Genomic DNA, 57,671 nt, shown 5'->3' on the forward strand with positions numbered 1-57,671 from the left:
AAAAAGAAGATAAGCTGCCATGGAGAGTATACCATGACAGCTATTATTTTGCACTACGGTTTGTTTTGTATCGCTTACAAAAAGACGGTCCGATGCCCATTCACGGTAAACTCTTTATGGGACTTTACCGTTCAGTGGGCATCTCAGAAACTGATTTGGTTTTCAGTTTCTGCCCGTCTTTTTCCATCCCTGGAGCCTAAGTTTCACTAACGGTTTCCAGATGGCTTTCATCCCCGACGGATGCCCCCCGGCCCGGCCCGGCCCCTTCCAAAAATCCGTCCCTCTGTTCCTCCCCTCCTCCCGCTTTCCTGCGTAACTCCCACTAAATTAACTCCAAAAATTAAACGGAATACTCCTCCTCCATGGAAGCCGCCTGAGCATTTTTGCCTCTGCCCAGCACACAAGTGAATACAAACGTTCCAAGGCATACCGCTGCAAACAGGATTCCTGCCGGATAAGCGATGGAAGTGGAGAGCTGGAAGCCCTCTTTGGCCATCAATATGTAGGTACAGGATACTGCCGACATAAAAGTTGCAGGAAGTGCGGTCATCCAGTAGAACCGTTTTCTGCGGAATAAGTAAACACTTGCAGACCACAGGGCGATCATGGCTAATGTCTGGTTGCTCCAGGAGAAATATCTCCATACAACCTGAACGTCCACCTGGGTCAGGACAGATCCCACTGCTAACAGTGGAATTGTTAAAAGCAAACGGTTTTTAATCGGTTTCTGGTCGATTTTAAACCAGTCGGCCAGGGTTAAACGGGCGCTTCTGTAAGCGGTGTCCGCAGAAGAAATAGGACAGGCGATTACGCCGATCATTGCGATTACAGCGCCTACCGGGCCTAAAAGCTTAAAGCAGATTTCGTAAACAACGCTGGATTGTCCGTTGCCCAGTGCAGTTAAAAGGCCGCCGGTTCCATTGTAGAAAGCTACGCCTGCCGCAGCCCAGATTAAAGCGATAACGCCTTCTGCCACCATAGCGCCGTAGAAAACTCTTCGGCCGTCTTTTTCGTTGGTTAAGCAGCGGGCCATAAGCGGTGACTGGGTTGCATGGAAACCTGAGATGGCGCCGCATGCTACAGAAATGAACATGGTAGGCCAGATTGGTGTATTTGAAGGATGCAGGTTTTCCAAAGTAATCTCAGGAATGGTATATCCGCCGAGGATGATAGCGCCGCCTACGCCAAGGGCCATCACGATCAGACAAATGCCAAAGAACGGATAAATTTTACCGATTACCTTATCAATGGGAACAAATGTTGCGATAAAATAATAGATTAAAACCACAGCCAGCCAGAATTTTGTATCCAGCACGTTGGGGGTCAGCATGGCCAGCAGATTTGCCGGGCCTGTGGAGAAGCTGACGCCTACCAAAACCAGAAGCACCACGGAAAATACCCTCATTACCTGCTTCATGGTGCTGCCCAGATAAGTTCCCGTCAGTTCGGAAACGCTGGCGCCTTTGTGTCTCATGGACATCATTCCCACCATGTAATCGTGAACGCCTCCGCCTAAAAGCGTGCCGAAGGTGATCCATAAGAATACGCTGGGCCCCCAGCAGGCGCCTGCCAGCGCTCCGAAGATCGGGCCTAAACCGGCGATGTTCAAAAGCTGGATCAAAAAGATGCGGGGAGTTCCCATGGGAACGTAATCGCTGCCGTCCGTCATAGTCAATGCCGGCGGTTTTCTGTCGTCCGGACCGAATACCTTTTCAGCGATTTTGCTGTAAACCATAAACCCCACAATTAAAATTGCCAGACAAACAAAGAAACTTACCATACTCAATACCTCCTGTTCATTTTCTGCTGTTCCTTTTCTTTATAGCCCCATTATATAGAATAATAGACAAAAGAAAATAGATTTTACATGAACAGTAGTGCTATGTGCACAAAATGCAGGAATCCATGAATGAATGGTAAGGGGTTAAACCCCGAGAAGCTGGCGCAGATTTTTAACTTTATCTCTGCTGACCGGCAGGATGTTCTGCTCGAAGCCCTGCATTTTGACGGCCAGGCTGTTGTTGGCCCAGGGGAACAGCTCCGATATATAGTTTAAATTGACCAGATAACTCTTATGGATGCGGTAGAAGCTGTGGGAGGCCAGTTTTTTCTCGAATTCTCCCAAAAGCTGATTATCCGTATAATCCCCGGCCGCGGTATGGATGATGCAGCCCCGGCCCTCGGTTTCCAGGTAGACAATCTGATGGATGTCCACCAGCAGAATCTTCTTATTGGTATTGATGGCCAGTTTATCGGACTGGAGAAGAGGCGTCCTGGGGGCCTCCATCTCTTTTCGGCATTTTTCCAGCACACGTTTTACCCGTTCAGGATCAAATGGCTTCAATATATAGTTGCTCACTCCCAGTTCAAATGCTTTCACCGCGTATTGGGAGTATGCGGTGGCGAATACAATCTGGGCTTTGGGCATCATTTTCTGGGCCGCCGCCGCCAGGGTGGTGCCCTCCATATCATTCAAATTAATATCGATGAACAGCAGGTCAAAGGACTGGGCGCTCAACAGTTCCAGCGCACCGGCCCCGCTGTCCGCCTCCATAATATCGCTGTCGGGCACATGTTCCAGAATTTGATGGATCAGTTCCCGGCGGGCAGGCCGTTCGTCGTCAATAACTGCAATTTTCATATCAATTCCTCCATGCTGCACACTCCAGGTTTTCCTTGTTTTCCGGCATGATTTCTCCGGTATCAGTATCATCAGGATCTTGCGGGATCAGAAAGCTGACCTTTGATCCGGCGGCCGAACTCTCAATCCGCAGGCCGTGTTCCCCGCCATAGATGCTTTTTAAACGTTTATGTACATTTTCCAGGCCCACCCCTTTTTCGCTTTTTCCGGAATAGAGATTTTGTATCACCTCTTCCGGAAAACCAAAGCCGTGGTCTTCTACTGCGATTTCGGTGCCATTTTCGGCCAGAGCGGCGCTGATCCGGACAAAACGGCGGCCTGATTTATCCGCCCCATAACGAATCGCATTTTCCACTAAAGGCTGAAGGATGAATGACGGGACCATACAATTTAAATCTTCGGATACCTGGATTTCCACCTGAAGTTTTTCCTCAAAGCGGGCCATTTCCAGTTCCAGGTAGCTCTTTACATGAAAAAGTTCCGTGTGCAGATTCAGCATATAACGGTCATTTTCAAGGGTCTGCCTGTAATAGGTGGACAGGGTGAGCAAAAGTTCCCGGGCCCTGTCGGGATTTTCCCGGCAGACATAGGAGATGGTATTCAGCGCATTATAGAGGAAATGCGGATTCACCTGGGACTGCAGGGCTTTAAATTCCGCCTTCCTCCTGAGCCGTTTTTGATAATCCAGATCGGAAAGCTCAAGCTGGGTTGAGAATAATTTGGCAAGTTCGTCCACAAAGCTGATATTGGCCTGGGCGCTGTGCCATTGTTTTTTTACGACCATGGTCAGGCTGCCGATAGGATTGTCCAGTTCAATGAGGGGGGCCACGATGATGGTATGGTTTTTTAAATACGGGTAGAGCGGGTCGTCTCTGTCCGCCTGTGAAAAAGTGGTGGTCTGACAATTCTGTATGGAGTTCAGAATCGGTGTCAGAACTGCATCTGATTGAATCCCTTCATGTTTCCCATCGGAACAAAATGCCAGCACCTTTTTGTCATCTGTGATCATTACGGCGTCACAGGTGATGGAATCGTAGATGATTTTCACCGTATCTTCGATATGTTTCCTGCTGTGAAGTCCCTGCCTGAGGTGGGGAAGGCTTTTATCCGCAATGCTTAAAGCCAGACGCATTTTACCTGCGAATTCGCTGTCCTCTTCAATAAATACCATATTGAATGTGCCGATAAATATGACCATGCCCAGGGAATTCATGACAATCATGGGAAATGCGATCAGTTCCACCAGTTGAAGGGCGGCGGAAAATGGCTTTGAAATCAGTAGAATGATGACCATCTGGCCGATTTCCGCCAGGGCTGTGATGAGAAAGATCCCGGTACTGTCCAGTTTCCCCCTGCGGAACCTTCTGGAAAATGCGGAACCGATCAGCCCCTCAAAAAATGTGGAAACCGCGCAGGATACGGCTGTAAATCCCCCAATATCGAAAAGATAGCGGTGAGCTCCGCCGATGACAGCAGCCCCCATTCCCACATAGGGCCCGCCCAGCAGTCCGGCGGCCAAAACCCCGATAACCCGTGTATTGACAATCGCTCCCTGCGCCCTGACCCCGGTATAGGTGGAAATGATGCTCACAGCGCCGAAAATCAAGGCCAGCGCGACACGGCAGCTTACGGAATTATTGCCCTCCAGCAGAAGGCGGCGGACGACGGGGATTTTGGTCAGCAGTGTGGCGATTAACACCAAAAGGCCGATATTGAGCAGCAGACTGAAAAACATGGTATTTGGCATGGCAGTTCCCCCCTTGATTCCATATGTTTATGGGGGTATTATAACAGAGGAAAGGGAAAAAAGGAAGAAAGTATGAAGACAAGAGAAGAAGTAATTACTTACTGCAAAACACTGGCGGACGTATATGAGGACTACCCGTTCCACGATGAAAACTGGACGGTCATGAGATACCGGAAGAACAAGAAATGTTTTGCATACATATATGAAAGAGAAGGGGCTGTCTGGGTGAATGTAAAATGCAGCCCCGAGTGGATTGAATTCTGGAGAAATGCCTGGGAATCAGTGGTGCCTGCTTATCATATGAACAAAAATCATTGGAATTCCCTGATTTTAGACGGCACGATTCCCGGACAGGATATCAAACGGATGATTGCAGAAAGTTATGACCTGATCGTTTGACCCGGTCATTTGACCAGATCATTTCGTTTGGCTGTCATGATGTCTGGCTTTGCAGATCATCTGCGTCATGGTTCCCATCGGGCAGTAGACACACCAGGAACGGGGCCGGAACAGCAGCATGGTGATGGTACCTAAAATGGTTGAGGTCAGCATTACGCTGTAAAATCCAAAGGAAAACTGCTGCACCCAATGGGGGACATCCAAAGCTGTGCCTGCAAAATGCCAAGGCACTTTAAAGGTCCAAAGGAGGGTAACCACTTCCTTCAGGGTTTTTGCGCCTGCGAACACCAGATAGGTGGAAAAGATCATATTCAGGAACATGGTCATAAAAAACGCCAGAAACCCGTAACGGAACCATTTGGACCGGAGAAATGGAGGAATCGGCTTATTTCTGGAGAGTTTCAGCTTTCCGCCTAAAAGCTGAAATAACTGGCCCCGCCCGCAGTACCGGTTACAGTAGGATTTATTGCCGCCAATGATGGAGATTCCGAGGGGGACTAAAAAACAGATCAGCCCCAGCCATGCGAAGAGGATGTTAAAAAATCCTAAAATCAAATATAAAAGAGAAGCAATCCATAAATAATCATACCAATGTTTTTGTTTCATCAACTGTTCACCTCTGTTTTTTCTATTACGCTGGCCGGACATGTGCCGACACACAGCCCGCACCCGACACAGGCTGCGAAATCGACGGCTGCGAAGATTCCTTTATAGATACTGATGGCCTTTCGCGGACACACCTTAACACATGCGCCGCAGGCTACACATTCATCCTGATTTACAATTGCTTTGTATTTCATCACTTATGACCCCATTTCTTTTTTCTATGTGAATGAGTATAGGGGAAAAACGAAATATTTTCAGTGACAAAATCACAAAAGGTGATATAATCTGGAATGGAAGAAAAAGGGAGGAAATCATAAAGAGCGATGAAGGCGAAAATTATTACTTTTATCAGGCGGGAGGCGGTGCTGTCGGCGGCTCTGCTTTTGGCGGTGCTGTCCATGTTTTTGGTAGCGCCGGACAGGACTTATATTACATATACGGATTATAAAACGCTGGCATTATTGTTCTGCCTTATGACGGTTATGGCGGGATTTCAGAGTTTAGGCATATTTCACAGGATTGGGGAAGGGCTGTTAAAACAGGTGAAAGGCAGCCGGCAGGTGGCGTTTATTCTGGTGGTTCTGTGTTTCTTTTCCAGCATGGTCATAACCAATGACGTGGCTTTGATCACATTTGTACCGTTTGCCATCACGGTGCTTAAAATGGCAGCATTGGAAGAACTGCTGGTTCCGGTCGTCGTGATGCAGACAATTGCGGCTAATCTGGGGAGTATGGTGACGCCCATAGGGAATCCCCAGAATTTATATCTCTATTCGTTATCGGGAATCCCGCCTGCGGGTTTCATAAGGCTGATGGTTCCGTTTGCGGCGGTGGCGTTGGTTCTTCTGCTTGCATGGCTGATGGCAGTCAGGAATAAGGAGATTGAAATGGTTTCCTTAAAACGGGAACCGGAGGCAGACCCGGGATTGGGCAGAGCTTTCCTGACTTACCTTCTGTTATTCTTTGCCTGCATCGGATCGGTTGCGCAGATGATTCCGTGGCAGGCGCTGCTGATTTTGGTGGTCATATCAATTTTGGCGGTTGACAGGCAACTCTTTTGTCGTGTGGATTATTCTTTGTTATTGACATTTACAGGATTTTTTATCTTTATCGGGAACATGAAGCGGGTTCCGGCCTTTTATGAATTCATCAGCCGGATGGTCACCGGAAATGAAGTGATCACCGCAGTGGTTTCCAGCCAGGTCATCAGCAATGTGCCTGCGGCCCTGTTGTTATCCGGGTTCACGGATCAGTGGAAAGCGCTGATAATCGGGACAAACCTGGGCGGGCTGGGGACCTTGATCGCGTCCATGGCAAGTTTGATTTCTTATAAATATGTGGCGAGGGAGTTCCCGGAAAAGAGAGGTAGGTATCTGCTGGTGTTTACCGGGGCGAATTTGGTGTTTCTGGGGATGCTGCTGGTTTTCTATGGCTTGGGTTAAAAGAATATTTACATGAAGCGTGAAGGCTTTTTCAAAAATGCCTTCACCCTTTGCTTTAAAATCATTTCCAGCGCAGGAAATCCCCAGCCGTGATCCATCGTAACTTCCGGTAATACCTAAATCCTGCGGAAAAATCCCCCCAAATCCCCTCAATAAACTTTCTTGACATCCCACATATACTGTTATATAATTCATTTTTGAACAATTCACTTTTGAACTGTTTAAAAAAGAACTATAAATCCCCATCAAACGAGAAAAATTACCATTAATAAATGCCGCCTCCACGGCAGAATCGAGGTTGATATGTACAAAATACAGGAAGGATACTTTATTCATTTTGCTAAGGTAAACAAGGTTTACCGCAAGATATGTTACCAGGCGGTGGAAGAATACCATTTTACGCCCAATGAAATCGAAGTGATGATGTTTTTATCCAATAACCCTGGAATGGACAGCGCTTCGGATATCGCGTTTTATAAGAACATATCTAAAGGACTGGTGGCGAAATCGGTGGAATCTTTGTATAACAAAGGTTTTATAAAAACTGAAAAAGATACGAAGGACCGGCGGCTGATCCATTTGATTCTGACAAAGCAGAGCGACGATGTGGTTAAGAGGCTGCAAAGCTGTAAACGGGAATTTATAAAACAGCTCCAAAAGGGGGTTACGGAGGAGGACCTGGCGGCCATGGACCGGGCTACTTCCGTTATGAATCAGAATTTAGATGAAATGTTAAAAGGAGTGAAATGAAATGAGTTCAGTAAAGGGAAAAGAGACGAACCTGGGGACGGAAAAAGTGGGGAAACTGCTGTTTCAGCTTGCAGTTCCGGCCATCACAGCCCAGATCATCAATGTAATGTATAATATGGTAGACCGTATGTATATCGGGCATATACCGGAAGTGGGCACGGCTGCATTGACCGGCGTGGGCGTAACCATGCCGATTATTATGGCCATCGCCGCATTCGCATCCTTTGTCAGCATGGGAGGCGCGCCCCGTTCTTCTATCATGATGGGGCAGAATGACAATGAAGGGGCGGAAAAGATACTGGGAAACTGTACCACTATGCTGGTGGGGATTGCCATCATTTTGACCGGTGTATTTTTGGTATTCGGCAAACCTATTTTAATGCTGTTTGGAGCCAGTGAAAATACAATCCCCTATGCGTGGGCTTATATGCAGATCTATTCCGTGGGAACCCTGTTTGTGCAGCTTGCTCTGGGTCTGAACGCATTCATCACGGCGCAGGGATATGCAAAAACCAGCATGTATACGGTGCTGATCGGCGCGGTCTGCAATATCATTCTGGATCCGATTTTTATCTTTGGATTCCATATGGGCGTCAGAGGAGCCGCATTGGCGACGATTCTTTCACAGGCGGTTTCCTCCATCTGGGTTGTGAAATTCCTGACTTCCGAAAAGAGCCTGCTGAAAATTAAGAGAAAGAATTTGAGGCTGGACCGCAAGATCGTGGTGCCGTGTCTCGCTTTGGGGCTTTCTCCGTTTATTATGATGTTCACTGAGAGTATTTTATCCGTCTGCTTCAACGCTTCCCTGTTAAAATACGGCGGCGATATTGCGGTGGGAGCTATGACCATACTCACCAGCGTGATGCAGTTTTCCCTGCTTCCCCTTCAGGGTCTGACCCAGGGAGCCCAGCCGATTATCAGCTTTAACTACGGCGCCAGAAATGGAGAACGGGTGAAAAAGGCGTTCCAGCTCCTGCTGATCTCCAGCGTGTCCTATGCCACTCTCTTGTGGGCGGTGTGCATGTTCTGTCCTAAGGTATTTATATTGATTTTTTCCAGCGATGCGGCGCTCATCGAGTACAGCTCATGGGCGATTCACATTTACATGGCCGTATCCCTGTTGTTTGGCGCCCAGCTTGCCTGCCAGCAGACTTTTATTGCCCTGGGAAATGCCAAGGTTTCCGTGTTCCTGGCTCTGCTTCGTAAGGTAATTCTGCTGATTCCGCTGATCTTCATCCTTCCGCAGTTTATGGAAAACCAGGTTTTCGGCGTATTTCTGGCGGAACCGATTGCCGACTTCTGCGCCGTATGCGTTACGGTGACCATTTTTTTCAGGTCTTTCAAAAAAGTCCTGTCTGGGTTACAATAGGCATATAAAGGAGGTGGCAGCATGGGACAGAAGGTTCTGATTGCCGATGACAGTCAGGATATCATCGAGATTCTGCAGATACTTTTAACAGGAGAGGGATATGAGGTGATAACCGCCTCCGACGGGGACGAAGCGGTCCGGCTGGCGGATGAGACCATTGACCTGATCATTCTGGACGTTATGATGCCGCTGAAATCCGGCTATGTGGCCTGCGCCGAGATCCGGCAGAAGACCATGGCCCCGATCCTGTTTCTGACAGCGAAGATGCAGGATTCGGATAAAGCCATGGGATTTTCTGCCGGGGGAGATGACTATCTGACCAAACCATTTTCCTATTCCGAACTGCTGTCCCGGGTGAAATCCCTGATCCGCAGGTACTGTGTCTATCAGGGGAAGGGGACTGTCTCAAACAGCAGCAGGCTCTGCCTGGGTGAACTGGCGGTGGATAAGGATACCAGAACGGTCACGCTGGAGGGAAAGGAAGTCTATCTGACCGCCAGGGAATATGGGATTCTGGTTTTGATGATGGAAAACAGGAGAAAGGTATTTTCCTCTGAAAATATCTATGAAAGCGTGTGGAAAGAGCCTTATTTTTATTCTGCCAACAACAATGTGATGGTACATATCCGGAACATCCGGAAAAAGATTGAGAAAGACCCGCAGAATCCTGAATACATCAAAACCATGTGGGGAAGAGGGTATTATATTGAATAAACTATTATCGAAAATTTTAAACCCTTCCCGCCTCAGTCTGGCATTTCTTTATTATGTGATTATTTCCGCCCTGGCCGCTTTCGTGTGCCAGGCGGTTGTGTTTAACGGGCTGAATGCGGTTGTGGGCATACTCATGGACCACAAAAATTACTACCAGAGGCATATCCGCAGCGTGGTGGAAGATTTCCAAAATTACATCGATGACAATGATGTGGCCATCGGGGACTTGGAGCGGATTGAAAACTGGAATTACGACAATTGGTATGTATTCCTCACCGTATATAAGGATGGAAAGATCTGCTATACCACGATGGACAGGGAGAGCAGGGGGAGGGAACTTCAACTGGGGTATGCCTACAGGCACGACCAGTCCCTCAGTTATCCGGTGTCATTTTCCGATGGAGACGGCGAGATTGCAGTGAGGGCCTATTTTGAAGTCAGATACCGGACGTTGATCCTGATTTTCAGCACAGGAGTGACGGCCTCCTGTTTTGTGGCTGTATTTCTCATGCTGGTCAGAAAAAAGTTAAAATATATAACCAGGATTGAAAAGGGGATCAGGATTCTGGAAGACGGCACCGAGGAATACAGGATCCCGGAGTGCGGCAGAGATGAACTCTATTCCCTGGCCCACACCATCAACCAGATGAGCGACAGCCTGCACCGGGAAATCGAGCAGAAGGACAGGATCCAGCGGGAGCGGGACGAGATGATCACCTCCTTGTCCCACGACATCCGGACGCCCCTCACCTCTGTCCTCTTTTATCTGGACATGATAACCGATAAAAAATGTTCCGGCGAACAGGCGGAAAACTATATGAAAAAAGCCAAGAGCCAGGCATATCACATGAAAAAACTGATGGATGATCTGTTCTCCTATTCCTATGCGGTATGGGAAGCGTCGCCGGACAAGTCGGAGGTCTACGATGGAAATGAACTGATCGTCCAGCTTTTAGGAGATCTTTTGGAGGCCCTGGAGGAACGGGGATTTAAAACAAAACTTCATTATGAGGTGGAACAGCCTTTTTCCCTTCAGGCAGAAGTAGCCCAGTTGAGAAGAGTATTTGACAATCTGGGTACAAATGTGGGAAAATATGCAGTGAAGGAAGAAACTGTGGAATTTTGGGTCCGCCTGGAGGGAGGGTATATGCGCCTGATCCAGGAAAATCCCATGAGGGAAGAGGAGATCGAGGTGGAAAGCTACGGGATCGGAATTAAAGCGTCTCAGAAAATTATTGAAAAAATGGGTGGAAGTTTTACGTATAGAAGCAAAAATTACCGGTTTCAGGCGGTTATCTGTCTGCCTATACTTCCAAAATAGGAAATTCTGAAGAAAACTTTAGAAATTTTACAGCCAAATATAAAGATTTAAGGTTCATACTATAACCATAGTATCTGAATGAAATGAGGTATGAACATGAAAATCCTTATTATGACAGGCAAATTTGGCATGGGGCATTTTTCAGCGGCCCATTCACTTGCGAAACAAGTCCAAAAGGCGAATCCACAGGCGGAAGCAGCCATTCTGGATTTGTTCGAATATGTATTTCCGGCCTGCTCCAATGGCGTTTACCAGGCGTTTGGATTGATGGTGACTCATTGCAGCGGTGCTTATAACAGTTATTATAACCGGATGGAAAAGAAAGGCCCTGATTTAAGGCCCGCATTTCTGCCGTATTTTTTAAAGAAAATGAAACAGCTTTTGGAAGAGGAGAAGCCGGATGCGGTGCTCTCCACCCTGCCCATCTGCTCCCAGATCGTGTCCTGGTATAAAAGCAGGACCGGAGACAGGATACCTCTCATCACCTGCATTACGGATATCAGCAGTCATTCTGAATGGATTAACGCCAATACGGACTGTTATCTGGTTCCGTCCAGGAATGTGAAATTTGGTTTGGTGAAAAAAGGGGTGGAAAGCCGCAGGATCTGTGTTTATGGGATTCCGGTCAGCCCTGAATTCGATGAAGGAGAGAAGCGGTCTGCAAAAAGCAGCGGGGTAAAACAGATTCTGATCATGGGCGGCGGTCTGGGAATCCTTCCGGAAGACCCCGGATTTTATGAAGAACTGAACGCCTGCGGCCATATGAAGGTGACGGTTATCACCGGAAAAAACAAGGAAATCTATAACAAACTTCACGGAAGATATGAGAATATCCAGGTGATCGGATATACGGATGAGGTGTACCGTTATATGCAGGAAGCCGATGTGGTCATATCAAAGCCCGGCGGCATCACCTTGTTTGAGACGATCCACTCAGGTACTCCGATTTTAGTTTTTGAGCCGTTCCTCCAGCAGGAGATCAACAATACCGGTTTTATCGTAAGAAATGGAATCGGGATCATTTTAAAGAAAAACCCGGAAGTCTGCGTCCGGGAAATCGATCAGATCATGAAGGATGACAACCTTTTAAACAGCATGAAAAGGAATGTAAAGCAGTTAAAACAGCAGTACGACCAGGGCATCATCGACCATATTTTATCCTGTGTGGGCTGTAAAAATGAGGAGGCATGTGTGATATGAAGGCGGGCAGGATGGCAGCATTTGGAGCCGGGGCTGCCGGGGTATTTGCGCTGCATTCCCTCATTCCGGCGGTTTACAACAAAAGATGGAATCCCTATGTGATGAAAAAGACCGGGATTTTGGGAACGGTAATGCTCACCTTTGATGACGGGCCGGATTCCCGATATACCGGACTTATTCTGGATTATTTGAAAGAACAGGATGTTAAGGCGGTCTTTTTTACGGTGGCGCGGGAAGCGGTGAAAAACCGGGATATCATAGAGCGGATGATCGGAGAAGGCCATGTGGTGGGATTCCATTCCGTGGATCATCAGAATGCGATGCTGCGGAGCTGGTTTTACACAAGGCGCGATTTGAAAGAAGGCCATAGATTTATGACGGAATATGGGATTGGGCAGATCTTTTACCGTCCTCCCTGGGGGCTGACCAACCTGTTTTCCTGGTATTATGTAAAAAAATATGGGATGAAAATGGTTCTTTGGGATGTGATGGCAGAAGATTGGGAAAAGCGGGCGACAGCCGATTCCATCTATAGAAAATGCATGGAGCGGGTGAAGGACCAGTCGGTGATCTGCCTGCACGACGGAGGAGAAAACAGCGGCGGAGCGGCGGGCGCTCCCTTAAAGACCTTGGAAGCGTTAAAGCGTATTATTCCTGAATTAAAGGAGGAAGGATACCGCTTTGTCCTTCCTGTTTGACGGAAATGAGGTACATATGGAACAAAAACAGATGAACTGGAAACGAATGATCATATATGCCGTGATAATGGCTGCTCTGGCAGGCGTTACGTTTTTTGTGCTCTTTAAGGACAGTTCCGTTTCGGAGATCAGAAGCGTGATCAAGGGGGCAAACCTGTGGTTTGCGGCGGCCGGAATCGGATTTATGTGCCTGTTTACATTATGTGAAGCGGCAATTATACGGGGGCTCCTGCGGATTTTCAGGCGCCGGATTCCGTGGTCCAGGGCATGGCAGTATTCTTTCGCCGGTTTTTATTTCAGCTCCATCACCCCGTCTGCCACGGGAGGCCAGCCCATGCAGTTCTATTATATGACCAGAGACGGGTTAAATGGGGCCCAGTCCACATTTACCCTGCTGACCGTGACGGCTTGTTACCAGATGGCGGTTCTGGTCTACGGAACTCTGTCCATTTTTATAAACTACCAGTACATCAAAGGGCTGCCTTCCATTATCCATTGGCTGATCCTTTTGGGAATTCTGGCCAATGGGCTGGCGGCCCTGTTTATTCTCGCGGTGATCTTTAGCAGGAGGCCGGTGGAGAAGGGGGTTTTAAAGGTTCTGTCTGTTCTGCACCGGCTGCATTTGGTGAAGGACCGGGAAAAGGCGGCTGCCAGAATGGAAGAGCTGATGGAGGAATATTCCCAGGGCGGGGTTTATCTCAGATCAAATCCGTTGGTATTTTTAAAGGTGATGGTCTATACGTTCCTGCAGCTCACCTTTTTATATCTCAGTTCCTATTGTGCCTGTCTGGCTTTGGGGCTGGCCCAGGTGCCGGTTCACCGCTTTTTGATGATGCAGGCGGTTCTCAGCCTGGCCGTATCGGCGGTTCCTCTTCCAGGATCGGTTGGGGCGTCGGAGAGCAGTTTCCTGATTTTATTCGGAAGTCTTTTTACCCCGGGGCAGGTCCTTCCGGTCATGCTCATGGCCAGGGGCATCAGTTTTTACAGTTTTTTAGTGATCAGCGGATTGGTGGTGCTGTACCTGCAGTTCCACCGCCGTTTTTTTGCGTTTCCGTCCTGATACCGGATTCTGTGCCGGAGTGTGGTTGAACGCCTGTTTGAAATCTGTTTTCAATGACGTGTTCCGTTTTCTGCGGCCGTTTTTTTGCAGGAGATTTCTCCCTGGGAGAGAAGGCGAAGCAGACGGCGCACCAGTATCACGGTGGAGATGGTGAAAAAGATTTCCAGGGCGCTGCTGACAATTCCCACAAGAACCAGCAGAAATCCCGATCCGGCCGTGATGCCAAGAAGCGCTTTCATGCAGGGCCTGTAAGTTTCCGGTTCCGTCTGCCAGAGCTGCCATATGATTAAAAACAGGCAGAAGACCAGGCAGGCGGCAGCCAAAAATGCGAATATAATATGGAGAAATGATTTTAACGGCAGTTCATCCGGCAGATAGGGCGTGGTGATGGCACAAAATAGAAGGCCGAGAGAGAACGGGATTAAAAAAGTTCCTCCCGGTTTTTCTTTCATCCGCCGGACAATGGCGTTAAGGGTATAATAAAAATAGGCGCCTACCAGGATTCCCCATAGGACAAAGGCGTCTTTTCTGTGGATAATATTGCCGATGACGGAAAAGTTGGTGGTAAACCAGTTATAGCCCTTTACAAACAGTATGGTATAACCGGGAATTATAATATAAGCTAATAAGTTCAGTATCATATGTCCTCCATTCGCTGCAGTTATAGTATAAAAGTATACCAAAGAATGAGGATTACGGGTCTGAAATTTTTATAGCATTTCTATAGCATTTTTATAAAAGAACTTTAAAGTTTTAGAAAATAATGATATCCTATTAGAAAGGAAGGTGATAAAGGTGAAACTCTGCATTGCCCAAGCTGGAATAGTTAACAGATAAAAAATCATTAAAAATCAGAAGCGGTGCAAAACGCTTCGGTATGGAGGACTTAAATGACTATTCCAGCTAATGCAATCTATCCAAGAACCATCGATAGAGAGACGGTTTATTTAAAAAATGTGATAACAGGCCCCAATATTATTGTTGGGGAGTACACGATGTATAACGATTTTGTCAATGATCCCACATTATTTGAAAAAAATAATGTGCTGTATCATTATCCTATTAATAGAGATAAGCTGATAATCGGGAAATATTGTTCCATTGCCTGTGGAGCGAAATTTTTGTTTACCAGCGCAAACCACACCATGAAGTCCCTGTCCACCTATCCGTTCCCCCTGTTTTGGGAAGAATGGGAGTTAGGGCCTGAGCATGTGACAGAGGCCTGGGACAACAAGGGCGATATTGTGATCGGAAATGACGTCTGGATCGGATATGAGGCGGTAATCATGTCCGGCGTCCGCATTGGGGACGGGGCCGTCATAGGAACCAGGGCAGTGGTTACCAAGGATGTTCCTCCCTATACGATTGTGGGCGGAGTTCCTGCCAGACCAATTAAAAAAAGATACGACGACGAAAAAATCCGGAAACTGCTTTTATTGAAATGGTGGGACTGGCCCAGGGAAAAGGTCAGGGAGAACCTGCCGCATTTGATGAGCGGAACGCTCCCTCCTGTTTCTGAGAACTAAAAAGCGAGCCCCCAAACACTAAATTGAGGGAATGGCGCCTGATATACAGGGGCGCCGTTCCTTTTTTGGAGATAGAACATGATATATACAGTACCACATTATTATAACAAATTTCGCTGCACCGCGTCAGGCTGTGAGGATACCTGCTGCGCGGGATGGCAGATTATGATAGACGAAAAGACGCTGGAAAAGTACCGGAACATGAGAGGCGCATTTGGGAACCGGCTCCACAATTCCATCGATTGGAAGGAATCCAGCTTTAAACAGTACCGCAGAAGATGCGCTTTTTTGAATGAAGACAACTTATGCGATATCTATACAGAGGCGGGGCCTAAGATGCTCTGCCGGACCTGCCGCAATTATCCGAGACATATGGAAGAATTCGAGGGATGCCGGGAGATATCCCTGTCCCTGTCCTGTATGGAAGCGGCCAGGCTGATTCTGGGGTGTGAAGAACCGGTTCATTTTCTCACAAAAGAGGGGCCGGGGCAGGAAGAATACCCAGAGTTTGACTTTTTACTGTACACAAAACTGACGGACGCCAGGGATGTGATGATCGCTTTGATGCAGAACCGGGCGATGAGATTTGAAACAAGGGCTGCGATGGTTTTAGCCCTGGCCCATGATCTTCAGAGGAGGATCAGCAGGTCGGAATTGTTTTCTGTGGACAGCCTGCTCATGCGGTATCAGAGAGAAGGAGCCGGGGAGGCGTTCGAAAAGAAGCTTCAGGGGTATTTTATTGACGGGCAGAAACGGTATGGGATCATGAAACAGATGTTTCAGGTTCTGGATGAGCTGGAAGTGCTGAAACAGGACTGGCCGGCTTACAAAAACAGGCTGGCCCGCAGTCTGTTTGCTGAGGGGCCGGAGGCATATGAGAGTGCCGGAAAGGCATTTGAAAGGGAACTCTCCATGGATGAGGGGTATCTGGCGCAGTGGCAGCTCTGGGGTGAACAATTGATGGTGTATTTCATATTCACCTATTTCTGTGGCGCTGTATACGATGGCCGCCCATTTGCCAAAATAAAACTGGCGGCTGTCAGCACGCTGCTGATCCGGGAAATGGCCCGGGCATTCTGGCAGGAGAGCAAAAAACGTTTGGAACTCGAAGATATGGTGGAAATCGCCCACCGGTATTCCAAGGAAGTGGAACATTCGGACTTGAATCTGAAACGGCTGGAAGAGATATTTTTGGAAAAAGGCCGGTTTGATTTGGAAAAATTGCTCCGGGCGGTGATTTCATAGTTTCTTTTAAAAGATGAAGAAGGACAGCAGAGAAGTAAGAGGGATTAATTATGAATGAAGAGAAGATGAACTGGAAAAAGGAAATATGGGAATGGATTAAGATAATACTGGCGGCGGCTGTCATCGCGTTTCTGGTCAATCATTTTTTGATCGCTAACAGCATAGTGCCTTCCGGTTCCATGGAGAATACGATTATGCCGGGAGACCGGATCATAGGATCCAGGCTGTCGTACCGGTTTGGAGAGCCGGAACGCGGTGATATCGTGATCTTTGACCATGAAAATGGCCCTGCGGGAGAAGAAATCCATTATGTGAAGCGCATCATCGGCCTGCCCGGAGAAACTTTGGATATCAAGGATGGCCATGTGTATATCAATGGTTCGGACACACCTCTGGAGGAACCGTACCTGAAAGAGGATATGGATCCACTGGAAAATCTGCATTTTGAAATACCGGAAGGCTGTTATTTTATGATGGGAGACAACCGGAACCTTTCCGCCGACGCAAGGGGCTGGGCGGATCCTTATGTGCCTGAGAGTAAAATTATCGCGAAAGTACAGTTCCGCTATTTCCCTAAGCCTGGAAGGGTGAAATAACCCTTTTGCAACCAATAGTTGCCACGGGGTTGGTAGACGGATGACCGTCCCTATGCTACTTTAGTATAGGGACGGTTTAAGTTGGAGGTGAGACTATGTCATTGGGTACGCAGATTCAGATTTACAGAAAGAGAGCACATCTGTCCCAGGAACAATTAGCGGAACAACTGGGCGTGAGCCGCCAGGCTGTGACCAAATGGGAAAACGGCCAATCCTCTCCCAGCACGAAAAACCTGGCCCAATTGGCCGGGATTCTGGGTGTCAGCTTAGATGAGCTGGCAGGGATGACGGCAGAAGCTGGCATGGAGACAGAGGAGGCAGCGGAGGCAGCGGTGAGTGAATCACAGGCGCCTGGAAAGAAGAGCTCTGTCCGACGGATTTTTATTGGGATTCTGGTGGTTTTAGTGGCCGGGCTTTTTCTGTGCTTTTTAGTAGGAGGACAGCTTATGGCGGATTTTGCCATTACGGTTATCAATTTGCTGCTGCTGGGGGGATTTGTATATGTGCTGGTTTTGGCTGTTAAGGCGTTGAAACGGATTGGCGGGGGATGAAAGCCCTGTTTCCATGGTTTTAGTCCATCGTTCCGGCCGGGATTGTTCCGGCGTGAGTTACAAACTTTTATAAGGGGCTGTCGGGAGACGGCCCCTTTCATATATTTTTAATTTAAGAACTAAAAAACTATTTAATACCTTGCAATCATCAGTTGCCTCAGATAATATATTCTATATCAGGTCATAACCACATTTTCTATTTTCATGTCTGCCTGATGCCATTTTCACCCCACAATAACCGAACAGCAGAAAAGATTTTAAAGTCTTAGCTGTTACATAGTCTGTTCACAAAAAGGAATATTATCATGCGGAAGAATAAGAGATATTCAATAAGAACCAGGTTGATGACTGCAATGATGACAATAACCATTGTCTCGGCCCTTATAATTTGTCTGATGAGTTATTTGATTGCTTCAAGTATTATTATTCATAATGCAAAAGTTTCAAGCAGCAATATATGCAAGCAGCTGGCTGATAATATAAGCAGGGAATTAGAAGATATATCTGAGCGGCAGTTTAATGCCATGTGGAATTATAATGTGGGAAATGAATTAGTGGAAATGGGGGATAAGGTCTCTCTGTCACACCAAATGACATCATACCTGGAATATTATATTACGAATCCATATGTGTCTTCCAGTATTTTATATACAAAGGAAGGCGATGTTTTTGAACCAAGCCGTTTTCTGCAGAATAAAGAACAGGGAGAGCGGCTGGCCGCCGCTTTTGAAAGGATCAGCTATGGAGATGAAAAAAGGGGCAGTAAATGGTATGCCAGTGATGAGAATGCTTTGATATTACAACAAGCTGTCGTAGCAGCGGATTGGCAGTATAAAATTGTCGGTACCCAGATTACAGAAATTAATTTAGATCAACTGATAGAAGACTGCCTGGGAGACGATTACCGGGAAGGCCAAACCGTGGTGTTATGCGACCAGAATGGAGTTGTGTGCTCGGAATCAATGAGACCACAGTCTGAGATTATAGAAATTTTTTCTGAACAGCAGGGAGAAAAGGAAGAGGAACTGATTTATGAGGATAATAAGTATTTGGTTTATTCCAATTCTTTGAAGAACTTGGGAATTGATCTGTATTATATTTTGAAAGAAGAGGATATCCTTACCGATATCGGGAAACTTGGGAAGACCATAGCTTTAATCTGTGCAGCTACGATTTTGGCTGCATCCCTTACCATAGGTTATTTGACCAAGTCCATGACAAAAAATATAAATAAATTGATAGCGCATATAAAAGATTTTAATATTGACCGGTATAAAAAAATAGAAATACCAAAAGAACAGGATGAGATTTCTGATATTATGGTTGAATTTAATAAAATGTCCCAAAAGATACAAAGTTTAATAGAGGTCAATTATAACAGTCAGATAAAACAGCGGGAATTGGAAGTCAAGGCGATTCAATTTGAATATAATGCGCTTCAATCGTACATAAATCCTCATTTTTTATATAACACATTGGAAACGATCAGCAGTATGGCTAAATTGCAGGGCGAGAGAGAGATCAGTGATGCGACTTGTCTGCTGGGGGATCTTTTACGTGAAGGGATTCGTCCGGAAGAAACTATGTTTTCGTTGGAAGAAGAGATTTCATATATCAAAAAATATTTGGAAATACAAAAACTTAATATGGGGGAGCGGCTGACAATTATATTCGATATTGCTCCGGAATTGTATTCAGCTAAAGTGCCTAAACTGATTTTACAGCCGATTGTTGAAAATGCGATAATGCATGGTTTAGAAGACATAATCGGCTGCGGAGTGATTAAAATAAGGGCAGAAAAGCTAAATGGAGATATCAGAATAACCATTAGTGATAATGGAAAAGGAATTCCACAGGAAAAACTGGAAGAAATTAATGACGGAGATATTGAAAAAACTGAAAATATAATGGAAAACGGTAAAGCATCCCATATCCATATAGGAATAAAAAGTGTGCAGAAAAGAATTCAAATATTATATGGTAAAGAGTATGGCGTAAAAGTAGTGAGCGGAAATAAGGGGACAAAAGTAGACATTACTATTCCTTTTAAAGAATAGGAGGATGGTTAAAGTATGTTTAAAGTTATAATTATAGACGATAATCTGATGCTGAGACGGTCACTGGCATTAATCAATTGGGAGATGCTAAACTGTACTTTAGCGGGAAGCGCCGGCAATGGAGTTGACGGTCTTGCCTTGTTTCAAGCTGTCAGGCCGGAAATTGTTATATCTGATATACGTATGCCGGGATTGACAGGCATTGAATTAATTGAAAAAATCCGTCAAACAAATAAAAACTGCAAAGTTATCTTTATAACCGGGTATTCCGAGTTTGAATATGCCAGACAGGCATTAAGGTTTGGAGCCTTTGATTTTTTACTAAAACCTATCCGGGACGATGAGCTATGCCAGGTTGTTAAAAATGCGGCTGACGCATTGGGCCCTAAGGAAGAAGAGACTGCATTTCTTCCGGAAGAAGCCGATGAACTGACGCACTTAAAAGCGCTGGCATTAGAAATTTGTCTGATCATTGAAAAAAGCCTGTCGGACCAGATTGATAAACGGGAGAAGGTTGTAGAGGATCTCAATAAATGCAGAAACCGCGGTGAAATTACAGATTTTATGGATGTATATCTAAAAAAATTAAAACAAAGTGATTGGAAAGCGAATTTTAGTCCGGTGACAGAAGGCGTCATTGAATTTATTAAAGAACAATATGGTATGGACGTGACGCTGACCAGCACTGCTAAGAGATTCTATTTGAATCCCAGTTATCTTAGCCGCCTTCTGAAAAAAGAGACGAATCAGAATTTTACAGAACTGCTTACAAATACCCGCATTGAACAATCGAAAAAGCTGCTTCGTGATCCTAAGAATAAAATCGCTGATGTGGCCAGAATGGTAGGGTTCAATGAATATACTTATTTTTCACAGGTTTTTAAGCGAATTACCGGAACGACGCCGAGAGAATATCAAAATATGTATCATAATGAATAAAAAAAAGAGATTAAAACTTTGTAAATATAATTTTTGCACAAAAAAAGTCAATAAATTTAATATATAGTAAAAAAAATCCTATAAAAAGACAATGCATTTTTTTATCATTAAGATATCAAATATGTGAAGCGGAGGTAAGGTTGAATGAAAAAGAGATGGAAGAAAATCATGTGTTGTCTTACTCTGGCTGCCTTGTGTGCCGGCTGCAGTCCAAAAGGACAGGCCAAAGCGCCTGCGAAGGACGAAGCTGTTAAACAGGAGAGCCAGTTGGAGGGGAAAGAAAAGAAAAAAGTCACTTTGCAGTTTGTCCATTTGATGAACTCTCCCTACTATGAAAGTATGGTCAGGCTTACGGATCATTACTCTGAACTGCACCCGGAAATCACCTTTGAGCAGGAAGTATTGAAAGCGGATGCGAGATATACGGTGCTGAAAAGCAGGATCGCGTCAGGGGAAACTCCGGATCTGTTTATGAGTGTGGAAAGCGGGCCTTCCATGGGACAATGGGCAGATGCGGCTCTTGATTTGAGCGGTGAGCCTTGGTGGGATAAAATCGATGAGAATGTAATTCCTATGATTACATATGATGGAAAACGGATTGCCCTGCCTTTTAATTCGAATGTATGGGGGCTTTTATATAATAAAGATGTTTTTGAAGCTGCCGGTATTACAGAACATCCGGAAACATTGTCAGAATTAAAAGCAGTCTGTGAACAGTTAAAGAAGGCAGGATATACTCCGTTTGGAGCCGGTTTTAAAGATGCATGGGTTGGGCAGCAGTTACTGCATCATCCATTTGGCAATGATATTGGATCATATGAAGAGATACAGGCCAGATTTGAGCAGTATACAAATAAAGAGGCCAAGGTATCCGATGATACATGGCTGGGTAAAATTCTGGATTTAATTGAAATTGTAAAAGATAACTGCCAGCAGAATCCATTTAACTCAGATTCTACGATGCAGTATCAGATGCTGGCTGACGGTGAAGTAGGCATGATCGTGCAGGGAGACTGGGCAGAACCGGCTGCCAGGCTGATAAATCCGGATACCAATATTGGTATTATGTATCTGCCGCTGTCGGAAGACCCTGCGGATGCTAAAATTTATACACAATATGCGGCCAGAACTATATTTGTAGGTAAGGATACCGGGAATGAGGAGGAGGCTCTGGAATTTGTGAACTGGCTCGTAACGGATGATTGGGTTAAAGAGTGGTATAATACAGATTTTCTCTGTATTGCGCCTATTGAAGGCGTTGCTCCCGCTGATCCCAGCATTCAGATTCTGGAAGATGGTTTGAAACTGATGGAGAATAAAGAACGTATTGCTCCATGGGGAAAGAGCCTGGCTCCCGCGGAACTGTTTGCTAAATTTCCTTCAATACAGGATGATTTTATCTTAGGCAATAAAACTAAGGATGAAGTAATTGAAACGATAAGCCAGGAATGGGAAAATTTCGCCCAGTAACATGAAAATTGAGGGAAGGCGAATTCGCCTTCCCTTTTTGTACCCTTTTTTAGAGAGGAATGAAGGAAAATATGAGGATACAGAAAAAAAATATACGACAGAATCTGGAACTATTACTGTTTTCCCTTCCGGCAATCGTGTTTGTGTTTATTTTTGTTCACCTGCCTTTATGGAATGGTATCAGCTATTCTTTATATGATTGGGACGGTGTCTCCAATCATCCGGTTTTTGTTGGGCTGCGTAACTTTGTTGATTTGTTTCACGATTCATTTTTCAGAGGAGCCTTTGGCTATACATTAATTTACACGTTTACTAATATCATTTTTATCAATATAATTGCAGTTTTCTTAGCGGAGCTGCTGAGTTCCAAAGACTTAAAAGTTGGCGGCATCATGCGTACTGTCTTTTTCGCGCCCAATGTGATTTCGCTGGTGGTTACGGCTATGATCTGGATGTTTATATTTTCAACCGCCACAGCCGGTTTAGCTAAAACTACAGGATGGAATTTTATTAATATTGATTGGTTTGGTAATACCTTTCATGCAAGGCTGGTTTTATTTATTGTAACAGCCTGGGTAACATCAGGATATCTGATGATTATTTATGTGGCGGGAATTAATGCAATAGACCAGTCCCTGCTGGAAGCCGCATCCATAGATGGCTGCAGCCGCCTGAACTTGTTTTTCAGGATAAAACTTCCGCTTTTGATGCCGTCTGTTGTGATCTGTGTTTTTTGGATCACGCTGTATTCCCTGAAGAGCTTTGATCTTCCTTATGTTCTGACAGGAGGAGGACCTTCCAGTACCACGGAAACTTTAGCCATGAATATGTATTCTACTGCTTATCAGTATTCCAGATACGGTTATGCCTGCGCGAAAGGAATTGTGCTGTTTCTCATCATTTTTGTAATTACGATGCTGGAACTGCTGGTTTTGAAGAAAAAAGAAGTGGAGCATTAAGGGTACCATTGAGGAGGTAAAGATGAGAAAAAACAAAAAATATCAAATTGTATTGGAGACGGCCATTGTTTTACTTGGCATCATATTTATTGCTCCGGTTATTTTGGTTTTTATAAACTCTGTTAAAAGCTATGGGGATATCTATAAAACGCCATTTAATCTTCCGTCTGAATGGCATTTCGAAAATTATGTAAAAGTGTTTAAGGGAATGAATTACATGGTTAAATTCAGAAATTCTATGATTACCACATTAACGCCGCTCCCTTTTATTCTGATCTTTGGTTCTATGGCAGCATATAAAATGGTACGTGTAAAAACGAGGCTGTCAGCGGTTTTGTTTTATCTGATGATTTCGACTATGTTGATACCCATCAGTGTTATTATGGTTCCATTAATGACTCAAATGAGCTCGGTTGGTTTAACGGATTCATTGATAGGGATGATCCTCATTTATATCGGTTATCAGACACCTTTTACCATTTTCCTTTACCATGGCTTTATTAAAAATGTTCCGGTATCCATTGAGGAAGCTGCCAGAATTGACGGCTGTAATAGTTTTCAGATTTTTTTCAGAGTTGTATTTCCAATGCTGAAACCTATCACCTCTACCATAATTGTTTTGCTGGCGCTCAATTTTTGGAATGATTTTTTTCTTCCAATGCTCATGATACACAGCGGGAAAAAGCGTACCCTGCCGTTAGAGGCGTTCCGGTATATTGGAGAATCGATGAAAGACTGGCCTATGCTGCTTCCAGCCGCCATTCTTTTATCATTACCGATTTTTGTGTTTTTCTTTATTTTCCAAAGATTTATTTTGGATGGAATCAGTCAGGGCGCAGTTAAAGGATGAGGAGAGAATGTATGGCTTATTATAAGATTCCGGAATTTACAGGCGAAACAGATGGAAAGAAAATAATATGGGAAGACGAAGGTGAAATCCTTTGGATGGAACCTTACGGCAGCGATGTAATAAGGGTGAGAGCCAGCCGCAGTTTAAGGATTGACGGCAGCAAAAATTGGACGCTTCTGCCGCCGGAGAATGCAAAAAACGCTTTTGTTGTAAAAGATAAATCAGAAGGAAGGCTGTATAACGGGAAAATAACGGGATCCATAACTGGTGACGGAACAATCGCGTTTTACAATCAAAAAGGAACAATTTTATTAGAGGAATCCTGGATTGACGGGCGTGTAAATACTGCCCCATTAAGACGGGCCAGGGAATACAATGTGCTGGCAGGAGACGTCTTTGAGACGGACGTATACTTTAAACCCAGGGAAAATGAGCATTTTTATGGTTTGGGGCAGGAACCTAACGGATGTTTTGACCTGAAAGGCGCGTCTGTAGAATTGGTACAGAAAAATACAAAGTGTACCATTCCATTCCTCTTTTCTTCGTTGGGATATGGGATTATATGGAACAATCCTGCCGTGGGCCGGGCAGAGCTGGGAACGAATCATACCAGATGGCATGCCAATGCCTGTGGGCAAATCGATTATCTTGTAATCGCCGGTGATACGCCGGAAGACATATTGAAGGCTTATGCCAGGATTACCGGATATGCGCCGGTGCTTCCCCGATGGGCTATGGGATTGTGGCAGTCTAAATTACGTTATGAGAACCAGGAAGAAGTTTTAGAAGTGGTGAGAGAATATGCGAGAAGAAAAATACCGCTGTCAGTAATCATAATTGATTATTTTCATTGGACCCAACAGGGCGAGTGGAAGTTTGATCCGGAATGCTGGCCAGATCCGGAAGGGATGGTAAAAGAAGCAGAAAAATTAGGAACGAAAATTATGGTTTCCGTCTGGCCGACTGTGGATCCCAGAAGCGAAAATTACACGGAAATGAAGAAAAATAATTATTTAATCAAGGCGGAAAAAGGGGTTAACGTTCAGTTTATGTTCTATGGACCGGAAACCTACTATGATGCGACTCATGAAGGCGCCAGAAAATACATATGGTCCAAGATGAAAGAAAATTATTTCAAATTGGGGATTAAGAACTACTGGCTGGACGAAGCGGAGCCTGAATACAGACCTTATGATTTTGATAATGTCAGATATTATGCGGGAAATGGAATGGAAGTGAGCAGTATTTATCCTTTTTATCATGCTAAGGCATTTTATGACGGTGCAAAAGAGGCGGGCGCAGATGAAGTGGTTAATCTGGTTCGGTGCGGGTGGCTCGGATCTCAGCGCCTGGGAGCAGTAATCTGGTCCGGTGATGTGGAGTCATCATTTGACAGCCTGCAAAAGCAGATGAAGGCGGGACTGCATATGGCAATGTGCGGAATTCCCTGGTGGACAACCGATATAGGTGGGTTTGTAAACGGGGATCCGGAGGACGAAAAATTCAGGGAGCTGCTAATCAGATGGTTTCAGTATGGTATTTTCTGTCCGATTTTAAGGCTCCATGGTTACAGGCTGCCTTATATTGGACGGGAACTTGAGAATCCAAATGGGAGATGCTTCAGCGGTGGACCAAATGAAATCTGGAGTTTTGGTGATTATGCGTATGGGATTTTGAAAAACTGTATTATGCTAAGGGAAAAGCTGATTCCCTATTTGGATCAGCAGATGAAATTGGCATCCGGTACAGGAGTGCCGGTGATGCGTCCTATGTTTTTTGATTTTTATACAGATGAAAAAACCTATCTGATTGGAGATCAGTTTATGTTTGGCCCTGATATTTTGGTGGCTCCTGTTATAGAAGCGGGAAAAACACAGCGAACCGTATACCTGCCGGAGGGATGTATCTGGACGGATGCAGGAAGCGGCATGAAGTATACAGGAGGAAGAGAAATTACCGTATCAGCAGGTATTGATACAATTCCTTATTTCTATAAAAATGATTTTATCTTATAGGCTGGGAGGATGGTTATGATTCATAAAGAAAACTGGGAAGAAACAAAACAGAGGTTTAAAGATTGGTGGATACAGGACAATACCGGAAGACCTCTGATATATATCAGTGCTGAAAGAGATAATATTAGAGATTTTTTACCGAAAGAGGAGTTTTTTAAAAATCCTGATGATTACTATTTTAATGTTAAGCGGATGTGTCAATATTATAAATCTTACTGTGAAACTCATGACTTTATGGCAGAAGCCTTTCCAAATATTAATTTAAATTATGGAACAACTTCCATTGCGCTGTACTGTGGAGCGGAACCTGAATGCAGATGGGATACGATGTGGTACCGTCCGGCTCAAAAAAAATGCTGGGAGGAATTAGTGCAGCAGGGCGTTAATTACGAGGGTAAATGGTTAGAGAAGCATATTCAGATGATTCAGAAAGGTAAAAAATATGCCGGAGAAGATTATCTTTTGACCATTCCTGATATAGGAGGGAGTATGGATGTATTGTCACTTCTATTGGGCGCCGAAGAACTATGTTACGAATTAATGGATGAATTTGATAAAGTTAAAGCAGCATCAGAAAGGCTTACAGAGTATTATGTCCGGATTTATGACCGGTTTTATGATTTGGTAAGAGATACGGATGGCAGCAGCGTTTTTACAGCATTCAAGGTCTGGGCGCCGGGCAGAACGGCCAAATTGGAGTGTGATTTCTGTGCGTTGATGAGCCCGGACCAGTTTAAGGCTTTGGCTGTCCCAGCGTTGAAAAAGCAGGCGGAGCATATGGATTATGCGTTTTATCATTTGGATGGTCCTGATGCCATAAAGCATTTGGATCAGATACTGGGGATCGAAGCGATCAAGGCGATCCAATGGTCCCATGGGGCAGGAAATCCAGACGGCCTTTGGGATGGATGGTTTAGTAAGGTTCATGATAAAGTGATCAATGCAGGAAAATCCTTATACTTGTTTGTTGATGATCATCCTGCGGAGGAATCCATAGCAGGTATTAAAAGACTGACTGAAAGATATGGTTCCAAGGGAATATTTTTACGCTTTTTTGACGAAATGGATCAGGAAAAAGCAAATGCTGTTCTAAAAGGAATCGGATGAGGGGCCTAAGATGATTGAATATTTTGATGAACGTAAAGATACCATGTTTGGAACAATAGGCACAATAAATCAGGAGGAAAAAGATTTAATCCGGAGCCTTGCTTCACAGGTTATGGAAATAGGCAGCAGCCCCAGGCAGAAGGAGAAGATAGAACTGCATCAAAAAAACAATATGCTTCAGGCGGATACTCCTGTACTTCTGGCTTTCCTTGATAAAGGTTCCTGGGAAGAAATTCTGCCGGAGTCCACTATGAAAATAAAAGACCCGTTTTGGAGGAGCTATGAGTTATATTTAAGACGTTTAATTTACAGGGGAAAATATATTCACGATGATTATGTGATAGAACCTGTAATAGAAGTGCCGTTGGTCTTTCATTTTACCGGCTGGGGAATACAAAAAAAGCATAAGGAAGGAGCCGGAAAGGGTGGATCATGGGGATTCTGCCAGACGTTGAAAACGTTAGAAGAAGTAAGGAAACTAAAAGATATTGATGTTTTGATCGACCGTAAAAAAACCGGACAGAACTATGAAGCCGTCAAAGAGGTGTTCGGTGACAGTATTTGCGTTAGACAGGATACCTGTATACCTATACGCCCTGCGCTTCTGCGCGACTTGGCAGAATTAAGGGGATTGGAACAATTGATGTACGATTTGGTAGATGATCCGGAATTAGTTCATGAAGGTTTGAGCTTTATGGCAGACAGCTATATTAGATTAATTAAAAAAATGGAGAGAGAACATTTAATAGCGCCGAACAACAGAAATCATTACGTTGGTTCAGGAGGCGTTGGTTTTTGCAGGAAATTGGAGCCTGAGAGCGGAAATAGTCCTGGCTGCCTTAATATGTGGGGATTTGGAGAGGCACAGGAGTTAGCTTTGGTATCACCCTCCATGTATGAGGAATTTGCTGTGGAACATTTAAAACCGGTTTTAAATTTATTCGGGTTAAACTGCTTTGCCTGCTGCGAATCTCTGGATGGTAAATATGAGATAATTAAAAGTATCAAAAATCTGCGCAGGGTTTCGGTAAGCCCATGGTCTGATTTAAAACTGGCGGTCCAGGCATTGGAAGACAGATACTTAATCTCATGGAAACCGAATCCCACAATTGTTGGTTCCGGTTTTGATAAGGACCGGGCAGCTAAAGACATCAGGCGTGCGCTGGAATTAACAAAAGACTGTCATATGGAAATTATTATGAAAGATTTGATAACAGTGAATAAAAAGCCAGAAAACCTTTTCTCGTGGTTAGACATGGTGAAGAGGGAAATTGGAAGATAAACAGGAGGGAGATATGGACAGAAGCAAAAGAATTTATGAAAATCTGGAGTTTGTGTATGGGAAGCAGGCGGCTGAAAAGCTGTTCCCGCAGTTGATGGATATGGCTGAAAAATATCGGAATAAAATTGGAGAAAGAAAAAGTAAAGCAGGATACGGCCCTGTTTTAGCAGGTGATTTGGATGAAAAAGACGTGATTTTGATTACATATGGTGATAATTTTAAGAAGGATGCGTCACATTCAGCTTTAGAAAATCTAAAACGTTTTTCTGATAAATATTTGAAGGAAAAAATAACAATTATCCATCTGCTCCCATTTTTTCCCTATTCTTCAGATGATGGTTTTTCTGTAATCGATTATTGCGAAGTAAATGAGGATATGGGAACCTGGCAGGACATTGATGCAATGGCAGAGAATTTCCGGTTGATGTTCGATTATGTAGCGAACCATATTTCGGCAAAAAGCATGTGGTTTGAGGAGTTTCTGGCGGGAAATCCCCAGTATCAGAATTATTTTGTTATATCTGAAGAGTCTCCTGAATTAAAAAAAGTAACACGTCCCAGGACGAACCCTTTATTGACGGAGTTTCAAAGGGAGAACGGAGGGCCTGTTAAAGTTTGGACTACCTTCAGCCCGGATCAGGTGGATATTAATTATTCCAGCCCGGAAGTATTCTTAAAAATGTCTCAGATCCTTATGGAATATTATCTGCATGGAGCCAGCCTTATCCGTTTAGATGCCATTCTCTATATGTGGAAAGAACTTGGCACGGAATGCGTCCATCTGCCTCAAACCCATGCTTTAATCCGTACATGGAGGGCTCTGACGGAATATGTGATGCCTGAAGGCGTGATACTGGCTGAAGTGAGCGCGCCTCATGAAAAAAACATGTCCTATTTGGGAGATGGAAATAATGAGTGTCATATGATTTACCAATTCCCCCTGGCGCCGCTGGTACTCTATAGTATGCTGAAACAGAATACGGAAAAATTGAGAAATTGGGCACAGACAGTTGAAACACCTGGGGAAAACGTAACATTTTTTAATTTGTTGGCATGTCATGATGGAATTGGTGTAATGCCGGCCAGAGGGATTCTGCCTGAAGAGGAAATTCTGTGGCTGGCAAAAGAGGTGAAGAAAAGAGGCGGGGATGTATCTTACAAGTCTAATGAAGACGGTACTGAAAGCCCTTATGAGCTGAATATTGTTTACAGGGATGCTGTCCGGGATTTATCTGCTGATGAGGATACCAATACCAAACGTTTTTTATGTGCATATGCAGTCATAATGGCGATGAAAGGTGTTCCGGGATTATATATTCATGCTCTTTTGGGATCCCATAATTCACCGGAAGAGGTTTTGAACACGGGAATTAAACGTTCCATTAACCGGAAAAAGTTTGATTTGGAAGAGATTGAAAGAGATTTAAATGATTTCTCATCTTACCGCCGGCCCGTTATGCAGGGGTTTGATACGATGATCCGGCTTAGGAGAGAAATTAAGGCATTTGATCCCTATGGTGAAATGAAGGTGCTGGACAAGGGGGATTGTGTATTTGCTGTTCTGAGAATTGATAGGAAAAAAGAACAGGCAGCAGTAGCAGTCTGTAATATGACACAAAATAGTCAGAAGTTAAAGTTTTCTGTGGAGGAGCTGGAACAGTCAATTGGCAGAAGTATTAAGCAGTTTGGTTTTTATGAAGCGTTTTCCGGTTTCGAAATTGAATTAAAGCAGGGATTATTTGAAGTGGTTTTAAAACCTTATGAATATCAATGGATTCTTGAAAGGAATGGGGAAAAGATATGAACTCAAGGGAACGCGTACAAGCAGTAATTCATGGACAGATACCGGATCGAATTCCAATTGATATTGGCGGGAGCACACTGACTGGGATAAGTGTGGATGAATATATTGAAGTTGCCGATTATTTGGGAATTGACTGCGAAATGCCAAAGGTGGTGGATCAATATCAAATGCTGGCACGGGTAGAAGGGCCAATCCGGGACTGGTTTCACAGCGATGTGATATGCCTGGAAAATCCAACGGTATCCTGGGGATACAAAAACCGGAATTGGAAACCGTGGAGGACAGAGACTGGAAATAATGTATTGGTTCCTGGGGAATTTAATGTCAAAAGACTGGAAAATGGAAGTCTGGAATTAAAAGACTGCGATGGAAAAACGGCTGGCCGGATGCCAAAAGGCGGCTTGTATTTTGACAGAATTTTTCCGAATATAAAAATAAATCTGATGGATGAAATCGAATTTATGGATCCGGATGAATTTAAGAAAACAATACCTTTATATACGGATGAGGAACTGAAGATAATCGAAAAAAGAGGGGATTTTTTTGCGAAGAACACAGAACTTTCAGTTTTGGGTGAGTTTCTAAAGGGAAATTTGGGAACTTCCGGTGTTTTTGCGGGACACCCGTTTACCCAGTGGATGTGTGTGGTAATGCTGGAGCCCGACTATGCTGTTTCTTTAGTTGAGGCATATGCAGAAAGGACAATTGAAAATTTCAAACTCTATCGTCAGGCTGTAGGAAATAATATTGATACCATATTTGTGTCTTCAACTGACTTTGGAACTCAAAACGCGGAATTTTACCGTCCGGATGTATTTAAAGAAATATATTTTCCGAGCTATAAAAAAATTAATGATTATATACATGGGAACAGTGAGTATAAAATCATTTTCCATAGCTGTGGATCTATTCGAAATATTCTGCCATATTTTGTTGAAGCGGGAGTGGATATTCTGAATCCGGTTCAAATATCAGCGGCAGGAATGGATGCAGGGGAATTAAAAAAAGAATTTGGAGATAAGATTATTTTTTGGGGAGGAGGAATTGATACCCAGCATATATACCCCGATGGTACAGCAGAAGAAGTACGGGCTCATGTGAAAGAACGAATAGAAATTCTGGGAAAAGACGGCGGCTTTGTGTTCACACCGATTCACAATACCCAATATGGTGTGCCTCCGGAAAATATAGAAGCGATGATTGAAACTGTATTAAAATATGGCAGATATGATTCCGGGAGGGGAGAAAAATGAAAATAAACAGGGAACCTGATTTTAGAAACATAGAGGCGGTACTGGAGAAAAGAATACCTTCCCGCCCAACTTTATTTGAATTTTATTTGAACAACCGGCTTTATTCCAAGTATGGAAGTCCTTATTTTAAGGAAAGGGATAATGATGTATTCCCAGAATACCAAGGGATGATTATGGCATACAAGAACCTTGGGTATGATTATGCTACCATAAAAGGATGTGATTTGTCATTTAAGCCATTGGGCAAAAAAACTCAAAGGACAATTTCATTAAATGATAATGTTAAAATTTGGGACAGAGAAAGTTTTAATAAATTTCCATGGCCCGATCCTGAAGAATATGACTATTCCCGCCTGAAAGAGGCTGAAGATTTCATGCCTTCAGGGATGAAGCTGATTGTTTTTGGAGCCGGCGGAGTTTTAGAAAATGTTATAACCCTGCTTGGATATGAGAATCTTTGTATGCTTCTTTATGACGATCCTCAGTTAGTGGAGGACGTGTTTGAAAAAGTTGGAACTATTTTTATACAATATTACGATATAGTGTCAAAGTATCCGTCTGTGGGGGCGGTTATGTCAAATGATGACTGGGGTTTTAATACCCAGACCATGCTTTCAGTTGACGATATGAGACGTCTGGTGTTTCCGTGGCATAAAGAGATTGTAAGACGGGCCCATCAGGCGGGGAAATATGCGATTCTCCATTCCTGCGGAAATTATTCAAAAATTGAAGAGGATATTATCAACGATATGAAATACGATGCAAAACATTCATACGAAGACAATATTATTCCTGTGGAAAAGGCATATGAGGCCTGGAGGGGAAAAATAGCCGTATTAGGAGGGCTGGATTTGAATTTCATGATTTGCGCGGATGAAGAAGAGATATTTAACCGGTCGCGAACGTTAGTAGAAGCTTCTATGCGTTACGGCGGATACGCATTGGGAACCGGAAACAGTGTACCGGATTACGTGCCGGACAGCCACTATGAAGCGATGATCCGCGCGGCTTTAGTTGAATGAGTCTATAACAGGATGGTCTAAAAAGGTCATGCAGAAAAAACATGGCCTTTTTAGAGTGATCCTCAGAACAATTTAATTTACCTCACGCCGAACTTCACTCCGCGCTTCAGCGTCCCATTGCTGTTCCACTCCTGATAAACATAGGGCTGTTCACCGGATGGTCCGTTTTCCGTAAAGTGATATGTTTTGCCGTCTACGGCAACGTCACCCTGAATTAACTGGCATTTGTTGTTCATGTAGTAGGCATTTCCGTTGACTTTGATTAAACCTGCCTGCAATTCCCCTGAATCAGCGGCAAAATACCAGGTATTGTCACGCTGAATCCATCCGGTTCTCATGATCTGGTCGGAACCGAAAAAGAACCAGTGGTCTTTATAGCGAACCCAGTTGTTGGTGCAGTAGCTTCCGTCGCCCCACTGGTATTTGGTGCCTTCTGATGTGTTTACAAAACCTGCTGCAAATGATGTAAAGGCACTTCCCGCACTGAGCGTTAAAACTACGGCTGCAAGAGCCAATTTCTTTAATTTCATATGAAAACCCTCCTTTTTTCTGTGTTCATCAGGATCTTACACCTTGGACTTAGTCCAGGGTCAATACAGTTAATTTTTTCGTAAGAGAATCGTAGTGGTATTGACAAAAGTTTCGATTAGGTCTATACTGTGGAAAATAAAGAGAGAAAGCTATGATGGAAAGAGTAACTGTGGGATGCCGGACAGAGAGAAGGACAGAGGCTGAGAGTCCTTCGCGGTGGTTGACAGTGAAAACCACTCCGGAGCTGCGGCATGAGGAATGCTGACGTCTTCCCGCGTTAAGGGATAAGGCTTGTTGGAGCCGGAGTAAAAATTAAGGTGGAACCGAGCTGTATACCGAACGTATATATGCGCCCTTGAATGGAATGTGATCATTCCGTTTAAGGGCGCTTTTTGTATTAAAATTTAAAGAGCAATTTCTAAGAAAATGCCGCATTGCAGCGGTAATGAAGGAGGAAGCTATGAAGATCACTTTAAAAAATGGAGAAGTAAGAGAGTTTAACCAGGATGTGACGGCAATGGAGGCGGCAGAAGCCATAAGTTCCGGTTTGGCGAGAAACGCCTGTGCGGCCAGAATTAACGGACAGCCTGCCGATCTGCGCACCAGGATTTCAGGAGACTGTTCCCTGGAGATTCTGACTTTTGAGGAGGAAGAGGGAAGGGCGGCATTTCGCCATACTGCCTCCCATATTCTGGCTCAGGCGGTAAAACGGCTGTTCCCGGAGACAAAACTGGCCATCGGCCCGTCCATAAAAGACGGTTTTTACTATGATTTTGACAGGGAGGAAGCATTTACTCCTGAAGATCTGGAAGCCTTGGAAAAGGAGATGAAAAAGATCGTAAAAGAGGATTTGGAAATCCAGCGTTTTACCCTGCCGAGGGAAGAGGCGCTTGCTTTGATGAAGGAGAAAGACGAGCCATATAAAGTGCAGTTGATCGAGGAACTGCCGGAGGGCGAAGAGATCAGCTTTTACCGCCAGGGAGAGTTTACGGACCTGTGCGCAGGCTCCCATCTGATGAGCACCAAACAGGTAAAGGCGGTTAAACTGACTTCTGTGGCAGGGGCTTACTGGAAGGGCAGCGAAAAGAATAAAATGCTGACCAGAATTTATGGAACGTCTTACCCCAAGGCCTCCGATCTGGAACAGTATCTGCAGATGATGGAAGAGGCAAAGAAACGGGATCACAGAAAGCTTGGAAAAGAACTGGGACTTTTTACATTTATGGAAGAAGGCCCCGGATTCCCATTTTTCCTTCCCAAAGGCATGGTGCTGAAAAATGCTCTCATCGATTATTGGAGAAAGATCCATACGAGAGAAGGCTATGTGGAAATCTCCACGCCGATGATGCTGAACCGGTCCCTGTGGGAGACATCCGGCCATTGGGATCACTACAAGGAAAATATGTATACAACGGTGATCGATGATACGGACTTTGCCGTAAAACCCATGAACTGCCCGGGCGGAATGCTGGTCTATAAATCACAGCCCCGTTCATACCGGGATCTTCCGCTCCGTATGGGCGAACTGGGACTGGTGCACCGCCATGAGAAGTCAGGACAGCTTCATGGGCTGATGCGAGTCCGCTGTTTCACTCAGGATGACGCCCACATTTTCATGACTCAGGATCAGATAACGGAGGAGATAAAAGGGGTTGCCCGCTTGATCGATGAAGTGTACAGCCTGTTCGGATTTAAATACCATGTGGAACTTTCCACCAGGCCGGAAAACAGCATAGGCAGCGATGAGGACTGGGAAATGGCTACGGATGGGCTTAGAAAAGCTCTGGATGAGCTGGGGCTTAGCTATGTGGTAAATGAAGGCGATGGGGCGTTCTATGGACCTAAAATTGATTTCCATTTGGAAGATTCCATCGGAAGAACATGGCAGTGCGGCACCATCCAGCTGGATTTCCAGCTTCCCATGCGTTTTCAGGCGGAATATATGGGAGCCGATGGAGAAAAGCATCAGCCGATCATGATCCATCGTGTGGTATTTGGCTCCATTGAGCGGTTTATCGGCATATTGACGGAACATTTTGCAGGAAAATTCCCGGTTTGGCTGTCGCCGGTTCAGGTTAAGGTGCTGCCTATTTCGGATAAGAACGCCGGTTATGCCAAGGAGGTTTATGAGAAGCTTTGCAGCAGCCAGATCCGATGTGAATACGACGCCAGGGCGGAAAAAATCGGTTATAAAATCAGGGAAGCACAGTTGGAAAAGGTGCCTTATATGGTTATTATAGGGGGGAAGGAAGAGGAAGAGAGAAATGTGTCCGTAAGGTACAGGGATTCTGGGGAAAATGTTGTGATGACGTTGGAAGAGTTGGTGGAAATGGTAAAGAAGGAATCAGCTCCCGGCTGTTAAATAAATGATGTCCTCCCATATTTGACATTTCACCCATGAGAACGTAAACTGGAGGGATAAGAACTATGGAGGAGGATTTTAGGTTGGAGGAGAAAAAAAGATGCCAGTGGTGCCTGATCAATGAACCGATGACCAGATATCACGACGAGGAATGGGGCGTACCCGTCCATGACGATAAGCGCCATTTCGAATATCTGCTGCTGGAAGTGATGCAGTGCGGATTAAACTGGAATATGATGATTCAGAAACGGTCCATTTTCCGGGAGTGTTTTGCGGAATTTGATTTTCGCCGGATTGCGGATTTCGGGGAAGAGGAAATTGAAAAAATACTTCTGGTTCCCGGAATGATCCGCTCCCGGCGGAAAATCGAAGCGGTGATTAACAATGCCAGGCAGTTTTTAAAGGTGGTGGAGGAATTCGGCAGTTTTGATGATTACATCTGGGGATTCACAAAAGGGAAGTCCTATGTCTATAAAAAACACAGGGAAGGGTTCCCGGAGGCCAGCAACGAACTGTCGGACCGCGTGAGCAAAGACATGAAGAAGCGTGGATTTAAATATGCGGGTTCTATCACCATATTTTCCCATCTTCAGGCCTGCGGGATTATCAATGACCATGTTTATGACTGCTTTATGTATGAACAACTGGTTAAGAATGAAAATACGGTATTTATAGAAGGGTAAAAATTTAAGTTGTAGGGCCGGGGAACCGGCCGGAAGGAGGAAACTATGAATTATATGGCAGTATTCAGCCCAACGGGCAGCACAAAAAAGGTGATGGAACTGTTGACCGGTGTCTGGGATCAGGAAGTCTGCGAAATTGATCTCACCGATTACCAAAACGCAGAAAAAGAGTATGAATTCGGGCAGGATGATCTGGTCTGCATAGGGGTTCCGTCTTATGGCGGACGGGTTCCGGCAACAGCCACAGAGCGCATAAGCCGGATGAAGGGAAACGGCGCCCTGGCGGTCGTTGTGGTTTCCTTTGGAAACAGGGCTTATGAAGATACCTTGCTGGAATTAAAAGAGACGGCCCAAAAACAAGGTTTTCATGTGGTGGGCGGGGCCGCCGCAGTGACGGAGCACAATATTATGCACCAGTTCGGTGCAGGACGCCCGGATGAAGCGGACCAAAAAGAACTGAAGGAATTTGCGGAAAAGCTGAAAGAACGGATTCTGTCCGGGGCTGGAACAAAGGAAGAGGATTTGAAACTTCCGGGCAGCACCCCCTACAAAGAATACCATGGAATCCCGCTAAAGCCTCATGCGGATAAGACCTGCATGAAATGCGGGCTCTGTGCTGAAAAATGTCCTGTAGGTGCTATTTCCAAAGAAGACCCGTCGCTGACCGACGATAAAAAATGCATTTCCTGTATGAGGTGCATTTCCATCTGTCCTAGCGGGGCCCGCAGCCTGAACAAAATCATGCTGGCTGGTTCGGTCCAAATGCTGAAAAAGGCATGTTCTGAGCCGAAAAAGAACGAGTTCTATTTATAGTTAGGACGGCGCGCCGTCAAAACTGATATTTATTTAAAAATATTTTAAAAACCACCATAAAAATGATTTCTTTCATCCGTATCTATAATAGAAGGGAAATTCTACGCAGGGAGGGCGCAGCCGTTGAGTATGACTGACAGCGAGTTTGAGAAAAATATCGGGCTGATCCAACAGGGGAAACAAGAAGGACTGAGGGCTATTTACGAAGCATATCTTCCGGCCGTCTATTCTTCCGTCAACGCTGTTTTACATAATGAGGAAAGCGCCCAGGATGTGACGGCTGATTTTTTTATCAAGCTGTGGGACATTGCCGGGCAATACAGGCAGGGAGGAAAACATAAGGCCTGGATGCTCACAATTGCCCGCAATATGGCTGTCGACTATCTCAGGAAATACCAGCGGGAACAACTGGTGGACGAGATACCGGAATCCACAGGAAACGTCCAGGATTTTAATGCCCAGGAAGAACTGATCTGCAGTGAATTGACCTTAAAACAAGCGTTGGAAACGTTGGAGGAGGAAGAGAAACAGATTGTCAGCCTTAAAATCATGGGAGAACTGACCTTTAAGGAAATCTCCCGGATCATGAAAAAACCACTTGGAACCATTGCATGGAAATACAGAGCTGCTTTAGGTAAGTTGAAGAGGTGCCGATATGAGTAAGAACAATGAACTTAAAAAAGCATACAGAGATTTACAGATTCAGGAAGCGCCTGACCTTTGGAACCGCATCGAAGCCAATTTGACGTCCAAAGACGTGCCGGAAGAAGATAAGCCTGTTATTATCCACGCAGAAGAGAAAAAGAAGAAAAAGAAGAGAACGAATTACCGCGCCGAAGCCGGTCTGGCAGCGGCGGCCTGCTGTGCGCTGCTGGTATTCGGAGGCATGGCGGGAAGGCGGCAAAAGGGGTTTGAAATGGCTGGGACCATGGAAACGACGATGGCAGCTATGGAGACCACCGCCGGCCTGGCCATGGAGACTACCGCAGACACGGCAATGGACGGGCCGCGGGATACCATAAGAACGGAGACAGGGCCAATGGCCCCTGAGGCGGAAGGGGCAGAAGCCAGCACGCAGCCGGGGGACAGTTCAGGGGAAGAAAAGAACCAGGTTTCCCAATATGGAAACACCCCCCGCCCCGTATCCTACGACAGCCTGGCGCTTAAAGGAACTCCGTCGCCCCTGCCGCCGGAAAATGCGGTTTATGTGCCTGGAAATAATTATTATTTTACGGAGGCGGATTTAAAAAACGCAGGTTTCCTGGGTCAGGTGACAGTGGAAAACGTGTCTTATGAAAACGGGTCCGACGGCCGGGCGGTTTCAGTGGTTTATGATGTGGTGGTTGACAAAGTTTTGTATTCGGAGGACTATGTGAGTGAAAAGCAGAGCCTTCAGGTGAAAAGCCCGTTGGTGGGAAATGGGGAAGACAACAGCCTTTTGTATTCCTTAAAGGCAGGCGGAATCTATATACTGCCGCTGAAATATGAAAACAGCGCGTATTGGCTGTTATATCCCAATTCCCCCCAGATCGAGGTGACGGAGGATACCAGGTATGTGTTCCATACCGGATGGCAGAGCCTGGTTAACGACCAGACCGCCGTGGTTTTAAAGCAGGCCGAATCACCGGAAGACTATTATTATGACCGCATGGTAATGCGGGAAGACCCTGTTTTTCTTTCTAATCTGACTGTTCTTGTAGAAGCGGCCCACAGGCCGGGGAACACCGGCTGAAAGCCTTCTTGGAGCCGGCCGCTTCAGGAATGGAGGAAATTATGAAAAAACGAAATCAGATCACAGCAGTTGGTTTAACAGGTATTTTATTGGCATCCGCATTGGCGGGATGCGCAGGCGGAAAAAGCTCTGCGGTAGCGGAAGGAACGACGGCTGCGGCAGTCCAGATGACAGAGGCGGCCGGTTACAGTCCCATGGAAAATGCAGCCGCCCCCAGGGATGGTATGGCGGATCGATATCAGCAGGCCTATGGCGGAGAGTATAGGAACACGGAAGAGTATCATGCTATCGTGGAAAACGGGTTCAAGAGCGTGGCGGAAAATCCCCTCTCCACATTTTCCGTGGATGTGGATACTGCGGCATACAGCAACATCCGCCGGATGATCAGCCGGGGAGAAAACATCCCGGAAGATGCGGTGCGGATTGAAGAAATGATCAATTATTTTAAATATGACTATAAGACGCCGGACGGAGATGTCCCGTTTGCAGTCACCACAGAGCTTTCCGACTGTCCCTGGAATCCGGAAAACCAGTTGATGCTCATTGGAATCCTGGCCAAAGAGATCGACTTTAACAACCGTCCCATGTCCAATCTGGTATTTCTTCTGGATGTGTCAGGATCCATGTATGATGCGGATAAACTGCCCCTGGTTCAGAAATCATTTGGCCTTTTAACCGATGAACTGACGGAAAATGACCGGGTATCCATCGTCACCTATGCAGGATACGAGCAGGTGGTGCTGGAAGGGGCCAGAGGGGATGAAAAAGTTAAGATCCGTGAAGCCTTAGACGGCCTGACCGCAGGCGGTTCCACCGCAGGAGAAGCGGGCATTAACAGGGCCTATGAACTGGCTGAAAAATATTTTATTGCCGGAGGCAATAACCGGGTGATCCTGGCCACAGACGGAGATTTAAATGTAGGAATCAGCAGCGAATCAGAACTGATAAAACTGATTGAAAAGAAACGGAAAAGCGGCGTCCACCTGTCCGTTCTGGGATTTGGAACCGGAAATATCAAGGACAACAAGATGGAAGCCCTGGCCGATAACGGAGACGGAAATTACGGCTATATCGATAACCTGATGGAAGCGAAAAAGATCTTAGTGGATGAGATGGGCGGAACCCTGATAACCGTAGCGAAGGATGTGAAGTTACAGGTGGAATTCAATCCCGCCCAGGTATCCGGATACCGTCTGATCGGCTATGAAAACCGGGTCCTGGCTGACGAAGACTTTCATGACGACACTGTGGACGCTGGGGAAATCGGTTCCGGCCACCGGGTGACAGCCCTCTATGAGATCGTGCGCGCAGGCAGTAAAGTTCCAACGGATAGCCTTAAATACCAGGAAAACGGCGCAGAAAAAACGTCCGGCCAGGATGAAGCTGCCCAGGATAAGCCGTCGCAAACACCGAAAGAGGCCGCAGGTGAATTCGGAAATGAGCTGTTAACAGTCAACATCCGCTATAAAGCCCCCAACGGCAGTGAAAGCAAGCTGATTTCCGTTCCCGTGGAAACAGGCAGTTACCAAAAAGATATTCCAAACAACCTGAGATTTGCAGGCGCTGTAGCGGAATTTGGAATGCTTTTGAGGGACAGCGAGTTTAAGGGGAACGCGTCATATGAAGAAGTGATCAGCCTGATTTCCGGTATGCCTCAGAGTGGGATGGACGCTTATAAGGATGAATTTAAACAGATGGTATTGAAGGTGATGGACCGTTAGGAAAATGTAGCAGAAGACATTTTCACACCGTCTCCATAAGCTGTGTAAAAAAGGCGGCAGAATGATTGATAGGGATTCTACCGCCTTAAATGTTTCCTTTTTTAGTTATATGATTCCCGTTGTGCATCCAGCCGCACATTACGGGCATATAACAGCATATCAATAGTAATCTCCAGAATGTTCAACACGTAAAAGATCCAGGAAAGATAAAACAGGAATCCCGGCGGTCCGTCCGCCTGACGAAACAGAATTATCTTTCTCAAAATTCCAAAGATATACCCTAACCATATAAAAAATTCAAAAAAGAGGCTTTTCCCCTTAGCTGTCTGGGAAATCCAAGACTTTCTGATAGAAATCGGCCATGAAAGCCCAAAACAGAGAATCATAAACGCTTCTAATAAATCAGTTATCATTGTTCTGTCTTAATCCCCCTGTCCGTCCGGTTTGTCTGCTTTTTTTGCTTCAGTACAGCGTAGATCAGCAGTACTCCAATGTAAACAAAAGGCGTTACCAGGTAGGGGACCATTCTCAGCGGATCCACATCCAGGGACGCGGAAACTGCAACCGGATTGGTGTTCCATGGAATCCACAATCCGAGTATCAAACAGCCTACGGTCATCGCATTAGCCAAATCCCGGCGGTCCAGCCCGGCACGGTCATACACCGGATTCAGTACATTGCTGGTAAAAACCTCCGCAAAGGTAGTTGAGGAAGAAAGGTTTCCCAGGGAGCCGAGAAGAAGAGCGCTGATGGTAGCAGCCAGGTTAGTGTGGATATGTTTTGACAGCGGCTCCACCAGGGAATCCAGCACGCCCGCTGTATTTAAAATTCCAAAAAGCCCGAAGGCTACCACAATCATAAATGCAGTGCCCGTCATGCTGGACATGCCGCCTCTGCTGAAAAGCTTGTCAATAAACACATCTCCTGAGCTTAACACATATCCGTCCCACATGTTCTGAATCACATTCTGAGCCCCATTTCCCTGGTACAGGACGGCCACAATCAGCCCTCCGGCGCCTCCGCAGAGCAGCGAGGGGATGGTGGGAACCTTTACGCAGAGCAGGGCAATGACCAATATGACCGGAAGAAAGGGTACAATTCCAAGGCGGAAATTATTTGCAATTCCATTCATAATACCGGTAATTTCATCTGTGGAGGACGCCCCGGAGGCATTGGATAAACCCAGAGCAAAAAATATGGCTATTGATATTACAATCGTTGGAATGGTAATTCTCAACTGGTATTTGATATGGTCAAACAAGTCAATTTCTACTGCGCCGCTGATGATGTTGGTGGTATCTGACAGAGGAGAGAGACCATCGCCCACGAAAGCACCGCAAATAATAGGGCTTGCCGCAGCCATTGGATTAAGCCCCATTCCCAGGGCTACGCCCATGAGAGCGATTCCAATGGTTCCGCAGGTTCCCCAGGATGTTCCCGTAATCATGGAAAATAAAACACAGATGACAAATGCGGTCAACTGGAAGAAGCCCGGATTAATAATTTTCATTCCCAAATGGGTAACAGCCGCAATGGTTCCGCTGGCGTTCCAGGCGCCGATCAACGCCCCGATGGTGATCGTAAAAACCACGGGCAATAGGCAGCGGGGCATAAATGCGAACATCCCTTTTTGCAGTTCCTTATAGGTAAAGCCGATTTTCATGCAGAGCGGAAAGGCTGCAAGCCAGGCCAGCAAAAACAATACCTGCATTTTAAATTTATATACTGCTCCCAAAAGCATGATTCCCCCGAGAATTAACACCATGGTGAATAATGCATATCCAAAGGAAGGCCTTCTCTTTTCGTTTGTTTCGCTCATTATCATTTCCCCCTTCTTTCCTTTATCCGCTGATTCCGGCTTCATCTATTCTGGTCACTGCATAGGCCAGGAGTTTTGTCCGGTCATACATTGTCTGCAAAATCCCATACTCTTTCCGGTTATGGGCAAATTCCCCTACAATTCCAAGCCCGTCTAAGGTTGGAACGCCGGCCGCCACGATATTGCCAGAATCTGATACGCCGCCTCTCTGGATTTTCCCGAATTCCGGCATATGAAGTTCTGACGCCAGTTCATTCATGAAATCACATAATTTTGAAATTTCTTCTGTCTCGTCATAGGGTACAAATCTGGCCACATCAAGCCGGTAGGAAGCGGCCGTTCCCGGAATATAGGAATGTTCAATTGCCTGGATGATTCCCTTATGCAGCCGTTCTCCCTCTTCCAGGGTTTTAAAACGGATATCGACTGCAAATTCACAGTGATCCGGAATCGCGCTGCTTTGGGTGCCGCAGTGCATAATGCTGGGGGTTACAGAACTGCCCTTGTCTAAATTTTGAAGTTTGGCCATATCTGCGATTTTCAGAACCGCTTCCAGAAGGGCATTTTTTCCCGTAAGCACATCATTTCCCGCATGTCCGCCTACTCCCTCAACTGAAACAAAAAATGTGTGCTGGGTCTTCCGGCTTACCACCAGCCGGTTCTGCATATCCCCCGGCTCCATATTAAATCCGCAAAAGCAGCCTTTGCTCTCTTCAATAATCGTCTGATCTGCCAGATTGCCTACATGATCTGCTTCTTCGTCCCCTACCAGAATCATTTTGACAGGGCGTTTGTCATATCCGATTGCATTTAAGGCTTTTGCGATATAGAGGGCCATCACATCCCCGCCCTTCATATCGATGACCCCGGGACCATAAATTTTCCCGTCCTCAATCCGGCACGCCGGAGTCCCGAAAGATCCGGTGCGGTAAACCGTGTCAAAATGCCCGGATAAAAGGATGGGTTCACCGGGACGGTCTTTACCCAAAACCGCTGAAACAATTCCGGCCCTGTCAGGCGCAACGTCGAATTTTTTCAGCTCAAACCCTTCATCTTGCAGAAGTCCGCAAAAATACTCCATTGCTTTTTCCACATGTTCTTTTTCATCATATCTGCCTTCCAAGTTCACCAGATTTACTAACACCTGGTTCATCTCTTCCTTGTGTGCTTCGATATAGCTGTCAATTGCTTCATATTGTGTGCTCATTATAAAACCCTCTCCTGTCTTTTTTTATCCGCTGCAGCGCTTGTAAGAAAATTATAACATCAGTAATTTCCAAACACCAATTCATTAAATTTCTGTCACTATTGATAAAATGAATACCTGCTGTTATAATATTTTGTATATTTTGACGGAGCCGGGCCGCAGCAGATCAAACTTAAACAGGGGGGAATCCATGGGATATAAAAACCTAAATTATATTGTGGAAATTGCCAGACAACGCAACATCAGTAAAGCCGCAGAGAAGCTGTTTATTTCCCAGTCTGCGCTCAGTGTGTATCTGAAAAAATTGGAACGGGAATTGGGGGTAGAGTTATTTATACGCAAAAACAATACGCTGACGCCTACCGTTGAGGGTGAGATGTTTGTAAATACTGCAAAAGAAATCCTCAAGTTAGAAAAGGACCTTTTCGACAAAATCAAGCCTGACGGCAGGGGTGTTTTTACCATAGGAATCTGTTCTGAATTGGCTGTAACCATGTTTACGCGGGTATTATCTGATTTCAAAAAAAGCCACCCTGCTTTCAAGGCCAGTGTAACCGACGGCCGGACAGAACCTCTGATCACCAAATTAAATGAAGGGTTAGTGAAATGTATTATCGTTCCATCCACTCAGGAACATCCCGGAATCAGCCATCACTGTGAACTGTTAAAAGATGAAGAGTTGGTCTTTGTTCTCTCAAAGAACCATCCGCTGGCTGCCTTAGCTTCCGACGATTACGACCATCCGCCCAGGGTTGATGCCTCTGTGTTTAAGGACGCCGGTTTTATTCTGGCGCCATCCGACACCATTGAGGCGGAGATCATCCAACGGCTGTTCAATGACCATAACATAATACCGGAGATTCTTTTTGAAATTAACAGAACCCGGGACATCAGCCAGATGGTGCGGGAAGGAATGGGCATTTCCATTCAGCCGGAATACTGCGTTCCCAGGGATATGGAACTGGTGGTCTGCCGCCCTGAGCGGGCTTATCACCGTTATATGCACCTGATTTACCGGGCCAATACCAGGCTGAGCAAAGAGGAAACCATGCTGCTGAAAAGCGTGAAACAGGCTTATCAGACCTGGTACACCGATTTCAAACATAAATAAAGATGGAGATCAGCTTCATGCTGAATTAAAAATGAGCGCGGACCTGCCGCGCTCATTTTCTTAAAAAACAGTTCGTATCACTTCTTAATTTTCTCCAATGTATAAAGCCAATTGTTCCGCATCGCATCTTTTGCTCGTTTCAAATCCTGATTTTCCAATGCGGCAATGATCTCTTCGTGGGTTTGAGAGGAGATGACTTCTTTTTCCTTATAGAAGAGAATTTCAATCCTCTGCAGATGGCTTTTGAGGATTTTTGTAAATTCAGACATAAAATAACTGTTAATTTCATGGAGGAATATATCATGAAACTGGTCGTCGAATCTCTGGATATTTTCAATATCACGGGTGTTTACGGCGATTGCAAAGGATTTATTGATCCTTTTTAACTGGTCAATGGTTTGAGGCGTGATATGCGGATAGGTCAGTTCTACGGCAAGAGACTGAAGTTCTGCCATGATCCTGTAGTTCTGCCCGGCTTCCTTCAGATCGATTGGAGAAACCCGCGTTTCTTTTCCCGGATAAACCGTCACCAGTTTTTGATCTGCCAGAAGCTGCATGGCTTCGCGGACAGGGGTTCTGCTCACGGAAAAGTAATATGAAATTTCCTGATCGGAAATCCGCTCATCCGGCTGCAGTGTGCCGTTGATGATCCACTCACGGACTTGGGAATAAACCCTTTCTTTTGCTGTTTTCGGCTTTTCCGGTAAACTTTTTGATGGAATCGGCATATGGAATCTCCCTTGTGCTTATTTTGAATATAGTATATCGGATTCGAAGAAGTTTTGCAATATATCGCATACAATTTTAAAATTACTTCCAAAAAAGAGTTGGGAAATGGGATAAAATGCTGAATTTTTAAGAAATAAAAAGGATTTGTTGACAAGACATTCTTTTAAAACTAATATTGGTATATTACATGCGATATATCGCATATTAGAGAAGGGAGAAATTGATTTGAAACAAGAAATTAAAGCATTACATAGGGAAATCAACAGAAAAGGGGATGAGTGCCTGACCGTGCGGTTCGGGCCTGAACATGCCGGGAAAATTTTAGAATATCATAAAAGCTTTCCGGAATACCGGGTTACCCCGCTGGCGGATTTAAAGAATCTTGCAAAAGCATTGGGGGTACAATCCATCCATGTGAAAGACGAGAGTTACCGTTTCGGGTTAAATGCGTTTAAGGTTTTGGGCGGAAGCTATTGTATTGGCAGCTATATTGCCGAACTGCTGCAAATGGATCTTTCGGAACTGCCTTTTGAGAAGATTTCAGGCCGCTGGGTCAAAGAAAAATTGGGAGAGATCACATTTGTGACGGCAACCGACGGAAACCACGGGCGCGGAATCGCATGGACAGCCAGCCGTCTCGGTCAAAAAAGCGTAGTATATATGCCAAAAGGAAGCTCCCAGGAGCGGTTGGATAACATTAAGGCTTTGGGAGCAGAAGCTTTCATTACGGATTGGAACTATGATGACACAGTGAGATTTGCCAGTGAGCAGGCTGTGAAAAATGGCTGGATTATGGTTCAGGATACATCATGGGAAGGATATGAAAAGCTTCCGGGCTGGATTATGGAAGGCTATACGTCAATGGCATATGAAGCGGCAGAACAGTTGGGGGATGAAAAACCTACGCACATTTTCCTTCAGGCCGGAGTCGGCGCGATGTCGGGGGCTTTGACAGGTTTCTTTGCAGAACTTTACAAAAATGAAGAAATGCCGGTCATCACCATTGTAGAACCGGACCAGGCTGACTGCATGTACCGTACTGCCAAAGCGGACGATGGAACATTACACTTCGTGACAGGAGATATGCATACAATTATGGCCGGGCTGGCTTGCGGAGAACCTTGTACAATGGGCTGGAATATACTGAATGATTATGCATCCAATTTTGTTTCCATGCCGGATCATATCGCGGCCAAGGGGATGAGGATTTTAGGGAATCCCACTGGAAATGATCCAAAGGTGATTTCCGGGGAAAGCGGCGCGTCCACGTTAGGGCTTGTGGCGGAGGCGCTTCAGAACGAAAGCCTGGGCTGGCTGAAAGAACAGTTGAAATTGGATGAACATTCCAGAATTCTATGCTTTTCCACCGAAGGCGATACGGATAAGGAGAATTACCGGAAAATTGTCTGGGATGGGGCTTATCCGAGTTTTTAATGGAGACAGAAGGCTGTTCTGAATAATGCGTTCAGAACAGCCTTTTTGGTCCCAGGAAATGATCCTGTCAAACTTATAATCCTCTATAAATCTAATTTCAAATCCCCAAGCTTAATCCATTCCATCTTCCTGAGCACTTCACCGAAAACCAACGTCAGTCCGGCCGGAAGCACGAAACATACCAGCAGAATGGCTGTCCACATGCGGCTTCCCCCGCCCATGGCGGTATAGACGCCGATGGGGCCTACCAGCCCGCAGGTTCCCATGCCGGCTCCGGTGGGGATGTTCTGCATCTGGAATACCACGGTGGCAATGGGCCCGGTGACCATGGAAGCCAAGGTCGGAGGAATCCATGTTTTGGGATTCTTCACGATGTTGCCCATCTGGAGCATGGAAGTTCCCAGCCCCTGTGCCAGCAGGCCGCCAACTCCATTTTCACGGAAGCTGAGAACTGCGAATCCGACCATCTGGGCGCAGCATCCTGCGGTGGCGGCGCCTCCAGCAAGGCCGTCAAGCCCCAGCATAATGCAGATTGCGGCGCTGCTGATCGGCAAGGTTAACGCGATGCCGATTAACGCGGATACCAGTATGCCCATTGCAAAAGGCTGCATTTCGGTGGCGGTTTTTACCAGATTGCCGAATGCGGTCATGAATGCGGAAACGCCGGGGCCTACAAACTGGGCCATGAGCACGCCGGAGATGATGGTCACGCCGGGAGTGACCAGAATATCCACCCTGGTTTCTTTGGAGACAATTTTTCCAAGTTCAGCGGCAACAATGGTGGAAACCAGAGCGCCTACCGGCCCTCCTAACGCATTTCCTGCAATTCCTACTGTGGCTGCCGAGAAAAGCACCAGCTGAGGGGCCCCAAGAGCATGAGCGATGGACACGCCAAGAGCAGCACCGGTAGCGCTTTTTGCGTAGTCTGCAATTGTTGTAAATAGTTCCACGTGGGTTTTTTCGCCTAAAGTGGCAAAGATTGTACCGATCAGCAGGGAGGCAAATAAACCAAATGCCATCGCTCCAAGTGCATCGATCAGATACGTTTTGACTGTGATGTTTACGTTTTTCCGTTTTAAGAATCCTTTTACGCCTGTCTGTTCCATATGTAACTCTCCTTTTACTTTTACTCCCGGGCGGCGTTTGGGCGGATGGCCTTTCATGCGTACATGATGAACCGGCTGCTGCAAACGGTCCGCGGGAACTGCCTCTTATGAGGTAAATAAAGATCATATATGGGATATACGGGCACACATTTGACTACTAAGAGAAGAACTTCTTCCCTTTGTTTCCCTAGTCAAAGCAGTTGAGACATATATTAGCATAGAAAATTAAAAATTCCTAGCTTTTTTATAAAAAAAGCATAAAATAGTTAAAAAAATAACAATCATTGGGGAAAATGACGCATAGTATTATAAAGATGTATATGTTACAATGAAAACAAGGATCTGATTATGAGAGCGGAGACAGATTTGCTGAATGGGATACAAAATAGATAACAAAATAGATAATAAAGCAGATAACAGAGCAGATAACAAAACAGATAACAAAACAGATAACAAAACAGATAACAAAACAGATAACAGAGCAGATCAGACGGAGGTCAGAATGAAAAAACGTATATGCCCGGTATGTGATCATGAAATGCATTCCGCACATTACTGCAGAATCTGCAGGTCATGGGTAAAGGAGCCATACATAAGAGAAGTCAGGTATTATCTAAATGAAACACATCCAAAAGAGGAGACTGACTGCAGCTATCACAATGATTCGAATCCGGCTCCCGCTGGCCGGGGCGCGGTTCCGGCAAAGGTATTTCCGGGCACGCAAAAGCCGCCGGGAACCTTTTATTCTTCTGAAAAGCCGGCAGCACCGCCACCGACACGCGCCGGAGAACGGCAGCAGCCGGGCGGGGAGATGGAAAAACGAAAGCCGGGATCGAGACTGCGCCTGGTTTTATGGCTGTTTTTATTTATCTATGTGATCATGCCGCTTTTTGGTTCGCTGATCGGCACAATTACATATTTTTTCAGACATTTATTCTAATGATTGGTTGATGTGGCAAGAGACGGAAAATGGAGGGATAATAAGCGTGAATGATGCTTTGTGCTTTACAACACGGGAAGAATTTAGAAACTGGCTTTCGGATAACTGCCGGTCCAGTGAGGGAGTTTGGCTGTTATTTGGAAAAACTAAGGAATTGACCACCATAAAAGCGGGAGAAGCGTTGGAAGAGGCTTTGTGTTTCGGCTGGATCGACGGCTTGATGAAACGTGTAGACCAGAACTCTTATGTGAAATATTTTTCTTTACGCCGCAATAACAGCAAATGGTCTGAAAAGAACAAGACGCTGGCCGTCAGTTTGGAAAAACGGGGATTGATGACTGAATCCGGCAGGGAGAAAATAGAAGAGGCTAAGAAAAACGGCCAATGGGATAAGGCTGGCAAACCTTCTGCAGTGACGGAAGACCAAATTGAAATGGTCAGCGGTTTATTGAAGGAAAATGAGGAGGCATATACTAATTTTCAGGGCATGTCTCCGTCTGTGAAGAAAACGTATACCAGGGCGTATTTAGATGCCAAGACGGACGAAGGGCGCAAAAAACGGCTGGCGTGGATGATAGAGCGTTTAGAAAAGAACTTAAAACCCATGTGACAGAGACGATCCGCCTTCAGAGGATGTGTAAAAATGAGAAATATCAGGACTTTTACTGATGCTTGGGAAGCGGCGGTAAAAGTCTTTCTTATTTCATAGAAAGTTATATAGCCCAAACTGCCTTTTGCGGTATATTTGTCCCGAATTAAGTTACCCATCCGGGATAAATCTCCCGCAAACTATGAGGCATAGCGTTCAGGAAGCAATTTTCAGGCATACGATGGTTAAAAAAATTTTGCAACATTTGGAATTTTTTAGTATAATGGGGAGAAACAGTCAGAAGGAGATCAATGATTATGAAAATAAAAGACATTTTAGGGCAGGGGAAACCCACTCTTTCGTTTGAAGTGTTTCCCCCAAAGACAGAAGATAAATATGAATCCGTTGAGAAAGCGGCTTTGGAAATCGCAAAATTATCTCCTGCATTTATGAGTGTTACATACGGGGCGGGAGGGGGCACCAGCCGATATACGGTGGATATAGCTGCCGCGCTTCAGGAGCAGTGCCATGTAACTCCCCTTGCCCATTTGACCTGTGTTTCGTCTACTAAGGATAAGGTTCATCACGTACTGTCTGAATTACAGGAAAAGAGGATTGAAAATGTGCTGGCGCTGCGCGGCGACATTCCAGCGGACGGGACCATTGCGAAGGATTACCGTTATGCGTCGGAATTGATTTATGAGATCAAGCAGTCTGGAGATTTCTGCATCGGCGCGGCATGTTATCCGGAAGGCCATGTGGAATCAGTGAATAAAACCGCGGATATTCAGCATTTAAAGGAAAAAGTGGAAGCAGGCTGTGATTTTGTAACTACGCAGATGTTTTTTGACAACAATATTCTATATAATTATCTGTACCGGATCCGTGAAAAGGGGATCACGGTGCCGGTGGTGGCCGGGATCATGCCGGTTACCAATGTGGCCCAGATTAAGAGGATCTGTTCTATGTCAGGCACCTATCTTCCTTCCCGGTTTAAAGCCATTGTGGACCGGTTTGGAGAGAACCCGGCGGCTATGAAACAGGCGGGAATCGCTTATGCTACGGAGCAGATTATCGATTTGATCGCCAATGGAGTAAACGGCATCCACGTATATTCCATGAATAAGCCTGAGGTGGCGGCCAGAATTAAAGAGAGTTTGTCGGAGATTATATAAAAAATGGGGGAGTTATATGAGTACGACAAAATTGTAGGAGGAAATGATAAGATGAAATCAGGACTGCTGAACGAGCTGAACAAGCGCATCCTGTTCTGTGACGGAGGAATGGGAAGCCTGCTGCAGGAAAAAGGCTTAAAGGCCGGGGAACTGCCGGAAACCTGGAATATTACCCATAAAGAAATACTGGTCGGCATCCATAAGAGTTATTTAGAGGCCGGCGCCGACATCATTACCACCAATACCTTTGGAGCAAACCGGTTAAAATACAATGAAAAAAAGGATTATACGGTAGAGCAGGTGGTGACTGCCGCTCTGGACAATGCGAAACAGGCCGTAAATGAGGCGGAAGGGCTGACCGGAAAAAAAGGATATATCGCCCTGGATCTGGGTCCTACGGGTAAACTTTTGGAGCCTCTGGGGGATCTTCCTTTTGAAGAGGCATATGAACTGTTCAGGGAAACCGTGGTCTGCGGAGCCAAGGAAGGTGCGGATCTGGTTCTGATCGAAACTATGAGCGACGGCTATGAAGCCAAGGCGGCGGTTTTGGCGGCTAAGGAAAACTGTGATCTCCCTGTATTTGTATCCATGGTATTTGATGGTAACGGGAAACTGCTCACAGGCGGCGACGTGGCGGCCACCGTCGCATTGCTGGAAGGGCTTGGAGTGGATGCGCTGGGAATTAACTGCGGGCTTGGCCCTGTGCAGATGAAAGGGATTTTAGTTGATATTCTGGAAGTGGCTTCCATTCCCGTAATTGTCAACCCCAATGCAGGGCTTCCAAGAAGCGTAAATGGGAAGACGGTTTATGATATCGATGCGGATCAGTTTGCCAAGGTGATGAAGGAAATTGCCGCAATGGGTGCCCGTGTGATCGGCGGATGCTGCGGCACAACGCCGGAACATATTCAAAAAACAGTGGAATTGTGTAAGGATCTGCCAATGGCGCCTGTCACAGATAAAAAGCGCACGGTTATTTCTTCCTATTCCCATGCGGTTGTGATTGATAATAAACCGGTTATCATAGGAGAGCGGATCAATCCCACCGGAAAATCTAAATTCAAACAGGCCCTGAGGGATCACGATCTGGAATATATTCTGGATGAAGGAGTGGCCCAGGAAGAACGTGGGGCCCATGTGCTGGATGTGAATGTAGGCCTGCCGGAGATCGACGAACCTTCCATGATGGAAGAGGTGATAGTGGAACTGCAGAGCATCATTAAACTGCCCCTTCAGATCGATACTTCCAATATGGAGGCCATGGAGCGGGCGATGCGCATTTATAACGGAAAACCGATGATCAATTCCGTAAATGGAAAGCTGGAATCTATGGAGGCTGTTTTCCCTCTGGTGCAAAAATACGGCGGGGTTGTGGTTGCCCTGACCCTGGACGAAGACGGAATTCCGGAAACGGCAAAGGGCCGGGTCCGGATTGCAAAGAAGATTTATAAAAAGGCGGCTGAGTACGGCATTTCAGAGAAGGACATTCTTATTGACGCCCTCTGCCTGACTGTGAGTTCGGACAGCAAGGGGGCGTTAACCACCCTGGAAACCCTGCGGAGGGTGAAGGAAGAACTGGGAGGCAAGACCATTCTCGGGGTATCCAATATCTCGTTCGGACTTCCGCAGAGGGAGATTATCAACGCGTCCTTTTTCACTATGGCCCTTCACAGCGGCCTGAATGCGGCGATCATCAATCCCAATTCGGAAGCCATGATGCGTTCCTATTACAGTTACCGGGTTTTGGCTGATTTAGACCCGCACTGCGGAGACTATATCGAGGTGTACGGCGGCCAGGCGTCGGGAAATGGCATGGCGTCGGGGAGCGGCACGGCGTCAGGAAATGGGCAGGCAGCAGGGAACGGCCAGGCGTCGGGAAATGGGCAGGCAGCAGGGAACGGCCAGGCGTCGGGAAATGGCATGGCGGCAGGATGCGGCACGGCGTCGGGAAATAAGCAGGCAGCAGGGAACGGCATGGCGTCGGGAAACAGCCAGGCGGCAGAAAAAAAACATGCTGCGGGCAGCGTCCAGACCGCAGGAAAAAACCATGCTGCGGGCAGCGTCCAGACCGCAGGAAACGGCAGCTCCACGGAAAACGCCCGGAATAACGATCCGAAGTACAGGAAAAGCGCTTCTGTGTCAGATCTTGGCAGCAGCATTATTAAAGGGCTGAAAAACCAGGCGTCAGATGCGGTGAAGGAGCTTTTAAAAACCAGAGATTCCCTGGAGATCATCAATGAAGAGATGATCCCCGCCCTGAATGTGGTGGGAAATGGTTTTGAAAAGGGAACCATGTTCCTTCCCCAGCTTTTGATGAGCGCGGAAGCGGCCAAGGCGGCGTTTGAAGTGATAAAAGAGCAGATGGCTGTTTCAGGCCGGACACAGGAGAAAAAAGGCAGGGTGATTCTGGCTACAGTGAAAGGGGATATTCACGATATTGGAAAGAATATAGTGAAGGTGCTTCTGGAAAACTACAGCTATGATGTCATTGACCTGGGAAAAGACGTGCCGCCGGAGACGGTTGTGGAAAAGGCGGTAGAGCTCAATGTGCCTTTAGTGGGCCTCAGCGCCCTGATGACCACTACAGTGCCCAGTATGGAAGAGACTATAAAACAGTTGAGAAAATCTGCCCCATGGGTGAAAATCATGGTAGGCGGAGCGGTTATGACGGAAGAATATTCACAGACCATTGGAGCGGACCGGTATTGCAAAGACGCCATGGCCTCCGTAAACTACGCGGAAGATGTGATCGTGGAACCGTTCAGATAGGTCTGCGCATTTACAGCTCAGATCCTATGAAAACATAGCGTTTGCAGGCATCCAGCCCCTCGCCGCAGGCGGATTCAATTGGCTGGATTATATGATGAGGAGAATCTCTTATGGGTTGGGAATTTGAACTGCTGTATTTGTTACAGAAGCTGCACACGCCATGGCTGGATCAGTTCATGGTGGGAATCACCGGCTTATCCGACCATGGTGAAGTTTGGATTGCATTGGCTCTGGCCTTCCTCTGCTTTAAAAAGAGCAGGAAAATAGGAATTGCAATGATCGGGGCCATGGCCCTGTCCTTTTTGATGGGCAATGTCCTTCTGAAAAATATGATCGGCCGCAGCCGCCCCTGCTGGATTGACAACAGCGTGGCGCTGCTGATTGACAGCCCTAAGGACTATTCCTTTCCGTCCGGACATACTCTGGCATCATTTACCGCTTCGGTGAGTATTTATTTACAGAACAGAAAGTGGGGGATGGCGGCTCTTTTGCTGGCGGTTTTGATCACATTTTCCAGACTTTATCTGTTTGTGCATTTTCCAACTGATATTTTGGCCGGAGCGGTTCTCGGAACTGTCTCAGCGTTTTTTGTAAACCGTATGATGAAAAAGCGGAAGATGTTAGAGCGTGTTTGAAAATTCATTTCCGCCATCTGCACGTCCCACTTTGCGGTGTATTTGCCCCGAATTCAGGTTACATAGCCCGCTATGCGCCCGTCATTCGGGACAAATCTCTCACAAACTGTGACGCACATCTGACAGAAAGCAATTTTCAAACACACTCCAGTGCAGGAAGAAGGAGGCGGACAACATGATTTTGAGAGGTAGTGTATTTTCACAGGTACTTCAGATGGATACGGGGATTACAGTAGTAATACCTGATAAATATGAGGAGGGGAAGGACTATAAAGCGGCCTATCTGCTGCACGGGCTCGGCGGCGGCAGCGGAAACTGGGTGGATCACACCCTGCTCACCTTATACGCCAGGGACTACAGGACCGTGTTTATCATGCCCGAAGCCGCCAGAAGTTTTTATACGGACATGAGATATGGACAGAAGTTTTTTACTTACGTGACAGAGGAACTCCCATCCATTTGTAAGAGCGTGTTCCATATATCTGCAAAACCCTGTGATACCGCCGTGATCGGCGCGTCCATGGGCGGTTACGGGGCCCTGAAATGCGCTCTGTCAAAACCGGAGCAATACGGCTTCTGCGCTTCCTTTTCCCCGGCCTGCCTCTATCTGAAAGAATATCTGGATGAATACAGGCCCAAGGGAAAATGGGACGAGGTGCGGGCTGCGTTCGGCGACCAGATGGTCATGGATTTTCTCTCCATACACGGAGAAGACCTTCAGTGGAAACAGGAAAATGAGATCCTGTGTCTGGCGGACGAAGCTGAAAAACAGAAGGTAAAGCCCAGAATTTATATGGCCTGTGGTTACGGCGATTATCTGAGGGATTCCAATGTGAAATTTGCCGCTGATATGAAGAACAGGGACTTTGACTTCACCTTTGAAGAGTGGGAAGGAGAGCATGGATGGTATTTCTTTGACCAGGCCCTTAAAAAAGCTCTGGATTTCGGCTATAACAAAAGGTAGAAAAACTCCATGGACGGCATCCGCGCTGCCGGGCCGGATCATGGATGCCAATGACGGGCGGCGCAGAAAAGAGGGAAGATATGAAAGTATTATTGTTAAATGGAAGCGGCAATGAACATGGATGCACTTATACAGCTCTCACAGAAGCAGCGCAGGCGCTCAATCAGGAAGGGGTGGAGACCGAGATCATCCAGCTTGGAAAACAGGCGGTCAGGGACTGCATCGGCTGCGGCGCATGTGCCAAACTGGAAAATCAATGTGTATTTTCAGACGATTTAGTCAATGAGGTGCTGAAAAAGGCGAAGGAGGCGGATGGTTTTATCTTCGGAACCCCTGTCTATTATGCCCATCCCAGCGGAAGAATCCTTTCCTTCTTGGACCGGCTGTTCTATGCCGCTGACGGCGATACCTTTGCCTATAAGCCAGGAGCTGCCATAGCCTCTGCCAGAAGGGCGGGCACAACGGCTTCTTTAGACGTGCTGAACAAATACTTCACCATTGCCAAAATGCCGGTGGTATCCTCCCAGTATTGGAACATGGTTCATGGAAATACTCCGGAAGAGGTGAAGCAGGACGGCGAAGGGCTTCAGATCATGCGGACCCTGGGACAGAACATGGCCTGGCTGTTAAAATGCATTGAGGCTGGAAAAGCCGCCGGAATCCATAAACCCCAGGAGGAAAAGAGGATCAGGACGAATTTTATCCGTTGACGGAAGCAGGAAATTATGATAGACTGATGCCAAAAGACGGAAGGGGTGAAAGGATGAGGTAATGATTCTTGCTTGAGTAACTGTATGACGATGAATGGAAACAGCCTGTATCAGGCTTTTATTGTCGTACTTGTTTTGCAAGAATGTTATTTCATCCTGCACCTGACATAGATTGAGAATACGCTCCAACGCCGGTGGTAACGGTTATATAACCGTATTTCATGCGGTTGTAAATCATAAGGCGGCATTTTATGCTGTGATATATCATGAGGCGGTATTATCGATTGTGATGGCGGACGGCTGTGGGAATGAACTTTCTTGCAGCCGTTTTTTGTTTCATAGGAAAGTTCGTCCTATGAAACAAAAACGCTCCGCGGAGGATCGCACTGCGTATCGCATATAATGCGGCAGAAGGGAATCATGTCGCTGAAGCGACCCGCCGCAGGCGGAGAATCCCGCGAGCGGGATTCTTATTTATTGGCGGGGGAACAGCCGATTAATGCTTGTTTCCACCGGCCATGACAGGAGGGATATCTATGTCATTGATACAGGTAACGGATCTGTCTTTTTCCTATGAAGACAGTTACGATATGATTTTTGAAAATGTGTCTTTTCAGATAGACACAGACTGGAAATTAGGTTTTACCGGGCGTAATGGCCGGGGGAAGACCACATTTTTGAATCTGCTGATGGGAAAATATGAATACAGCGGGAAGATTACATCCGGCGCTGCCTTTGATTATTTCCCATTTCCGGTGAAAGACCCTTCTCAGGATGCCATTGATATCATCGCGGGGATATCTGCGGAGATATCAAGCTGGCAGGTGATGAAGGAGCTTCACAAGCTGGGGCTTTCGGACGATGTGCTGTTCAGGCCGTTTAAAACCCTGTCCAATGGGGAGAGAACCAAGGTGCTGCTGGCCGCTTTGTTTTCCCAGGAGAATCATTTTCTGCTGATTGACGAGCCCACCAATCATCTGGATCTGGAGGGCAGGGAAGTGGTGAGCCGGTATTTGAATTCCAAAAAGGGCTTCATCCTCATTTCCCATGACCGGACATTTTTGGATTCCTGCGTGGATCATATTTTGTCCATTAATAAGACGGATATTGAGGTACAGAAGGGGAATTTCTCTTCCTGGTATCAGAATAAGCAGATGCGGGATGAGTTTGAAACGGCTGAAAATGAAAGGCTGAAAAAGGACATCAGGCGGCTGTCGGCGGCGGCCAGACAGAGCAGTGAATGGGCCGACAAGGTGGAGAGCACAAAAATCGGGAAAAAGTCCGTAAGCCTGGAAAAATGCAAAGATACCAGGGCATATATCGGCGAAAAGTCCAGGCGGATGCAGATGAGGCGGAAGAATCTGGAGCGGCGCCAGAGCCGGGCGCTGGAGGAAAAAACCGGACTTTTAAAGAATATTGAGAATACGGAAAGCCTGAAACTGGAGCCGCTGATCTATCACAAGGACAGGCTGGCATCGGTATCGGATCTGAAGATCTATTACGGGGACCATGTGGTCTGCGATCCGGTTTCATTTACCGTGGAACAGGGGGAGCGGGTCTGCCTGAAGGGGAAAAATGGCTGCGGAAAATCCAGCATCATAAAGCTGATGATGGGAGAGGACATTCCTTTTCAGGGGGAACTTTCAGTAGGAAGCGGTTTAAAACTCTCCTATGTGTCCCAGGATACCTCCTTTTTAAAGGGGAATTTAAAGGATTATGCCGAAAAATGCGGAGTGGAGGAACGGCTTTTAAAAGCACTGCTGCGCAAACTGGATTTCTCCAGGGTCCAGTTTGAGAAGAATATGGAATCTTTCAGCGAAGGGCAGAAGAAAAAAGTCCTGATTGCCAGAAGCTTATGCGAAAAAGCCCATCTATATATATGGGATGAACCCCTTAATTTTATCGACATTTATTCCAGGATGCAGATTGAGGAACTATTGCTCTATTGGAAACCGACCCTGCTGTTTGTGGAGCATGACGCGTCATTTGCACGGAAAATCGCGACGAAGACAGTGGAG

General features: G+C 45.9%; 51 protein-coding genes and 3 pseudogenes (1 of these 54 running past the window's edge). 42 read left to right on the forward strand and 12 right to left on the reverse strand.

Annotated elements, in window-relative coordinates; translation table 11 throughout:
• Positions 1-200, forward strand: a 200-nt coding sequence (locus GPL15_RS03840; RefSeq protein ID WP_215696205.1) for a hypothetical protein, incomplete at its 5' end; no start/stop codon positions are given.
• Between the two features lie 140 nt (positions 201-340).
• Here GPL15_RS03840 and GPL15_RS03845 read toward each other — a convergent pair.
• The 3 genes from GPL15_RS03845 to GPL15_RS03855 form a co-directional block, all read right to left on the reverse strand.
• Positions 341-1,780, reverse strand: coding sequence for a carbon starvation CstA family protein (locus tag GPL15_RS03845; protein WP_215696207.1), 1,440 nt, complete (start codon positions 1,778-1,780; stop codon positions 341-343).
• A 144-nt stretch (positions 1,781-1,924) separates the two neighbouring features.
• The gene (locus GPL15_RS03850; RefSeq protein WP_215696209.1) at positions 1,925-2,641 is read right to left on the reverse strand and encodes a LytTR family DNA-binding domain-containing protein; all 717 of its coding nucleotides are present in this window, start codon (positions 2,639-2,641) and stop codon (positions 1,925-1,927) included.
• 1 nt (position 2,642) lies between these two features.
• Positions 2,643-4,388 (reverse strand): LytS/YhcK type 5TM receptor domain-containing protein, encoded by a 1,746-nt coding sequence (locus GPL15_RS03855; RefSeq protein WP_215696211.1) that lies wholly within the window; start codon positions 4,386-4,388, stop codon positions 2,643-2,645.
• 72 nt (positions 4,389-4,460) lie between these two features.
• Between GPL15_RS03855 and GPL15_RS03860 the strand changes: the two genes are divergently transcribed.
• Positions 4,461-4,787, forward strand: a complete 327-nt coding sequence (locus GPL15_RS03860; protein ID WP_215696213.1) for an MmcQ/YjbR family DNA-binding protein — start codon at positions 4,461-4,463, stop codon at positions 4,785-4,787.
• Positions 4,788-4,805: 18 nt separating this feature from the next.
• On the opposite strand, the gene GPL15_RS03865 is transcribed toward GPL15_RS03860, so the two are convergent.
• Together GPL15_RS03865 and GPL15_RS03870 are read right to left on the reverse strand one after the other, a co-directional pair.
• A complete protein-coding gene (locus GPL15_RS03865) occupies positions 4,806-5,393 on the reverse strand; it encodes a 4Fe-4S binding protein (RefSeq protein WP_215696215.1) in 588 nt (195 codons plus the stop codon).
• A complete protein-coding gene (locus GPL15_RS03870) occupies positions 5,393-5,587 on the reverse strand; it encodes a 4Fe-4S dicluster domain-containing protein (protein ID WP_215696217.1) in 195 nt (64 codons plus the stop codon). The genes GPL15_RS03865 and GPL15_RS03870 overlap by 1 nt, the downstream gene beginning before the upstream one ends.
• A 129-nt stretch (positions 5,588-5,716) precedes the next feature.
• Here GPL15_RS03870 and GPL15_RS03875 point away from each other — a divergent pair, with 129 nt between their 5' ends.
• The 8 genes from GPL15_RS03875 (at position 5,717) to GPL15_RS03910 (ending at position 13,947) form a co-directional block, all read left to right on the forward strand.
• Positions 5,717-6,835: an SLC13 family permease gene (locus GPL15_RS03875; RefSeq protein WP_215696219.1), complete on the forward strand. Its 1,119-nt coding sequence runs from the start codon at positions 5,717-5,719 to the stop codon at positions 6,833-6,835.
• 303 nt (positions 6,836-7,138) lie between these two features.
• A complete protein-coding gene (locus GPL15_RS03880; RefSeq protein ID WP_215696220.1) occupies positions 7,139-7,585 on the forward strand; it encodes a MarR family winged helix-turn-helix transcriptional regulator in 447 nt (148 codons plus the stop codon).
• Position 7,586: 1 nt separating this feature from the next.
• On the forward strand, positions 7,587-8,954 hold the full coding sequence (locus GPL15_RS03885) for an MATE family efflux transporter (protein ID WP_215696222.1): 1,368 nt from the start codon (positions 7,587-7,589) through the stop codon (positions 8,952-8,954).
• Positions 8,955-8,975: 21 nt separating this feature from the next.
• Positions 8,976-9,668: a response regulator transcription factor gene (locus GPL15_RS03890; RefSeq protein WP_215696224.1), complete on the forward strand. Its 693-nt coding sequence runs from the start codon at positions 8,976-8,978 to the stop codon at positions 9,666-9,668.
• Positions 9,661-10,989: a HAMP domain-containing sensor histidine kinase gene (locus GPL15_RS03895; RefSeq protein WP_215696225.1), complete on the forward strand. Its 1,329-nt coding sequence runs from the start codon at positions 9,661-9,663 to the stop codon at positions 10,987-10,989. Before GPL15_RS03890 ends, GPL15_RS03895 begins: the two co-directional genes overlap by 8 nt.
• A gap of 96 nt (positions 10,990-11,085) precedes the next feature.
• A complete protein-coding gene (locus tag GPL15_RS03900; protein ID WP_215696227.1) occupies positions 11,086-12,189 on the forward strand; it encodes a glycosyltransferase in 1,104 nt (367 codons plus the stop codon).
• Positions 12,186-12,887 (forward strand): polysaccharide deacetylase family protein, encoded by a 702-nt coding sequence (locus tag GPL15_RS03905; RefSeq protein ID WP_252198079.1) that lies wholly within the window; start codon positions 12,186-12,188, stop codon positions 12,885-12,887. The genes GPL15_RS03900 and GPL15_RS03905 overlap by 4 nt, the downstream gene beginning before the upstream one ends.
• Positions 12,888-12,903: 16 nt before the next feature.
• A complete protein-coding gene (locus GPL15_RS03910; RefSeq protein ID WP_215696228.1) occupies positions 12,904-13,947 on the forward strand; it encodes a lysylphosphatidylglycerol synthase transmembrane domain-containing protein in 1,044 nt (347 codons plus the stop codon).
• A 50-nt stretch (positions 13,948-13,997) separates the two neighbouring features.
• Here GPL15_RS03910 and GPL15_RS03915 read toward each other — a convergent pair whose 3' ends face one another.
• The gene (locus tag GPL15_RS03915) at positions 13,998-14,588 is read right to left on the reverse strand and encodes a hypothetical protein (RefSeq protein WP_215696230.1); all 591 of its coding nucleotides are present in this window, start codon (positions 14,586-14,588) and stop codon (positions 13,998-14,000) included.
• Positions 14,589-14,837: 249 nt separating this feature from the next.
• Between GPL15_RS03915 and GPL15_RS03920 the strand changes: the two genes are divergently transcribed.
• The 15 genes from GPL15_RS03920 to GPL15_RS03990 all read left to right on the forward strand — a co-directional run bounded on the left by GPL15_RS03920 (position 14,838) and on the right by GPL15_RS03990 (position 32,623).
• Positions 14,838-15,473 (forward strand): CatB-related O-acetyltransferase, encoded by a 636-nt coding sequence (locus tag GPL15_RS03920; protein WP_215696232.1) that lies wholly within the window; start codon positions 14,838-14,840, stop codon positions 15,471-15,473.
• A 78-nt stretch (positions 15,474-15,551) separates the two neighbouring features.
• On the forward strand, positions 15,552-16,718 hold the full coding sequence (fliB, locus tag GPL15_RS03925; protein ID WP_215696234.1) for a flagellin lysine-N-methylase: 1,167 nt from the start codon (positions 15,552-15,554) through the stop codon (positions 16,716-16,718).
• Positions 16,719-16,768: 50 nt separating this feature from the next.
• On the forward strand, positions 16,769-17,314 hold the full coding sequence (gene lepB / locus GPL15_RS03930; RefSeq protein ID WP_215696236.1) for a signal peptidase I: 546 nt from the start codon (positions 16,769-16,771) through the stop codon (positions 17,312-17,314).
• Positions 17,315-17,409: 95 nt separating this feature from the next.
• Complete coding sequence (locus GPL15_RS03935) at positions 17,410-17,865, forward strand: helix-turn-helix transcriptional regulator (protein ID WP_215696237.1); 456 nt, start codon at positions 17,410-17,412, stop codon at positions 17,863-17,865.
• Between the two features lie 305 nt (positions 17,866-18,170).
• Positions 18,171-19,922, forward strand: coding sequence for a sensor histidine kinase (locus tag GPL15_RS03940; protein WP_215696239.1), 1,752 nt, complete (start codon positions 18,171-18,173; stop codon positions 19,920-19,922).
• A gap of 15 nt (positions 19,923-19,937) precedes the next feature.
• On the forward strand, positions 19,938-20,861 hold the full coding sequence (locus tag GPL15_RS03945) for a response regulator (RefSeq protein ID WP_215696241.1): 924 nt from the start codon (positions 19,938-19,940) through the stop codon (positions 20,859-20,861).
• 144 nt (positions 20,862-21,005) lie between these two features.
• A complete protein-coding gene (locus GPL15_RS03950) occupies positions 21,006-22,331 on the forward strand; it encodes an ABC transporter substrate-binding protein (RefSeq protein ID WP_215696242.1) in 1,326 nt (441 codons plus the stop codon).
• Positions 22,332-22,402: 71 nt separating this feature from the next.
• A complete protein-coding gene (locus tag GPL15_RS03955; protein ID WP_215696243.1) occupies positions 22,403-23,290 on the forward strand; it encodes a sugar ABC transporter permease in 888 nt (295 codons plus the stop codon).
• Positions 23,291-23,312: 22 nt separating this feature from the next.
• Positions 23,313-24,140, forward strand: a complete 828-nt coding sequence (locus GPL15_RS03960; RefSeq protein WP_215696244.1) for a carbohydrate ABC transporter permease — start codon at positions 23,313-23,315, stop codon at positions 24,138-24,140.
• Positions 24,141-24,151: 11 nt separating this feature from the next.
• Entirely contained in the window at positions 24,152-26,155 is a 2,004-nt protein-coding gene (locus GPL15_RS03965) for a TIM-barrel domain-containing protein (protein WP_215696245.1), read from the forward strand.
• A 15-nt stretch (positions 26,156-26,170) separates the two neighbouring features.
• Entirely contained in the window at positions 26,171-27,262 is a 1,092-nt protein-coding gene (locus GPL15_RS03970; protein WP_215696246.1) for a hypothetical protein, read from the forward strand.
• A gap of 250 nt (positions 27,263-27,512) precedes the next feature.
• A complete protein-coding gene (locus GPL15_RS03975) occupies positions 27,513-28,544 on the forward strand; it encodes a hypothetical protein (protein ID WP_215696247.1) in 1,032 nt (343 codons plus the stop codon).
• A gap of 13 nt (positions 28,545-28,557) precedes the next feature.
• Positions 28,558-30,348, forward strand: coding sequence for a sugar phosphorylase (locus GPL15_RS03980; RefSeq protein WP_215696248.1), 1,791 nt, complete (start codon positions 28,558-28,560; stop codon positions 30,346-30,348).
• Between the two features lie 461 nt (positions 30,349-30,809).
• Positions 30,810-31,601 carry a uroporphyrinogen decarboxylase family protein gene (locus GPL15_RS03985; protein WP_215696249.1) on the forward strand — a complete coding sequence of 264 codons (792 nt, stop codon included), beginning with the start codon at positions 30,810-30,812 and terminating at the stop codon, positions 31,599-31,601.
• Positions 31,598-32,623, forward strand: coding sequence for a uroporphyrinogen decarboxylase family protein (locus GPL15_RS03990; protein WP_215696251.1), 1,026 nt, complete (start codon positions 31,598-31,600; stop codon positions 32,621-32,623). The genes GPL15_RS03985 and GPL15_RS03990 overlap by 4 nt, the downstream gene beginning before the upstream one ends.
• 77 nt (positions 32,624-32,700) lie before the next feature.
• On the opposite strand, the gene GPL15_RS03995 is transcribed toward GPL15_RS03990, so the two are convergent.
• Positions 32,701-33,153 (reverse strand): hypothetical protein, encoded by a 453-nt coding sequence (locus GPL15_RS03995; RefSeq protein ID WP_215696253.1) that lies wholly within the window; start codon positions 33,151-33,153, stop codon positions 32,701-32,703.
• A gap of 461 nt (positions 33,154-33,614) precedes the next feature.
• Here GPL15_RS03995 and thrS point away from each other — a divergent pair, with 461 nt between their 5' ends.
• The 6 genes from thrS (at position 33,615) to GPL15_RS04025 (ending at position 40,465) form a co-directional block, all read left to right on the forward strand.
• A complete protein-coding gene (gene thrS / locus GPL15_RS04000; protein ID WP_215696255.1) occupies positions 33,615-35,516 on the forward strand; it encodes a threonine--tRNA ligase in 1,902 nt (633 codons plus the stop codon).
• 83 nt (positions 35,517-35,599) lie between these two features.
• Positions 35,600-36,199: a DNA-3-methyladenine glycosylase I gene (locus GPL15_RS04005; RefSeq protein WP_275950455.1), complete on the forward strand. Its 600-nt coding sequence runs from the start codon at positions 35,600-35,602 to the stop codon at positions 36,197-36,199.
• Between the two features lie 45 nt (positions 36,200-36,244).
• Complete coding sequence (locus tag GPL15_RS04010) at positions 36,245-37,012, forward strand: EFR1 family ferrodoxin (protein ID WP_215696259.1); 768 nt, start codon at positions 36,245-36,247, stop codon at positions 37,010-37,012.
• A 129-nt stretch (positions 37,013-37,141) separates the two neighbouring features.
• On the forward strand, positions 37,142-37,675 hold the full coding sequence (locus GPL15_RS04015) for an RNA polymerase sigma factor (RefSeq protein WP_252198084.1): 534 nt from the start codon (positions 37,142-37,144) through the stop codon (positions 37,673-37,675).
• Positions 37,668-38,744, forward strand: a complete 1,077-nt coding sequence (locus GPL15_RS04020; protein WP_215696261.1) for a hypothetical protein — start codon at positions 37,668-37,670, stop codon at positions 38,742-38,744. The genes GPL15_RS04015 and GPL15_RS04020 overlap by 8 nt, the downstream gene beginning before the upstream one ends.
• Before the next feature lie 41 nt (positions 38,745-38,785).
• On the forward strand, positions 38,786-40,465 hold the full coding sequence (locus GPL15_RS04025) for a VWA domain-containing protein (RefSeq protein WP_215696263.1): 1,680 nt from the start codon (positions 38,786-38,788) through the stop codon (positions 40,463-40,465).
• 409 nt (positions 40,466-40,874) lie between these two features.
• Here the strand turns inward: GPL15_RS04025 and GPL15_RS04030 are convergent, their stop codons facing one another.
• A complete protein-coding gene (locus tag GPL15_RS04030; RefSeq protein ID WP_215696265.1) occupies positions 40,875-42,284 on the reverse strand; it encodes a Na+/H+ antiporter NhaC family protein in 1,410 nt (469 codons plus the stop codon).
• Positions 42,285-42,306: 22 nt separating this feature from the next.
• Positions 42,307-43,491: a M20/M25/M40 family metallo-hydrolase gene (locus GPL15_RS04035; RefSeq protein ID WP_215696267.1), complete on the reverse strand. Its 1,185-nt coding sequence runs from the start codon at positions 43,489-43,491 to the stop codon at positions 42,307-42,309.
• Positions 43,492-43,681: 190 nt separating this feature from the next.
• Here GPL15_RS04035 and GPL15_RS04040 point away from each other — a divergent pair, with 190 nt between their 5' ends.
• Positions 43,682-44,602 carry a LysR family transcriptional regulator gene (locus GPL15_RS04040; RefSeq protein WP_215696269.1) on the forward strand — a complete coding sequence of 307 codons (921 nt, stop codon included), beginning with the start codon at positions 43,682-43,684 and terminating at the stop codon, positions 44,600-44,602.
• Between the two features lie 77 nt (positions 44,603-44,679).
• Here GPL15_RS04040 and GPL15_RS04045 read toward each other — a convergent pair whose 3' ends face one another.
• On the reverse strand, positions 44,680-45,330 hold the full coding sequence (locus GPL15_RS04045) for a GntR family transcriptional regulator (RefSeq protein WP_215696271.1): 651 nt from the start codon (positions 45,328-45,330) through the stop codon (positions 44,680-44,682).
• A 226-nt stretch (positions 45,331-45,556) separates the two neighbouring features.
• Between GPL15_RS04045 and dpaL the strand changes: the two genes are divergently transcribed.
• A complete protein-coding gene (dpaL, locus tag GPL15_RS04050; RefSeq protein ID WP_215696273.1) occupies positions 45,557-46,765 on the forward strand; it encodes a diaminopropionate ammonia-lyase in 1,209 nt (402 codons plus the stop codon).
• Positions 46,766-46,848: 83 nt separating this feature from the next.
• On the opposite strand, the gene GPL15_RS04055 is transcribed toward dpaL, so the two are convergent.
• Complete coding sequence (locus GPL15_RS04055; protein ID WP_215696275.1) at positions 46,849-47,871, reverse strand: PTS sugar transporter subunit IIC; 1,023 nt, start codon at positions 47,869-47,871, stop codon at positions 46,849-46,851.
• A 502-nt stretch (positions 47,872-48,373) separates the two neighbouring features.
• Here GPL15_RS04055 and GPL15_RS04060 point away from each other — a divergent pair.
• The 5 genes and pseudogenes from GPL15_RS04060 to GPL15_RS27885 all read left to right on the forward strand — a co-directional run.
• Complete coding sequence (locus tag GPL15_RS04060; RefSeq protein WP_215696277.1) at positions 48,374-48,811, forward strand: hypothetical protein; 438 nt, start codon at positions 48,374-48,376, stop codon at positions 48,809-48,811.
• A gap of 46 nt (positions 48,812-48,857) precedes the next feature.
• On the forward strand, positions 48,858-49,421 hold the full coding sequence (locus GPL15_RS04065; protein ID WP_215696279.1) for a YdeI/OmpD-associated family protein: 564 nt from the start codon (positions 48,858-48,860) through the stop codon (positions 49,419-49,421).
• Between the two features lie 296 nt (positions 49,422-49,717).
• Positions 49,718-50,575 (forward strand): methylenetetrahydrofolate reductase [NAD(P)H], encoded by an 858-nt coding sequence (gene metF / locus GPL15_RS04070; protein ID WP_215696281.1) that lies wholly within the window; start codon positions 49,718-49,720, stop codon positions 50,573-50,575.
• Between the two features lie 3 nt (positions 50,576-50,578).
• Positions 50,579-53,344: a homocysteine S-methyltransferase family protein gene (locus GPL15_RS27270; protein WP_252198082.1), complete on the forward strand. Its 2,766-nt coding sequence runs from the start codon at positions 50,579-50,581 to the stop codon at positions 53,342-53,344.
• 329 nt (positions 53,345-53,673) lie between these two features.
• Positions 53,674-53,916 (forward strand): annotated as a pseudogene (locus GPL15_RS27885) (phosphatase PAP2 family protein); the annotation flags it as partial.
• Here GPL15_RS27885 and GPL15_RS27890 read toward each other — a convergent pair.
• A pseudogene (locus GPL15_RS27890) lies at positions 53,865-54,059 on the reverse strand (DUF6783 domain-containing protein); the annotation flags it as partial. The pseudogenes GPL15_RS27885 and GPL15_RS27890 overlap by 52 nt on opposite strands.
• On the opposite strand from GPL15_RS27890, the pseudogene GPL15_RS27895 reads away from it, so the two are divergent.
• The 4 genes and pseudogenes from GPL15_RS27895 to abc-f all read left to right on the forward strand — a co-directional run.
• Positions 54,036-54,158: pseudogene (locus tag GPL15_RS27895) on the forward strand (DUF6783 domain-containing protein); the annotation flags it as partial. The pseudogenes GPL15_RS27890 and GPL15_RS27895 overlap by 24 nt on opposite strands.
• On the forward strand, positions 54,155-54,943 hold the full coding sequence (locus GPL15_RS04090) for an alpha/beta hydrolase-fold protein (RefSeq protein WP_215696284.1): 789 nt from the start codon (positions 54,155-54,157) through the stop codon (positions 54,941-54,943). The pseudogene GPL15_RS27895 and the gene GPL15_RS04090, both read left to right, overlap by 4 nt.
• An 80-nt stretch (positions 54,944-55,023) precedes the next feature.
• Entirely contained in the window at positions 55,024-55,653 is a 630-nt protein-coding gene (locus GPL15_RS04095; RefSeq protein ID WP_215696286.1) for a flavodoxin family protein, read from the forward strand.
• Positions 55,654-56,189: 536 nt separating this feature from the next.
• On the forward strand, positions 56,190-57,671 hold the 5' portion of the coding sequence (abc-f, locus tag GPL15_RS04100) for a ribosomal protection-like ABC-F family protein (RefSeq protein ID WP_215696288.1). It continues 6 nt past the right edge of the window; only the first 1,482 of its 1,488 coding nucleotides appear in the window; its start codon is at positions 56,190-56,192; its stop codon lies off the right edge, out of view.

The sequence above is a fragment of the Clostridium sp. MCC353 genome (assembly GCF_018785315.1).
GTDB lineage: Bacteria > Bacillota > Clostridia > Lachnospirales > Lachnospiraceae > CHH4-2.

Excerpts from the sequence above, each read along its gene's own strand:
- GPL15_RS03885 (WP_215696222.1), top strand. The coding sequence starts at position 7,587 with ATGAGTTCAGTAAAGGGAAAAGAGACGAACCTGGGGACGGAAAAAGTG.
- GPL15_RS03890 (WP_215696224.1), top strand. The coding sequence starts at position 8,976 with ATGGGACAGAAGGTTCTGATTGCCGATGACAGTCAGGATATCATCGAG.
- lepB (WP_215696236.1), top strand. The coding sequence starts at position 16,769 with ATGAATGAAGAGAAGATGAACTGGAAAAAGGAAATATGGGAATGGATT.
- fliB (WP_215696234.1), top strand. The coding sequence starts at position 15,552 with ATGATATATACAGTACCACATTATTATAACAAATTTCGCTGCACCGCG.
- GPL15_RS03860 (WP_215696213.1), top strand. The coding sequence starts at position 4,461 with ATGAAGACAAGAGAAGAAGTAATTACTTACTGCAAAACACTGGCGGAC.
- GPL15_RS04045 (WP_215696271.1), bottom strand. The coding sequence starts at position 45,330 with ATGCCGATTCCATCAAAAAGTTTACCGGAAAAGCCGAAAACAGCAAAA.
- GPL15_RS03880 (WP_215696220.1), top strand. The coding sequence starts at position 7,139 with ATGTACAAAATACAGGAAGGATACTTTATTCATTTTGCTAAGGTAAAC.
- GPL15_RS03945 (WP_215696241.1), top strand. The coding sequence starts at position 19,938 with ATGTTTAAAGTTATAATTATAGACGATAATCTGATGCTGAGACGGTCA.
- GPL15_RS04020 (WP_215696261.1), top strand. The coding sequence starts at position 37,668 with ATGAGTAAGAACAATGAACTTAAAAAAGCATACAGAGATTTACAGATT.
- GPL15_RS03980 (WP_215696248.1), top strand. The coding sequence starts at position 28,558 with ATGGACAGAAGCAAAAGAATTTATGAAAATCTGGAGTTTGTGTATGGG.
- GPL15_RS03995 (WP_215696253.1), bottom strand. The coding sequence starts at position 33,153 with ATGAAATTAAAGAAATTGGCTCTTGCAGCCGTAGTTTTAACGCTCAGT.
- GPL15_RS04015 (WP_252198084.1), top strand. The coding sequence starts at position 37,142 with ATGACTGACAGCGAGTTTGAGAAAAATATCGGGCTGATCCAACAGGGG.
- GPL15_RS03865 (WP_215696215.1), bottom strand. The coding sequence starts at position 5,393 with ATGAAACAAAAACATTGGTATGATTATTTATGGATTGCTTCTCTTTTA.
- GPL15_RS03900 (WP_215696227.1), top strand. The coding sequence starts at position 11,086 with ATGAAAATCCTTATTATGACAGGCAAATTTGGCATGGGGCATTTTTCA.
- GPL15_RS04010 (WP_215696259.1), top strand. The coding sequence starts at position 36,245 with ATGAATTATATGGCAGTATTCAGCCCAACGGGCAGCACAAAAAAGGTG.
- GPL15_RS04060 (WP_215696277.1), top strand. The coding sequence starts at position 48,374 with ATGAAAAAACGTATATGCCCGGTATGTGATCATGAAATGCATTCCGCA.
- GPL15_RS04055 (WP_215696275.1), bottom strand. The coding sequence starts at position 47,871 with ATGGAACAGACAGGCGTAAAAGGATTCTTAAAACGGAAAAACGTAAAC.
- GPL15_RS03935 (WP_215696237.1), top strand. The coding sequence starts at position 17,410 with ATGTCATTGGGTACGCAGATTCAGATTTACAGAAAGAGAGCACATCTG.
- GPL15_RS04030 (WP_215696265.1), bottom strand. The coding sequence starts at position 42,284 with ATGAGCGAAACAAACGAAAAGAGAAGGCCTTCCTTTGGATATGCATTA.
- GPL15_RS03875 (WP_215696219.1), top strand. The coding sequence starts at position 5,717 with ATGAAGGCGAAAATTATTACTTTTATCAGGCGGGAGGCGGTGCTGTCG.
- GPL15_RS04025 (WP_215696263.1), top strand. The coding sequence starts at position 38,786 with ATGAAAAAACGAAATCAGATCACAGCAGTTGGTTTAACAGGTATTTTA.
- GPL15_RS04095 (WP_215696286.1), top strand. The coding sequence starts at position 55,024 with ATGAAAGTATTATTGTTAAATGGAAGCGGCAATGAACATGGATGCACT.
- GPL15_RS04035 (WP_215696267.1), bottom strand. The coding sequence starts at position 43,491 with ATGAGCACACAATATGAAGCAATTGACAGCTATATCGAAGCACACAAG.
- GPL15_RS04040 (WP_215696269.1), top strand. The coding sequence starts at position 43,682 with ATGGGATATAAAAACCTAAATTATATTGTGGAAATTGCCAGACAACGC.
- GPL15_RS03940 (WP_215696239.1), top strand. The coding sequence starts at position 18,171 with ATGCGGAAGAATAAGAGATATTCAATAAGAACCAGGTTGATGACTGCA.
- GPL15_RS03965 (WP_215696245.1), top strand. The coding sequence starts at position 24,152 with ATGGCTTATTATAAGATTCCGGAATTTACAGGCGAAACAGATGGAAAG.
- GPL15_RS03920 (WP_215696232.1), top strand. The coding sequence starts at position 14,838 with ATGACTATTCCAGCTAATGCAATCTATCCAAGAACCATCGATAGAGAG.
- thrS (WP_215696255.1), top strand. The coding sequence starts at position 33,615 with ATGAAGATCACTTTAAAAAATGGAGAAGTAAGAGAGTTTAACCAGGAT.
- GPL15_RS27270 (WP_252198082.1), top strand. The coding sequence starts at position 50,579 with ATGGGGGAGTTATATGAGTACGACAAAATTGTAGGAGGAAATGATAAG.
- GPL15_RS04090 (WP_215696284.1), top strand. The coding sequence starts at position 54,155 with ATGATTTTGAGAGGTAGTGTATTTTCACAGGTACTTCAGATGGATACG.
- GPL15_RS03975 (WP_215696247.1), top strand. The coding sequence starts at position 27,513 with ATGAAAATAAAAGACCCGTTTTGGAGGAGCTATGAGTTATATTTAAGA.
- GPL15_RS03905 (WP_252198079.1), top strand. The coding sequence starts at position 12,186 with ATGAAGGCGGGCAGGATGGCAGCATTTGGAGCCGGGGCTGCCGGGGTA.
- GPL15_RS03845 (WP_215696207.1), bottom strand. The coding sequence starts at position 1,780 with ATGGTAAGTTTCTTTGTTTGTCTGGCAATTTTAATTGTGGGGTTTATG.
- GPL15_RS03850 (WP_215696209.1), bottom strand. The coding sequence starts at position 2,641 with ATGAAAATTGCAGTTATTGACGACGAACGGCCTGCCCGCCGGGAACTG.
- GPL15_RS03960 (WP_215696244.1), top strand. The coding sequence starts at position 23,313 with ATGAGAAAAAACAAAAAATATCAAATTGTATTGGAGACGGCCATTGTT.
- GPL15_RS03955 (WP_215696243.1), top strand. The coding sequence starts at position 22,403 with ATGAGGATACAGAAAAAAAATATACGACAGAATCTGGAACTATTACTG.
- GPL15_RS03990 (WP_215696251.1), top strand. The coding sequence starts at position 31,598 with ATGAAAATAAACAGGGAACCTGATTTTAGAAACATAGAGGCGGTACTG.
- GPL15_RS03870 (WP_215696217.1), bottom strand. The coding sequence starts at position 5,587 with ATGAAATACAAAGCAATTGTAAATCAGGATGAATGTGTAGCCTGCGGC.
- GPL15_RS03855 (WP_215696211.1), bottom strand. The coding sequence starts at position 4,388 with ATGCCAAATACCATGTTTTTCAGTCTGCTGCTCAATATCGGCCTTTTG.
- metF (WP_215696281.1), top strand. The coding sequence starts at position 49,718 with ATGAAAATAAAAGACATTTTAGGGCAGGGGAAACCCACTCTTTCGTTT.
- GPL15_RS03970 (WP_215696246.1), top strand. The coding sequence starts at position 26,171 with ATGATTCATAAAGAAAACTGGGAAGAAACAAAACAGAGGTTTAAAGAT.
- GPL15_RS03950 (WP_215696242.1), top strand. The coding sequence starts at position 21,006 with ATGAAAAAGAGATGGAAGAAAATCATGTGTTGTCTTACTCTGGCTGCC.
- GPL15_RS03985 (WP_215696249.1), top strand. The coding sequence starts at position 30,810 with ATGGATCCGGATGAATTTAAGAAAACAATACCTTTATATACGGATGAG.
- GPL15_RS03915 (WP_215696230.1), bottom strand. The coding sequence starts at position 14,588 with ATGATACTGAACTTATTAGCTTATATTATAATTCCCGGTTATACCATA.
- GPL15_RS03910 (WP_215696228.1), top strand. The coding sequence starts at position 12,904 with ATGGAACAAAAACAGATGAACTGGAAACGAATGATCATATATGCCGTG.